This window comes from Arthrobacter sp. 9AX, assembly GCF_902506095.1.
Lineage (GTDB): Bacteria > Actinomycetota > Actinomycetes > Actinomycetales > Micrococcaceae > Arthrobacter.
In genome coordinates this window covers 511,284-568,678 of the sequence record NZ_LR733293.1, presented here as the reverse complement: position 1 = coordinate 568,678, position 57,395 = coordinate 511,284, and the positions used below count along the sequence as shown (strand labels likewise).

46 protein-coding genes and 1 pseudogene (2 of these 47 cut by a window edge) are annotated in these 57,395 nt (G+C 66.7%); 12 read left to right on the top strand and 35 right to left on the bottom strand.

Going from position 1 to position 57,395, the window contains the following annotated elements; genetic code table 11:
• Both BACI348_RS02595 and radA read left to right on the top strand, forming a co-directional pair.
• Positions 1-381: the 3' portion of an FUSC family protein gene (locus BACI348_RS02595; RefSeq protein WP_159823819.1), read on the top strand. Its footprint begins 747 nt before the window's first position; the window shows 381 of its 1,128 coding nt (coding positions 748-1,128); its start codon lies beyond the left edge, outside the window; the stop codon is at positions 379-381.
• A 60-nt stretch (positions 382-441) separates the two neighbouring features.
• Complete coding sequence (gene radA, locus BACI348_RS02590) at positions 442-1,815, top strand: DNA repair protein RadA (protein ID WP_159823818.1); 1,374 nt, start codon at positions 442-444, stop codon at positions 1,813-1,815.
• Positions 1,816-1,918: 103 nt separating this feature from the next.
• On the opposite strand, the gene BACI348_RS02585 is transcribed toward radA, so the two are convergent.
• Positions 1,919-2,188 (bottom strand): hypothetical protein, encoded by a 270-nt coding sequence (locus BACI348_RS02585; RefSeq protein ID WP_159823817.1) that lies wholly within the window; start codon positions 2,186-2,188, stop codon positions 1,919-1,921.
• Between the two features lie 119 nt (positions 2,189-2,307).
• Here BACI348_RS02585 and BACI348_RS02580 point away from each other — a divergent pair, with 119 nt between their 5' ends.
• Entirely contained in the window at positions 2,308-2,781 is a 474-nt protein-coding gene (locus BACI348_RS02580; protein ID WP_159823816.1) for an NUDIX hydrolase, read from the top strand.
• On the opposite strand, the pseudogene BACI348_RS20580 reads toward BACI348_RS02580, so the two are convergent.
• From BACI348_RS20580 to BACI348_RS02570, 3 genes and pseudogenes are all read right to left on the bottom strand, one after another.
• Positions 2,765-2,866 (bottom strand): annotated as a pseudogene (locus BACI348_RS20580) (universal stress protein); the annotation flags it as partial. The gene BACI348_RS02580 and the pseudogene BACI348_RS20580 overlap by 17 nt on opposite strands.
• Before the next feature lie 57 nt (positions 2,867-2,923).
• Positions 2,924-4,153 carry a beta-ketoacyl-[acyl-carrier-protein] synthase family protein gene (locus BACI348_RS02575; RefSeq protein WP_159823815.1) on the bottom strand — a complete coding sequence of 410 codons (1,230 nt, stop codon included), beginning with the start codon at positions 4,151-4,153 and terminating at the stop codon, positions 2,924-2,926.
• Positions 4,154-4,159: 6 nt separating this feature from the next.
• The gene (locus BACI348_RS02570) at positions 4,160-5,773 is read right to left on the bottom strand and encodes a peptide chain release factor 3 (RefSeq protein ID WP_159823814.1); all 1,614 of its coding nucleotides are present in this window, start codon (positions 5,771-5,773) and stop codon (positions 4,160-4,162) included.
• 473 nt (positions 5,774-6,246) lie between these two features.
• On the opposite strand from BACI348_RS02570, the gene disA reads away from it, so the two are divergent.
• Entirely contained in the window at positions 6,247-7,323 is a 1,077-nt protein-coding gene (gene disA / locus BACI348_RS02565; RefSeq protein ID WP_159823813.1) for a DNA integrity scanning diadenylate cyclase DisA, read from the top strand.
• Positions 7,324-7,343: 20 nt separating this feature from the next.
• Here disA and BACI348_RS02560 read toward each other — a convergent pair whose 3' ends face one another.
• Positions 7,344-8,018, bottom strand: a complete 675-nt coding sequence (locus tag BACI348_RS02560) for a hypothetical protein (protein WP_159823812.1) — start codon at positions 8,016-8,018, stop codon at positions 7,344-7,346.
• Positions 8,019-8,211: 193 nt separating this feature from the next.
• Here BACI348_RS02560 and BACI348_RS02555 point away from each other — a divergent pair, with 193 nt between their 5' ends.
• Positions 8,212-9,138: an iron-sulfur binding domain-containing protein gene (locus BACI348_RS02555; protein WP_201298480.1), complete on the top strand. Its 927-nt coding sequence runs from the start codon at positions 8,212-8,214 to the stop codon at positions 9,136-9,138.
• Between the two features lie 176 nt (positions 9,139-9,314).
• Positions 9,315-9,806, top strand: a complete 492-nt coding sequence (locus tag BACI348_RS02550) for a hypothetical protein (RefSeq protein WP_159823810.1) — start codon at positions 9,315-9,317, stop codon at positions 9,804-9,806.
• Positions 9,807-9,832: 26 nt separating this feature from the next.
• Here BACI348_RS02550 and BACI348_RS02545 read toward each other — a convergent pair whose 3' ends face one another.
• The 5 genes from BACI348_RS02545 to BACI348_RS02525 form a co-directional block, all read right to left on the bottom strand.
• Positions 9,833-10,006, bottom strand: coding sequence for a hypothetical protein (locus BACI348_RS02545; RefSeq protein ID WP_201298361.1), 174 nt, complete (start codon positions 10,004-10,006; stop codon positions 9,833-9,835).
• Positions 10,007-10,104: 98 nt separating this feature from the next.
• Positions 10,105-10,800 carry a dihydroxyacetone kinase phosphoryl donor subunit DhaM gene (gene dhaM / locus BACI348_RS02540; RefSeq protein ID WP_159823809.1) on the bottom strand — a complete coding sequence of 232 codons (696 nt, stop codon included), beginning with the start codon at positions 10,798-10,800 and terminating at the stop codon, positions 10,105-10,107.
• Positions 10,797-11,429: a dihydroxyacetone kinase subunit DhaL gene (gene dhaL / locus BACI348_RS02535; RefSeq protein ID WP_159823808.1), complete on the bottom strand. Its 633-nt coding sequence runs from the start codon at positions 11,427-11,429 to the stop codon at positions 10,797-10,799. The genes dhaM and dhaL overlap by 4 nt, the downstream gene beginning before the upstream one ends.
• A gap of 2 nt (positions 11,430-11,431) precedes the next feature.
• Positions 11,432-12,433 (bottom strand): dihydroxyacetone kinase subunit DhaK, encoded by a 1,002-nt coding sequence (gene dhaK / locus BACI348_RS02530; RefSeq protein ID WP_159823807.1) that lies wholly within the window; start codon positions 12,431-12,433, stop codon positions 11,432-11,434.
• Positions 12,434-12,678: 245 nt separating this feature from the next.
• On the bottom strand, positions 12,679-13,188 hold the full coding sequence (locus BACI348_RS02525) for an amino-acid N-acetyltransferase (protein ID WP_159823806.1): 510 nt from the start codon (positions 13,186-13,188) through the stop codon (positions 12,679-12,681).
• A 353-nt stretch (positions 13,189-13,541) separates the two neighbouring features.
• Between BACI348_RS02525 and BACI348_RS02520 the strand changes: the two genes are divergently transcribed.
• Complete coding sequence (locus BACI348_RS02520) at positions 13,542-14,996, top strand: amino acid permease (RefSeq protein WP_159823805.1); 1,455 nt, start codon at positions 13,542-13,544, stop codon at positions 14,994-14,996.
• A gap of 145 nt (positions 14,997-15,141) precedes the next feature.
• Here BACI348_RS02520 and BACI348_RS02515 read toward each other — a convergent pair whose 3' ends face one another.
• The 5 genes from BACI348_RS02515 to lysS all read right to left on the bottom strand — a co-directional run bounded on the left by BACI348_RS02515 (position 15,142) and on the right by lysS (position 22,534).
• On the bottom strand, positions 15,142-17,265 hold the full coding sequence (locus BACI348_RS02515) for a S9 family peptidase (RefSeq protein WP_159823804.1): 2,124 nt from the start codon (positions 17,263-17,265) through the stop codon (positions 15,142-15,144).
• 200 nt (positions 17,266-17,465) lie between these two features.
• Positions 17,466-19,958, bottom strand: coding sequence for an ATP-dependent Clp protease ATP-binding subunit (locus BACI348_RS02510; RefSeq protein ID WP_159823803.1), 2,493 nt, complete (start codon positions 19,956-19,958; stop codon positions 17,466-17,468).
• A gap of 386 nt (positions 19,959-20,344) precedes the next feature.
• Positions 20,345-20,680 (bottom strand): histone-like nucleoid-structuring protein Lsr2, encoded by a 336-nt coding sequence (locus tag BACI348_RS02505; protein ID WP_159823802.1) that lies wholly within the window; start codon positions 20,678-20,680, stop codon positions 20,345-20,347.
• Between the two features lie 133 nt (positions 20,681-20,813).
• A complete protein-coding gene (locus BACI348_RS02500; RefSeq protein WP_159823801.1) occupies positions 20,814-20,993 on the bottom strand; it encodes a hypothetical protein in 180 nt (59 codons plus the stop codon).
• A gap of 2 nt (positions 20,994-20,995) precedes the next feature.
• Positions 20,996-22,534: a lysine--tRNA ligase gene (gene lysS / locus BACI348_RS02495; protein ID WP_159823800.1), complete on the bottom strand. Its 1,539-nt coding sequence runs from the start codon at positions 22,532-22,534 to the stop codon at positions 20,996-20,998.
• Positions 22,535-22,602: 68 nt separating this feature from the next.
• On the opposite strand from lysS, the gene BACI348_RS02490 reads away from it, so the two are divergent.
• Positions 22,603-23,457 carry an alpha/beta fold hydrolase gene (locus tag BACI348_RS02490; RefSeq protein ID WP_159823799.1) on the top strand — a complete coding sequence of 285 codons (855 nt, stop codon included), beginning with the start codon at positions 22,603-22,605 and terminating at the stop codon, positions 23,455-23,457.
• A gap of 102 nt (positions 23,458-23,559) precedes the next feature.
• Here the strand turns inward: BACI348_RS02490 and atzF are convergent, their stop codons facing one another.
• The 5 genes from atzF to BACI348_RS02465 all read right to left on the bottom strand — a co-directional run bounded on the left by atzF (position 23,560) and on the right by BACI348_RS02465 (position 32,258).
• A complete protein-coding gene (atzF, locus tag BACI348_RS02485) occupies positions 23,560-25,410 on the bottom strand; it encodes an allophanate hydrolase (RefSeq protein WP_236557382.1) in 1,851 nt (616 codons plus the stop codon).
• The gene (uca, locus tag BACI348_RS02480) at positions 25,407-29,153 is read right to left on the bottom strand and encodes an urea carboxylase (RefSeq protein WP_159823798.1); all 3,747 of its coding nucleotides are present in this window, start codon (positions 29,151-29,153) and stop codon (positions 25,407-25,409) included. Before uca ends, atzF begins: the two co-directional genes overlap by 4 nt.
• A complete protein-coding gene (locus BACI348_RS02475) occupies positions 29,150-29,827 on the bottom strand; it encodes an urea amidolyase associated protein UAAP2 (protein ID WP_159823797.1) in 678 nt (225 codons plus the stop codon). Before BACI348_RS02475 ends, uca begins: the two co-directional genes overlap by 4 nt.
• Positions 29,824-30,696, bottom strand: coding sequence for an urea amidolyase associated protein UAAP1 (locus BACI348_RS02470; RefSeq protein ID WP_159823796.1), 873 nt, complete (start codon positions 30,694-30,696; stop codon positions 29,824-29,826). The genes BACI348_RS02475 and BACI348_RS02470 overlap by 4 nt, the downstream gene beginning before the upstream one ends.
• A 62-nt stretch (positions 30,697-30,758) precedes the next feature.
• Positions 30,759-32,258 carry an amino acid permease gene (locus BACI348_RS02465; protein ID WP_159823795.1) on the bottom strand — a complete coding sequence of 500 codons (1,500 nt, stop codon included), beginning with the start codon at positions 32,256-32,258 and terminating at the stop codon, positions 30,759-30,761.
• Between the two features lie 243 nt (positions 32,259-32,501).
• Between BACI348_RS02465 and BACI348_RS02460 the strand changes: the two genes are divergently transcribed.
• Positions 32,502-33,173, top strand: coding sequence for a TetR/AcrR family transcriptional regulator (locus BACI348_RS02460; RefSeq protein ID WP_159823794.1), 672 nt, complete (start codon positions 32,502-32,504; stop codon positions 33,171-33,173).
• 64 nt (positions 33,174-33,237) lie between these two features.
• Complete coding sequence (locus BACI348_RS02455) at positions 33,238-34,074, top strand: alpha/beta fold hydrolase (protein WP_159823793.1); 837 nt, start codon at positions 33,238-33,240, stop codon at positions 34,072-34,074.
• Positions 34,075-34,145: 71 nt separating this feature from the next.
• On the opposite strand, the gene BACI348_RS02450 is transcribed toward BACI348_RS02455, so the two are convergent.
• The 11 genes from BACI348_RS02450 to BACI348_RS02400 form a co-directional block, all read right to left on the bottom strand.
• The gene (locus tag BACI348_RS02450; protein WP_159823792.1) at positions 34,146-35,624 is read right to left on the bottom strand and encodes a DHA2 family efflux MFS transporter permease subunit; all 1,479 of its coding nucleotides are present in this window, start codon (positions 35,622-35,624) and stop codon (positions 34,146-34,148) included.
• A 129-nt stretch (positions 35,625-35,753) separates the two neighbouring features.
• The gene (locus BACI348_RS02445; RefSeq protein ID WP_159823791.1) at positions 35,754-36,320 is read right to left on the bottom strand and encodes a type 1 glutamine amidotransferase domain-containing protein; all 567 of its coding nucleotides are present in this window, start codon (positions 36,318-36,320) and stop codon (positions 35,754-35,756) included.
• 161 nt (positions 36,321-36,481) lie between these two features.
• Entirely contained in the window at positions 36,482-38,254 is a 1,773-nt protein-coding gene (locus BACI348_RS02440; RefSeq protein WP_236557380.1) for a DUF5605 domain-containing protein, read from the bottom strand.
• 31 nt (positions 38,255-38,285) lie between these two features.
• Positions 38,286-41,168 (bottom strand): alpha-L-rhamnosidase, encoded by a 2,883-nt coding sequence (locus tag BACI348_RS02435; RefSeq protein ID WP_236557378.1) that lies wholly within the window; start codon positions 41,166-41,168, stop codon positions 38,286-38,288.
• A gap of 97 nt (positions 41,169-41,265) precedes the next feature.
• Positions 41,266-42,804 (bottom strand): glycoside hydrolase family 43 protein, encoded by a 1,539-nt coding sequence (locus tag BACI348_RS02430; protein ID WP_159823790.1) that lies wholly within the window; start codon positions 42,802-42,804, stop codon positions 41,266-41,268.
• Positions 42,801-45,353 carry a beta-glucosidase H gene (locus BACI348_RS02425; RefSeq protein ID WP_442858484.1) on the bottom strand — a complete coding sequence of 851 codons (2,553 nt, stop codon included), beginning with the start codon at positions 45,351-45,353 and terminating at the stop codon, positions 42,801-42,803. Before BACI348_RS02425 ends, BACI348_RS02430 begins: the two co-directional genes overlap by 4 nt.
• The gene (locus tag BACI348_RS02420; RefSeq protein ID WP_159823789.1) at positions 45,350-46,786 is read right to left on the bottom strand and encodes a GH1 family beta-glucosidase; all 1,437 of its coding nucleotides are present in this window, start codon (positions 46,784-46,786) and stop codon (positions 45,350-45,352) included. Before BACI348_RS02420 ends, BACI348_RS02425 begins: the two co-directional genes overlap by 4 nt.
• 46 nt (positions 46,787-46,832) lie before the next feature.
• The gene (locus BACI348_RS02415; protein ID WP_159823788.1) at positions 46,833-47,693 is read right to left on the bottom strand and encodes an ATP-binding cassette domain-containing protein; all 861 of its coding nucleotides are present in this window, start codon (positions 47,691-47,693) and stop codon (positions 46,833-46,835) included.
• On the bottom strand, positions 47,690-49,519 hold the full coding sequence (locus tag BACI348_RS02410; RefSeq protein ID WP_159823787.1) for a dipeptide/oligopeptide/nickel ABC transporter permease/ATP-binding protein: 1,830 nt from the start codon (positions 49,517-49,519) through the stop codon (positions 47,690-47,692). Before BACI348_RS02410 ends, BACI348_RS02415 begins: the two co-directional genes overlap by 4 nt.
• Positions 49,516-50,457 carry an ABC transporter permease gene (locus BACI348_RS02405; RefSeq protein ID WP_159823786.1) on the bottom strand — a complete coding sequence of 314 codons (942 nt, stop codon included), beginning with the start codon at positions 50,455-50,457 and terminating at the stop codon, positions 49,516-49,518. Before BACI348_RS02405 ends, BACI348_RS02410 begins: the two co-directional genes overlap by 4 nt.
• A 68-nt stretch (positions 50,458-50,525) precedes the next feature.
• A complete protein-coding gene (locus BACI348_RS02400) occupies positions 50,526-52,046 on the bottom strand; it encodes an ABC transporter substrate-binding protein (RefSeq protein WP_159823785.1) in 1,521 nt (506 codons plus the stop codon).
• Between the two features lie 186 nt (positions 52,047-52,232).
• Between BACI348_RS02400 and BACI348_RS02395 the strand changes: the two genes are divergently transcribed.
• Positions 52,233-52,892 (top strand): TetR/AcrR family transcriptional regulator, encoded by a 660-nt coding sequence (locus tag BACI348_RS02395; RefSeq protein ID WP_159823784.1) that lies wholly within the window; start codon positions 52,233-52,235, stop codon positions 52,890-52,892.
• Positions 52,893-52,903: 11 nt separating this feature from the next.
• Here BACI348_RS02395 and BACI348_RS02390 read toward each other — a convergent pair whose 3' ends face one another.
• From BACI348_RS02390 to BACI348_RS02380, 3 genes are all read right to left on the bottom strand, one after another.
• A complete protein-coding gene (locus BACI348_RS02390; RefSeq protein ID WP_159823783.1) occupies positions 52,904-53,659 on the bottom strand; it encodes an SDR family NAD(P)-dependent oxidoreductase in 756 nt (251 codons plus the stop codon).
• A 65-nt stretch (positions 53,660-53,724) separates the two neighbouring features.
• Positions 53,725-55,509, bottom strand: coding sequence for a D-apionate lactonase family protein (locus BACI348_RS02385; RefSeq protein ID WP_159823782.1), 1,785 nt, complete (start codon positions 55,507-55,509; stop codon positions 53,725-53,727).
• 209 nt (positions 55,510-55,718) lie between these two features.
• Positions 55,719-56,333, bottom strand: coding sequence for a TetR/AcrR family transcriptional regulator (locus BACI348_RS02380; protein ID WP_442858483.1), 615 nt, complete (start codon positions 56,331-56,333; stop codon positions 55,719-55,721).
• A gap of 189 nt (positions 56,334-56,522) precedes the next feature.
• Between BACI348_RS02380 and BACI348_RS02375 the strand changes: the two genes are divergently transcribed.
• Positions 56,523-56,789 (top strand): hypothetical protein, encoded by a 267-nt coding sequence (locus BACI348_RS02375; RefSeq protein WP_159823780.1) that lies wholly within the window; start codon positions 56,523-56,525, stop codon positions 56,787-56,789.
• A gap of 11 nt (positions 56,790-56,800) precedes the next feature.
• On the opposite strand, the gene BACI348_RS02370 is transcribed toward BACI348_RS02375, so the two are convergent.
• A protein-coding gene (locus BACI348_RS02370) for a 4-phosphopantoate--beta-alanine ligase (RefSeq protein ID WP_159823779.1) crosses the window boundary here: on the bottom strand, positions 56,801-57,395 show its 3' portion. Its footprint extends 323 nt past the window's final position; 595 of the gene's 918 nt are visible here — the last part of the coding sequence; the start codon falls outside the window, past its right edge — the gene reads right to left on this strand; its stop codon occupies positions 56,801-56,803.

The window sequence follows — 57,395 nt, the reverse complement described above, 5'->3', positions numbered from 1 at the left end:
AAAGTCTCCCTCGACTTTATAGACCTGGCCCTGAGGAACAGCCGGGTATTCGCGCGCCGCCTCACCAGCGCCATCAACCACGCGGCGCTCTCGGACGAGGCTACGGAGAACATCGCGGAAGTGCTGCAGGACACCGCTGCCGCGATTGATGAGCTTTCGCTGGGGTTGGCGGAAACGCACGACGGCGTCCGCCGCGCCCACCTGCGCACGGCCCGCAACGAACTCAGTGAGATCGCCCTGCGCCTGCACCCCAAGCTGCTGGGGGTGCAGCGGCTGGAGGGCGAGGCGGTGGTGATGCTGTTCCGGCCCCTGATGGTGGACCTGCTGGAGGCCACGAAGATGGACTCCCGCGAAGCCAGGGACGTGCTCCCGGCGCTTTAGTGGCGCGGCGGTTGAGCCTGCGAAACAGGAATGTCCGGGCCCGCCACTAGGGTTGAACCCATGGCTACAAAGACTTCCCGGGCGTCCAAGGCGCCCGCCTACAAGTGCGCCGAGTGCGGCTGGACCACCGTCAAATGGGTGGGCCGGTGCGGCGAGTGCCAGGCGTGGGGCACCGTGGAGGAAACAGGCACCGCGGTGGCGCGTACGACGGCCGCCACCACAGTCATAGAGCCGGCCCGCCGGATTGCCGAGGTGGACGCCACTACGGCCGCGTTCCTGCCCACCGGCGTGGATGAACTGGACCGCGTGCTGGGCGGCGGCCTGGTTCCCGGTGCCGTGATCCTGCTGGCAGGCGAACCCGGCGTCGGCAAGTCCACGCTGCTTTTGGACGTAGCCGCGAAGTTCGCCCGGACGGCGCAGGACGTCCTCTATGTCACCGGCGAGGAGTCCGCCGCGCAGGTGAAGCTGCGGGCCGAGCGGATCGACGCCGTCGCCGAATCGCTGTACCTCTCGGCGGAAACGGATCTGGGCCAGGCGCTGGGGCAGGTGGAGAAAATCGAGCCCCGGTTGCTGATTGTGGACTCGGTCCAGACGCTCAGCAGCGCCGACGTCGATGGCAGTGCCGGCGGGGTGTCCCAAGTCCGGGAGGTGGCGGCATCCATCATCGCGGCGGCAAAGCGCCGGAACATGACCACGCTGCTGGTGGGCCACGTGACCAAGGACGGGTCCATCGCCGGGCCGCGGCTGCTGGAGCACCTGGTGGATGTGGTATGCCAGTTCGAGGGCGAACGGCATTCGCGGCTGCGGCTGCTCCGCGCCGTCAAGAACCGATACGGGCCCACCGACGATGTTGGCTGCTTCGACCTGAACGAGGACGGCATCGAGGGCCTCGCCGATCCGAGCGGTTTGTTTGTGAGCCGTACCAAAGAACCGGTCTCCGGCACCTGCATCACAGTGACCATGGAAGGCCGGCGTCCGCTGCTCGCGGAAGTGCAGTCGCTGCTGGCCGAAAGCCCCAACTCGCAGCCGCGCCGGGCTACCAGCGGGCTCGACAGTTCCAGGGTTTCCATGCTGCTGGCCGTCCTGCAGCAGCGCGCCGGCACCCTGCTGCACAAGGACGATTCCTACGTGGCCACGGTGGGCGGGGTGAAGCTCAGTGAACCCGCCACTGACCTCGCGGTCGCGTTGGCTGTGGCCTCGGCCAAGGCCCGCAAGCCCCTGCCTATCCGCCTGATTGCCTTCGGCGAAGTAGGCCTGGCGGGCGAGGTCAGGCCGGTTCCGGGCATCAACCAGCGCATCCAGGAAGCCCACCGGCTCGGATTCACGCACGCCGTGGTCCCGGCAAGCCATGCCGGGCCCGGTCCCGTCCCGGCAGGTTTTTCCGTCCGGGAAGTGGCGCACCTGACCGAGGCCCTGAGCCTGCTGATCGGCTAGGCTCCGCTGAACCGTCCCGCGCCTGCAGCCCGGGTTCTTGGTCAGATATGCCAGCCTCCAACCGCCGGAACCCTGCATGTCTGGACCCCGAGGGGTGGGCGGGCTACTGGTGGGGCGCCAACGGGTCGGGGTCGTCCCGGCGCGCGTTGAGGAGCCAGCCCGACACGTCGCTCCTCAGCACCAGCAGCGGACCCCCGGTGGCGCTCACGTTCCCGTTGGGCACGTAGTAGCCGCGGCCGTTTCCGGGGCCGCCGGCCGCCCGGTCCAGTGCATCAACCAAATGGCGCGGGAGGTGGCCCTGCGGACCCAGGCTGTGAAGCTCTTCACGTTCTTCCGGCGTCAGCCGGCCCAAAACCTCAGCAATATTGGCCATGACTGGTCCCTTCGCGCAGAGTGCCTGAAGGAATAACCTAAAGCAGCGCCGTGAACTCCAGGTTAACGCTGGACGGCAGTTGCGGATCAAAAGAGAAGTCACCCCAAAACGGAGGCACCATGCCGGTTCTCAGCGCAGGAATCCTGCTGTACAGGCGGCCCGGCCCGGCTGACCTGGAAGTGTGGATTGCCCACATGGGCGGGCCCTTCTGGGCACGCAAGGACGCCCATGCCTGGTCCATCCCCAAAGGCGAATACGGCGAAGTTGAGGACCCGCTCGCCGCGGCACTGCGCGAGTTCGCCGAGGAGATGGGAACACCGGCGCCGGCGGCGGACTACCGGGAGCTGGGCAGGTTCCGGCAGCCCTCCGGCAAAGTCATTACGGTGTTCGCCGCGGAACAGGACTTCCAGCCGGAACGGATCGAAAGCAACACGTTCCCGCTGGAATGGCCCAGGGGTTCAGGCCGGATCCAGCACTACCCGGAGATTGACGACGCCCGCTGGTTCCCCGAGGAGGAAGCCCGGCTCAAGCTGGTCAAAGGCCAACTGCCCGTTCTCGATGCGTTGGTTGACCACGTCATCTGTCGGCCATGAAGGCCAAGACGGGACGGTCCGCCTGCATCAGGATCTGCTGGGCATGGCTGCCCAGGATGAACTTGCCCACCTTGGCGCGGTGCCGCCGAACCCAGCCGGGTCTGACAGCACTCCTGCGCCGGAAACAGGCCGGGGCAGGAACCTAGGAGCCCGTGATCACCAGGGCAACGCTGTGCCCGCCGAAACCGAAGGCGTTCACCAGCCCGGCCGAGGGAATCCCTGGCTGGAGCGGGCGGGCGCCTTCGGTGATCACGTTAAGCTCCACCTCGGGGTCCAGCGACTCAACGTTGAGGGTCCCCGGCAGCATCCCGGTCCGAAGGGCTTCCACTACCACCACAGCGGCCAGTGCCCCGGCGCCGCCCAGCAGGTGGCCGGTGTGGCCCTTCGTGGAGGTTACCGGGATGTCGGCGCCGAAGATGGCGTTGATGGCCTGGCCCTCGAGCCGGTCGCCAACAGGGGTGGAAGTGGCGTGTGCATGGATAAAGCCGACGTCTTCGGCGGCCAGGCCCGCGGATTCGAGGGCCTTCTGCATGACCCGCCGCTGCATGGCGGGATCAGCAGCCACGATGTCGTTCGCGTCGGACGTCACGGCTCCCCCGGCTACAGCCCCCAGGACGGCGGCGCCGCGGGCCCGCGCGTGCTCCTCACTCTCAAGCACCACCACACCGGCGCCCTCTGCGAGCACAAAGCCGTCCCGGCCGCCGTCGAACGGCCGTGATGCCTGCTGTGGATCGCCGTCGCGGGTGGACAGCGCACGGATCTGCGAGAAGCCGGTGATCACGAGGTCGTTGACCGAGGCGTCCACGCCGCCGGCAATCACGACGTCGGCGGCACCGGAGCGAATCATTTCGGCTGCCTGGACAATCGCCTCGGCCCCGGAGGCACAGGCGCTGACCGGCGTCCGGGCACCGCCGCGGGCACCGAGGTCGATGGACACCCAGGCGGCCGGGCCGTTGACCATCAGCCGGGTGAGGGTGTGCGGCGAGACCTTGCGCGGGCCGGACGCAGCGAGGGTGCGGTCCTGCTCGATCGTGGAGCCCAGCCCGCCATAAGCGGATCCGATCACCACTGCGAAGCGCTCCGGATCGACCTCGGGGGAACCCGCCTGTTTCCAGGCTTCCCGCGCGGCGACCAGCGCCAGCTGCCCGCACCGGTCCATCCGCTTCATCTCGCGGGTGCTGAGGTGTTCGGTGAGGTCAGCGGTTACCTGCCCTGCGATCTTCACGGGCAACTGCTCCGCCCAGTCGGCGTCCAGGGCTGCGATGCCGGACTTTCCTGCCACCAGGGCGGCCCAGGTTTCGGGCACCGAAGAACCGAGCGGGTTGATAGTGCCGACGCCGGTGACCAGCGCGCGGGGTTGGATTGCAGTCATCGTTGGCTACTTTGCAGGGTTGTGGGTGCCGATGGGCACAAGGGTGAGGTCGGGGTGGTTCTTTTCGATCCGGCGAAGCGCCCAGACGTCGTTGAACAAGGCGAGGTACTCGCCGTCGGACCGCAAAAGCACCTCGGCGCCCACTACGTTCGCCAGCGCAGGCATGGCGTCCGCCGTCGAGATCCTGGCCAGCGAGTAGGGCAGGCGTTCCAGCCGCATGGGCGCGCTGAAGTCGTGCGCCATGCGGTCTTCCACCACTTCGAACTGCATGGGGCCGACGGCGGCAAGCACCGGAGCCTGGTCGCCGCGCACATCCGAGCGGAGCACCTGGATGACGCCCTCGTGTTCGAGCTGTTCGATGCCCCGGCGGAACTGCTTGAACTTGCTGGGGTCCTTGGAGCGGGCCACCTGGAAGTGCTCGGGCGCGAAGAGCGGGATGGCGGGGTATTCCACCGCGTCCTCAAGGAACAGGCTGTCGCCCACACGCAGTGAGGACGCGTTGACCAGGCCCACAACGTCCCCGGGGTAGGCCTCGTCGATGACTTCGCGTTCGCGGCCGAACACCTGCTGCGCGTACTTGGTGGCGAACGACTTGCCGGTGCGGGTCTGGGTGACCACCATTCCGCGCTCGAACACCCCGGAGCAGACGCGGATGAACGCCACATGGTCCCGGTGTGCCTTGTTCATGCCGGCCTGAACCTTGAAGACGAACCCGGAGAAGGATGATTCGACGGGCCGCGGGTTGCCCTCGATATCCGGGCGCGGAGCCGCCGGCGGGGCGAAGTCCACCAGTGCGTCCAGCAGTTCCTTGACACCGAAGTTGAGCGCGGCGGAGCTGAAAAGGATGGGGGTGGCCTTGCCGGCGTGGAAGCTTTCGACGTCGAATTCCAGGTTGGATTCGATCACCAGGCCGGCTTCGTCCACGGCGTCGGACCAGTTGCTGCCCTGGCTTTCCGCCGCTTCCTCCGGGGTGAAGTACTCGGTGAGGGCGATCTGGGCGCCGGCGTTGTTGCGCTGGAACCGGGCGAACCGGTCGTTGCGGAGGTCCCAGACGCCGCGGAAGTCGCCGGAGATGCCCACGGCCCAGGTCAGGGGCATGGGCTGGAGGCCGGTGCGTTCGGTGATTTCGTCCATCAGGGCCAGCGCGTCCAGGCCCGGGCGGTCCCATTTGTTGATGACGGTGATGATGGGCAGGTTGCGCTGCTTGCAGACCTCGAAGAGTTTCATGGTCTGGGTTTCCAGGCCCTTGGCGGCATCCACCAGCATGACGGCGCAGTCGACGGCCGCGAGCACCCGGTAGGTGTCCTCGGAGAAGTCGGCGTGGCCGGGAGTGTCCAGGAGGTTGATGACGGTGTCGCGGTAGGAGAACTGGAGTGCCGCGGAACTGATGGAGATGCCGCGGTCCTTCTCCATCTGCATCCAGTCGGAGACGGTTTCCTTGCGGTTGGCCTTGCCGCTGGAAGCGCCGGCCGTACCGATCACCTTGGCATGCAGGGCCAGTGCCTCAGTCAGCGTGGACTTGCCGGCGTCAGGGTGGGAAATAACAGCAAAGGTCCGACGCCGGCCCGCTTCTTTGTGAATGGCTGAGACCTTGGCGGGGGTCAGGACATCTTGGGACACGGTGCTACTTTCGCTGCGGGTGGGACTGCCGGGGCGCTGACGGCGCCTTTTCCGGGCATTGCGCTCCGGGGCAAGGCGGCCCTGGGGCCGGTAACAGGTGGCGGACAGCCAAGTTCCAGTTTATCGCAGCGCCGCAAACCGGTAGCCGGCTGCCTGCCAGCCCCCTCGCTCAGGCCGTCACACGGATCCGGCCGGCATCAACGTCCTGGCATTTGCTGTCGGCATCGGTCATCGGGCGCCGGGACGGCCAGCTGCGGCAAAATGCCTGCGCGGCCGCCCGCCGTCGAACGCGTTTTCAGCATCCTCCGAACATGCCTCAGTGGGGCACTTTAGGGCTTGCCCGTGCGGAAGTTACCCATTCTTACCCCTATCATTGAGCTTGCGGGAAATGAGTACTTTTTGATCCTGCCGGCCGAGCAGTAAAGCCGGCATTTCTGCGGGCGACGGTCCGCACCTTCGAAGGGAATTACCTAATGGCGCGGAGCCCCGAAGAATCTCTCAGGGCAACCCTGGCCAGAGTGGCACCCGGAACCCCGCTGCGCGACGGGCTGGAGCGGATCCTGCGTGGACGGACCGGTGCGCTGATTGTCCTGGGCTCTGACCGGACCATCGACTCCATCTGCTCGGGCGGTTTCGACATTGGCATTGACTTCTCCCCCACCCGGCTCCGTGAACTGGCCAAGATGGACGGCGCCATCATCTGCGACAAGGACGCCGGCAACATCCTGCGCGCCGCCGTCCAGCTCGTCCCCGATTCCAGCATCGAAACCCAGGAATCCGGCACCCGCCACCGCACGGCCGAACGCGTGGCCATCCAGACCGGTGTTCCGGTGATCTCGGTCAGCCAGTCCATGCAGATCATCGCCCTGTACGTCAACGGCCTCCGGCACGTACTGGAGGGATCCGAAAAGGTCCTGGCCCGTGCCAACCAGGCCCTTGCCACCCTGGAACGCTACCGCTCGCGCCTGGACCAGGTCACCAGCTCGCTGTCTGCCCTGGAAATCGAAGCGATGGTCACAGTGCGGGATGTCGCCGTCACGCTCCAACGCCAGGAAATGGTCCGCCGCATCTCGGAGGAAATCTCCCAGTACGTCCTGGAACTTGGCGAGGACGGCCGGCTCCTGTCGCTTCAGCTCGATGAACTGACTGTGGGCCGCGGCCCCGGCAGCGACGTGATCATCCGTGACTACGCCGGCCCCACCGCCTCCGCCGAGGACATCGAAAAAGCCGTCAACGAACTCGTGAACCTCGGCCCCACCGAACTGATTGACCTCGGCAAAATCTCCAGCATCGTAGGGTTTGCCGGCGGCGAGGCAAACCTGGATGCCGTGGTGCAGCCCCGGGGCTACCGGCTGCTTTCAGGCCTCAAGGCAGTTCCAAAGGCTGTTGCGGACCGCCTGGTGGACCACTTCGGCGGCCTGCAGTTCCTGATGGCAGCCACGATCGAGGACCTTATGACGGTGGACGGCATCGGCGACCAGCGCGCCCGGACGGTGCGTGAAGGCCTCAGCCGGATGGCCGAGGCAAGCCTGCTGGACCGCTTCCTCTAGGAACCGCCCGCAGGCGGCGGTCAGTTCAGCTGGAAAACAGCCTTCGGGCTGGCTTTGGAACCGAGCTTCGCGGTGTAAATGTAGTACGCGCCACCTGCTCCCGGTTTGGCTTCCACCGGCTGGCAGCCTTCAACCGTGCGGTTGCGCGGCCACGGGAAGTTGGCGGTCTCGCTCGCTCCCGGGGCGATGATTTTCACCAGGTCCTCGCTCTTCGCCTGGCAATCCTTGGACGAGAAGATCCTGTCCGCGCCGCTGGTCACCAGGAATTCCATCTGCGAGGTTCCAATATTGACCTCGCACGGCATGGTGCCGCCATTGGTGACCTTGAGCGTCAGCAACGGGTTTTCGTCGGGTCCGTAGGCGGCCTTGTCCGTCGAGGCGGAAACGGTCACCAGGTTCTGGTTGCAGGTGGGCGTCGCCGACGGGGTTGGGGTGGGATCCGGGGCAGCCGACGGCGAAGCCTGGCTGGAGGGGTCAGCGGAGGCCGTCGCGCCGGCGGCGGGGTCGGTAGACGATGCGGGTTGACCGCTGAAAGCGCCGGCCAGTGAGAAGCCGCCCACCACAAGCCCGATGACCATCAACAACGCCACAACGAGGAACAGCCGGCGCCGGCGGTACACGGCAGGGCTGGGCTTCCGGGTCGAGGATCCGGATGCCGTTGTACTGCCTCGTGATGAATTGCCGTGCCCGCCCATCCTTCTAGGCTAGAGAACGGCCACGGTTCTGCCCCGCCACCACGCCGCCGGCGGGCCCATCGCTCTGGTCACATCCCGCATAGGAGCGCCCCAGCCCTGTTTCAGGCTGCCCGAAGCGATCCACTACAGTGTTGGGATCGATACTGAAGCCTTGACCACAGCCGCGCCTGCCCGTTTCCCGTCGGGACCGGAGCTGCAGGAGCTGCACACCCGTATCAACACCTGGTTCGCCGGCATTGCCCGGGACCTTCCCTGGCGCGGGCCCGCATGTTCGGCCTGGGGTGTGCTGGTCAGTGAGATCATGCTGCAGCAGACCCCCGTGGTCCGTGTGCTGCCGGTCTGGCACGAGTGGCTGAAGCGCTGGCCCACTCCCGCAGGGTTGGCTGGAGAACCGGCCGGAGAGGCAGTGCGCGCCTGGGGCCGGCTGGGTTATCCGCGCCGGGCGCTGCGGCTGCATGCGGCAGCGGTTGCCATTGTCCAGGACCACGGCGGCAAGGTCCCGGACACCTACGCCGAACTGCTGGCGTTGCCCGGGGTTGGCAGTTACACGGCCGCGGCGGTGGCGGCGTTCGCCTATGGACGCCGGGAAACCGTAGTGGACACCAACATCAGGCGGGTCCACGCCCGGCTGGTCTCCGGCGTCGCGCTCCCCTCCCCTGCCCTGACGGCAGCGGAGATGCGGCTCGCCGCGCGGCTCCTGCCTGACCACGACGGCACGTCAGTCCGCTGGAACGCTGCTGTTATGGAGCTGGGCGCGCTGGTCTGCACAGCCCGCGCACCCCGGTGCGGTGACTGCCCGGTCCGGGACTCCTGCGCCTGGCGGGCCGCCGGTGAGCCGCCGCCGTCGTACGTCCCCAAGGGCCAGGCCTGGCACGGTACTGACCGCCAGGTGCGCGGAGCCGTGATGGCCGTGCTGCGCCTCGCTGATGTACCGGTGCCGGCGGAGATGTTCCAGCGGGAGCCGGCGGACCTGGGGTTCGCGCCGGGCGGGATCGGGGTGCCGCTGGCGGCCCTCCACCGGCTCAACTCCGCACCGGAGCAGCTTGACCGGGCACTGGCCGGGCTGCTTGCCGACGGCCTCGCGGAAGTGCACGACGGCGGGTACCGGCTCCCTGCCTAGCCACTGGTAAGTGGCGCGCGCCGAGAGAGGTACGCGGGACGGCATACGTCGTGGTGACCGGAACCCGGGGGAATCGCATGGGCTGATGCAGACCCGTTTCGTGAGGCAGAATAACGATGTCTGCATCACTTGGGCCCGGCCGGAGGCAGGCTCCGTGCCCTGCCTTAGGCTGAAGTATGGGCAAGCGTGGGCTGCTTTTGGCGTTGCTGACGACGGCGGGACTCGCCACTGCGTGCGGCCCCGGCCCGGGCGCGGTTCCCTGCCCGGCCATCGCCCAGGCCACTGCCCTATCGGTCACCATCGCAGCGGATTACGCGCCGCAGGTGGATAAACTGCACCTCAAGGCGTGCCAGGACGGGCAGTGCAAGGAAGAAGGTTTGGAGCTGCGGCCGGGCAGTGCATCGATTGACCAGGGCTGCACCCCGGAGGGCGTCTGCTCGGCGACGGCGTCTCCTGACGGGACGAAGATCGCCACCCTGTTCCTCGAGAGCCTTACCGAATCCCCCATGTCCGTGACGGCTTCCGCAACAGCGCCGGACGGGTCAGCCCTGCCCGTGCAGTCACTGGACTTCCGCCCGCGCGGCGACTACCCGTTTGGTGAGCAGTGCGGCCGGTTCATCTCTGCCTCAGTGCTGCTGGATGCCGCCGGGCTGCGGGAGCGGACCTGACGCTGGAGCTGGAGCGGGAGCCAGGCCTAGAACAGGGCGGGCTGGCTGAAGTTCTCCTCGGATGATGCTTCGGTACCGGCTCCGCCCGCGGCTTCCGGAAGCCAGGCGAAGCCCAGGTCGGTGAGGAGTTCCTCAACGGACATTTGCCCCTCAAGCACTTCGATACCGGGGGTGTTGTCTTCGAGGCCGAGCCGTTCCATGGCATCGAGCTTATTCGCAGTAGTCCGCTCCAGCCTTGCGAACACACCGCCGGAGCATCTTTTGAGGTTGTTCAGGCACCAAGGACAGGCAACCGGGCCTATGGCTCGCCGAAGCCTGCCTGCACCAGCCCGCCCACGTAATTCACGGCACGTTCGGCGTCCACGCCCCAGGCTTCAATGTGCAGCACCGAACCTTTGCCGGCCGCCAGGGTCATCAGCGCCGTCATGGAGGTGGCATCGACGCCATTGACCTGGACTTCGGCATCGAGGGACGCCAGACCACCCGCAATCTTCGCGGCAGGCCGTGCGTGCATCCCGGCCTCGTTGATGAGTTCGAAGTCGCCTGTGAAGTCGGGGCCGGAACCGGTGACTGAGCCTTCTGCCACTTCCTGCACTGCCGTGCTTTCGGGGTGCCTGGCCGGGCCGCGGACTGCTTCCGCGGCCCGCTTGACCGCCTGCACGTCGCCGCCACCCTGGGCTGCAACCGCAGCGGCCACGAGTCCTTCCACGAGGGGAGCGTCCGCCAGCACAACATCGGCCGGGTTGTCCACGAGGTCAAGCGCTGATTCCGCGGTCATTACTGCCGATCCCAGGTCGGCGAGGACCACCGCTCCACCACCGTTGGACAGCTGGTCCAGGGCTGCCATGACCTTTTCCAGGCTGGTGCCGATCCTGCCGTCGGAGGTGCCCCCGGCCGGCAGGATGAGGACGTCAGGCGCCATTTGCGCGGCAAGTTCCGCGGCGCCGTCGGCAATCTTCTCACTATGGGAAACCACTACGATGCTGACGGTCACGCCGCCGCCTTCACCGCGGCACGCAGGAGCAGGGCGGTGGAAGCCGCGCCCGGGTCGCGGTGCCCGGCGCTCCGCTCCCCGAGGTAACTGGCGCGTCCCTTCCTGGCTACGAGCGGGTCCGTGGCCACTGCTCCGGCCTCGGCTGCCTCGGCCGCGGCCACCAGGACGGTTAACGGGTCCGTGCTGCCGTTTCCGGCTGCCTTGCCCGCCGCTTCAGCCGCCGGCGTCCACGCGTCCACCATGGTTTTGTCCCCGAGTTCCGCTTTGCCGCGGGCCACAATCCCGTCCCGGGCGGCGGTGAGGGCACCGGCCCAGGCGGCAGGATCGATCTCGGCGGCGTCGCCCAGGGACGTGGCGGCGCGCAGGAAGGCCGTGCCGTACAGCGGGCCGGCGGCGCCGCCCACTTTGGACATCAGTGTCATGGCCGTGAGCTTCAGCGCAGCACCCGGGGTCTCGGGCGGCGACTCGGACAGTTTGTCCAGGACAGCCTGGAAACCCCGGTCCATGTTTTCGCCGTGGTCGGAATCCCCGATGGCCCGGTCCAGCTCGATGAGCTCCACCCGGTGCTCCGCCATGGCCTGCGCGCACAGGGTCAGCCATTTGACGGTCCAGGTCACGTCCAGTACCACGGCTACAGGCCCCAACGCAGTGCTGCCGTGTGCACCGGCGCGTCCCAGAGCCCGGTCAGCTCGTCATCCAGCCTCAGTACGGAGATGGAGCAGCCCTGCATTTCCAGGGAGGTGATGTAGTTGCCCACCAGGGAGCGTTCGACGGCGGCGCCCCGGTCCGCGAGCACTTGCGCGGCCCGCCGGTAGACGATGTACAGCTCACTGAGCGGAGTGCCGCCCATGCCGTTGACGAAGAGGAGCACCTTGTCTCCCGAGGTAACGCCGAGATCGGACAGCACTGGCTCCAGCAGGCGGTCCGTGATGCCGTCCGCGTTCTCCATGGGAATGCGGTGCCGGCCCGGTTCACCGTGGATTCCGATGCCGATCTCGATTTCGTCCTCGGCCAGGTCGAAGCTGGGCTTGCCCGCATGGGGAACGGTGCAGGCCGTCAAGGCAACACCCATGGTGCGGACGTTGCTGTTTACTCGTTCGCCGATGGCGGCCACGGCGTCGAGGTCGTCACCGCGTTCGGCGGCGGCCCCGGCGATCTTTTCCACCAGCACGGTCCCGCCCACGCCGCGGCGGCCCGCCGTGTACAGCGAGTCCTCCACGGCGACGTCGTCATTGACCAGGACAGTGCGGACGTTCACCCCCTCGCCTTCTGCCAGTTCTGCCGCGGTTTCGAAGTTCAGGACGTCGCCGGTGTAGTTCTTCACGATGTGCACGACGCCGGCACCTGAGTTGGCTGCGAGCGTCGCCGGAAGGATCTGGTCCGGCGTGGGCGAGGTGAACACCGCCCCCGGCACAGCGGCGTCGAGCATTCCCTTCCCCACGAAGCCGGCGTGGAGCGGCTCGTGGCCGCTGCCGCCGCCCGAGACGAGGCCTACTTTCCCACTGACGGGCGCGTCCTTGCGCGTGACGAAAATGGGGTCTGAATTTACGGATACGAGATCTGAATGTGCCTGGCCAAAACCCTGCACGGATTCGTCAACTACCGATTTGGGATCGTTGATGAGTTTCTTCATGGCGTTGCTCCTGGTGTGGTTCCTGGAGGATGACAATCTGACCCTACTACCGGCAGATGGCGGGGCGGTAGGTCCGGCTTCCTGTGGATACAGGAAAGGGACAGCCCCCAATGACTGTCCCTCTCCCTGGGCCCCCCAACCCGGCCGGAGCCAGTTTATCCATCAAATCGAGTAAAACAAAGTGCTGGTCAGGCTGTTACGGCTACCGCTTGTCAGCGCCGGCGTGGCCCTACCCGGGAAGAGAGTCAGAGAAACTTGATCATGCGCGTGTTGCCCAGGGTGTTCGGCTTCACCCGGGCAAGGTCCAGGAATTCGGCCACACCTTCGTCGTGGGACCGGAGCAGCTCCGAGTACACGGTGGGATCCACGGCGGACTGGTCCGCCATCACCTCGAAGCCGTGGCGCTTGAAGAAGTCCACCTCGAAGGTGAGGCAGAAAACGCGGGCGACGCCCAGGGCGCGGGCGTCCTCAAGGAGGCTCTCCACCAGGACATGGCCGACGCCTTTCCCCCGCCAGTCCCCGGAAGCAGCCAAAGTCCTTACCTCAGCCAGGTCCTCCCACATCACGTGGAGCGCGCCGCAGCCGATGATGTCGCCGTCGGCCGCCTCCGCGATGCGGAACTCCTGCAGGCTCTCGTAGTACGCCACGGTCTCCTTGGCCATCAGGATCCGCTGCTCAGCCAGCGGCGCTACAAGTTTCTTGATGGCGGACACATCGCTGGTGCGGGCGGGGCGGATATGGAAGGAGTCAGTCACAGAGCAATCCTAGTTCCACTGCTCGAGGGCACCGATCCGACGCTTCGCATTGGCGTTCCGGTTCCGTTCGCTGCGGCGCCGGCGCCATTTGCCGCTTGCTGCTCCTTCGTCGCTCTGACGCAAGCTACACAAATGACCCCGGCCCCTCCGGTTGGGGAGCGCAGCCAAGGAACCGCCTTCATAGAGGTGCTGAGATGAAGGTTTGCTGGGGCTTGGCCAAGGGAAGCGGGGGTCTTGGCGAAGAGTTCGGAGTCCACGTCCCTCGGGATTTGCCGACCCGGGACGCGAACAACCAGTGTTGCGGATGTTACCTGACTCACCTTAGAGGTGCAGCCGTCCGACCCGGAGGAAAAATGGCCACAGGCTCCCCCACGCTGACCGATGTACCGTTGGCGCAACACGAGAAACAGGGCCTTCGACGGTCCATGGAGGCCCGCCACCTGGTGATGATAGCGATGGGAGGGGTCATTGGGTCCGGCCTGTTCCTCAGTTCGGGTTACACCATTGCCCAGGCCGGGCCGCTGGGCGCAATCATCGCCTACCTCCTCGGCGCTGTGGTGGTGTACATGGTGATGGCTTGCCTGGGTGAGCTGGCTGTTGCATACCCGGTTTCCGGCGCCTTCCATATTTACGCGGCGAGGTCCATAGGTCCAGCAACCGGTTTTGCCACGGCCTGGCTTTACTGGCTTTGCTGGGCAGTGGCCCTGGGGTCCGAATTCACCGCCGCGGGCCTTTTGATGCAGCGCTGGTTCCCGCAGGTGGATGTCTGGATCTGGTGCCTGGTTTTTGCAGCCGTGCTGTTCACGCTCAACGCAATCTCTTCCAGGGTGTTTGGTGAATCAGAGTTCTGGTTTGCGCTGATAAAGGTCACCGCCGTCATTGGGCTGATTGTCCTGGGCGGTGCGGCCCTGCTGGGCTTTCATCCCCTTGCCGAAAACGGATACCCGTTCCTTGGCGACAACCTCAGTACGCCGCAGGGCCTGTTCCCGAATGGAATTACCGGCGTTCTGATCACCACGCTTGCTGTGTTCTACGCATTTTCGGGGTCTGAACTCATTGGCGTGGCGGCAGGAGAAACTGCCAACCCTGCAGTCAATATCCCCAAGGCCATGCGCACCACCGTTATCCGGCTGATGATTTTCTTCGTTGGGGCCATTGCCGTTATCGCCGGTACGGTGCCTTACGAGGAAACGTCGCTGGAGCAAAGCCCCTTTGTCACGGTTTTCTCGCAGCTGGGCATTCCGTATGCCGCCGACATCATGAATTTCGTGATCATCACGGCCCTTCTGTCGGCAGGGAACTGCGGCCTGTTTTCCTGCGCCCGGATGCTTTTCTCGTTGGCGGATGAGGGCCACGCACCAAAGGCCCTGCAGAAGCTGACAAAACGCGGCATCCCTCTGCTTGCCCTCTGCGTGAGCATGCTGGGCGGCCTCGCGTCGCTGATCAGCAGCGTGGTGGCACCAACCACCGTCTATCTGGTCCTGGTGTCCGTTGCCGGGTTCGCCACGGTGGGCGTCTGGATGTCCATCACGGCAGCGCACTTTTTCCACCGCCGGAACTTCCTGCAGGCGGGCGGCGACCCGGCATCGCTCCCCTACCGGGCCCCGCTCTTCCCCCTGCTGCCCATAGCCGCGTTTATCCTGTGCGTCATCTCCCTGATAGGAACAGCTTTCGACCCCACCCAGGCCACAGCCCTCTACTTCGGAATCCCCTTCGTCGCGGCCTGCTACGCCTACTTCCACCTAAAACACGGCCGAGGAAAGAAGAACCCCAACAAGCCGGAACCGCAAACCGCCAGCGCCCCCTAGCCCCAAAAAGAGAGAGGCGCGGACGGACCGGCAAGGCTGCAACACCCCGCGGGAAGGGCCTCTTTAGGCACGAGCGGTGTGGCTGGGACCCTGGGTGCCCGGCGGAGTTCAGCATGGGATGTCCTACCGCTGCGGCCTGCGTCGGCTAGAGTCCCAGCTCAGCAGGAAGAGGCACATCCTTATCGAGGACGTTCCGGGCCAGGAAGTGCTCTACGACCCCATACCAGACCTTCGCGTGCTGTGGCTGGAGGACCCAGTGGTTCTCGTCCGGGAAGTACAGGAACCGGTGTGGGGTCCGGCCGTTTTGGTCGGCGGCGAGCTGTGACCTGGACAGCAGCTCGTACCAAAGCCGCAGTCCTTCACCGATGGGCACCCGATAGTCCTTGTCGCCGTGGATTACCAGCATGGGCGTGCTGATCTTTTCGACGTGGAGATGTGGGGAGTTCTGCATTGCCATCTCTTCGGTCATTTCCTTGAGCCAGTATTGCGAGGCGTCTGTGGTGGGGCCGAACTGGTCCAGTGCCCAAAGGCTTGCGTGGGTCACGATGGCCTTGAACCTGTCGGTCTGGCCGGCAACCCAGTTGGCCATGTAGCCGCCGAAGGAGCCGCCCATCGCAGCGGTGCGCTCGGCGTCTATGTCGGCCCGGCCGACGGCGGCGTCAGTCACGGCCATAAGGTCCGCAAACGGGGCCTTGCCCCATGCGCCCCACCCCCGCTGGATGTAGTTCTGGCCGTAGCCGGTTGAGAGCGCCGGATCTGGCAGGAGCACGGCGTATCCCTGGGCGGTGAGGAGCCAGGGATTCCAGCGCCAGGTCCAGGCATTCCAGGATCCGAGCGGTCCCCCGTGGATCCACAGGAGCATCGGAGCCGGCGATTCCGCCGACGCGTCCTCGGGCAGGGCGAGGTACGCCGGAACACGGGAGCCGTCAGCAGCCGTGGCCGCGATCCGTTCGAGCCTGCCGGAGCGGGAGGGCCGTTGGGCCGGGGCGGGCAGGCGGGTCGCCTCCCCGGTCTGCAAGTCGATGCGGACCGCTTCCGGCGGGAACTCATATGAGCTCCGCAGGGCATAGGCGTGGCGCCCGTCGGGCGAAATGACGACGTCGGTGTAGGCCGCCGCGTCGTGCGTCACCCGGGAGACGCTCACTTCAGCGGCCGCGGCCGGGAGGCTGATCCGGAAAACCGGCGACGCGCCGTCGTCGTCCGCTGTGACGAGCACAGCGGAACCGTCCGGCAGCCACGCTGCGGGCCTGGCCCAGCGGTCCCAGTCGTGCGCCAGGGGCGTCAGCGGGGCCGTTCCCGGCCCGGCGCCTTCGGAGACGTCAAGGAGGTGCAGCTTGATCTCTGGGGCCTGGTGCGGAGTGCTGTCGCTCTCGCTGACTACCACCACGGTGTTCCCGTCCGGGCTCACGGGGCCGGGAAAGTAGCTCATCCCCTCGTGATCCAGGAGCACCGTTGTGGTTCCGGACGCCACGTCAACGGCCACCAGGCTGGAGCGGCTGTCTGCTTTGGCCAGCGGCCTGGTGTAGCTCGTATAGATGGTCCGGCCGTCGGGGCTGACCGCGGTTTCCGCTTCGCGCAGCCGTGGTCCCGCGTCCTTCATCAGGTTCCGCAGTACCAGCGGCGCGGTGGAGTCCACGGTGGCGGGCTTGCCCGGTTCCTCCTCTTTCCCGGCCTCGACGGCGAAGATCCGCGGCTGGCCGGGCCCGAGGTCCGCGTCCCAGTACCGCACCGGGTATTCGCTGTGCAGGATGGCCGAGACCTTGTTGTCTTTGCGCGACTTGCGGCGTTCGGCGTCGTCGTCTTCATCCGTCGAACCGGACAGGACTTCCGCGACGACGAAGGTGGCGTCGGCATTCCGGGCGGTCAGCACCGGACCCACACCGCCGGGCCGGTTGAGCACCACGCGCGCTTCGCCGCCGTCGGCCGGCAGCAGCCAGAGGGCCTTGACGGGGTCGTCCTCCGGGCTTTCAGGATCGGGCCGCGCCGAGGTGAAGTAGACATCGCCGTTGGCCGCGAACGCCGCCCCCGCCTCACCCTTGGCACTTCGGGTGATCCTGCGCGCCTGCTTCTGCCCGGCAGGGTCCAGTTCCCACAGCGCCGAGGCAAATTCGGTTCCCTTGCCGTTGAGGGTAGCCACGGTGGTGACCAGGCGGCTGCCGTCAGGGCTCAGCGCCAGCCCACTCACCCGCGGGATGGACAGGTAGTGGTCGAGATCATGAAAAGGGGTCAAAGGTTGCTCATCCGGGATCACCGGTTCCAAGTTAGCCATGCCCCCGATTCAACACGCCATGTGTCCCATATCACAAACCGGCGCCCTGAGTAGTTCCCGCCGGGGGGCGCGGAACGTTCCCTGCGCCGGACCCGCCAGGCACCGAGGGACGGGACGGCGGGCAAAGCGGAAGGCCCCGCCTGCTCCTGTGGTGGAGCGGGCGGGGCCTTTCGGTTTTGGTACTTATTCGGTTTTGGTACTTAGACGCTCGGGGCGATTTCCGGTATGCGCGGCTTGGCGTTGCCGGCGAACGTGAACTTGGCGTCGTCGCCGTCGCCTTCAACGTCCACAACAACGATGTCGCCGGGGTGGATCTCGCCGAACAGGATCTTCTCGGAGAGCTGGTCCTCGATCTCGCGCTGGATGGTGCGGCGCAGCGGCCGCGCACCCATGGCGGGGTCGTAGCCGCGGGTTGCCAGGAGCACCTTGGCGGCCTTGGTCAGCTCGATGCCCATGTCCTTGTCCTTGAGCCGCTTCTCGAGGCGGGTCACGAACAGGTCCACGATCTCGATGATCTCGTCCTGGGTGAGCTGCGGGAACACCACAACGTCATCCACACGGTTCAGGAACTCGGGGCGGAAGTGCTGCTTGAGCTCCTCGGTCACACGGGCACGCATGCGGTTGTAGCCGGTCTGCGTGTCGGTGCCGGACTGGAAGCCGGTGGCAACACTCTTGGAGATGTCCCTGGTACCCAGGTTGGTGGTCATGATGATCACGGTGTTCTTGAAGTCCACCACACGGCCCTGGGAGTCGGTCAGGCGGCCGTCTTCCAGGATCTGCAGCAGCGAGTTGAAGAGGTCCGCGTGGGCCTTTTCCACTTCGTCGAACAGCACCACGGAGAACGGACGGCGCCGGACCTTCTCGGTCAGCTGGCCGCCCTCCTCGTAGCCGACGTAGCCCGGAGGGGCACCGAAGAGCCGCGAGACGGTGTGCTTCTCGGAGTACTCGGACATGTCCAGCGTGATGAGGGCGTCCTCTTCACCGAACAGGAACTCCGCCAGTGCCTTTGCCAGCTCGGTCTTGCCGACGCCGGTGGGGCCGGCGAAAATGAACGAGCCGCCGGGACGCTTGGGATCCTTGAGCCCTGCACGGGTGCGGCGGATGGCCTGGGACAGTGCCTTGATGGCCTCGTCCTGGCCCACCACGCGCTTGTGCAGTTCGTCTTCCATCTTCAGCAGGCGCGAGGACTCTTCCTCGGTCAGCTTGAAGACGGGGATACCGGTGGAGTTGGCCAGCACCTCGGCGATGAGATCCTCATCCACCTCCGAGATATCGTCCATGCCGCCGGACTTCCAGTGGCGTTCCTTTTCGGAGCGTTCGGTGATCATCTTCTGCTCTTTGTCACGGAGCGCTGCTGCACCTTCGAAGTCCTGCGCGTCAATCGCGGACTCCTTTTCCATCTTCAGCTTCGCGATGCGCTCGTCCATGGCCTTGAGCTCCGGCGGAGCGGTCATGCGGCGGATGCGCAGCCGTGCGCCTGCTTCATCGATCAGGTCGATCGCCTTGTCCGGCAGGAAGCGGTCCGAGATGTAGCGCTCGGCGAGGCTGGCAGCGGAGGCCAGGGCGCCGTCGGTGATGGTGACGCGGTGGTGCGCTTCGTAGCGGTCCCGCAGGCCCTTGAGGATCTCGATGGCGTGCGCCACGGAGGGTTCCTTGACCTGGATGGGCTGGAAGCGGCGCTCCAGAGCGGCGTCCTTCTCGATGTGCTTGCGGTACTCGTCCAGGGTGGTGGCACCGATGGTCTGCAGCTCACCGCGGGCCAGCATGGGCTTGAGGATGGAAGCAGCATCGATGGCGCCTTCCGCGGCGCCGGCACCAACGAGGGTGTGGATTTCGTCGATGAACAGGATGATGTCGCCGCGGGTGCGGATTTCCTTGAGGACCTTCTTCAGGCGCTCTTCGAAGTCACCGCGGTAGCGGGAGCCGGCCACCAGGGACCCGAGGTCCAGGGTATAGAGCTGCTTGTCGCGGATGGTTTCCGGGACGTCGCCGCGGACAATCGCCTGGGCAAGGCCTTCGACGACGGCCGTCTTGCCGACGCCCGGCTCACCAATGAGCACCGGGTTGTTCTTGGTGCGGCGGGAGAGGACCTGCATAACGCGTTCCATCTCCTGCTCGCGCCCGATGACGGGATCCAGCTTGTTCTCGCGGGCAGCCTGGGTGAGGTTGCGGCCGAACTGGTCCAGGACTACAGAGCCGGCCGGAGCGCCTTCGGGCTGGCCGGAGCCAACGCCTGCGCCGGTGGTTTCTTTGCCCTGGTATCCGGACAGGAGCTGGATGACCTGCTGGCGGACCCGGTTGAGGTCGGCACCAAGCTTGACCAGCACCTGGGCGGCAACGCCTTCACCCTCGCGGATGAGGCCGAGCAGAATGTGCTCCGTGCCGATGTAGTTGTGGCCCAACTGGAGTGCTTCGCGCAGCGAGAGCTCCAGCACCTTCTTGGCACGGGGAGTGAAGGGGATGTGGCCGGACGGCGCCTGCTGGCCCTGCCCGATGATCTCCTGCACCTGCTCGCGAACGCCGTCGAGCGAAATGCTCAAGGACTCAAGAGCTTTGGCGGCAACGCCTTCACCCTCGTGGATAAGACCCAAGAGGATGTGTTCGGTACCAATGTAATTGTGGTTCAGCATGCGTGCCTCTTCTTGGGCAAGCACAACTACGCGACGGGCACGGTCCGTAAATCGCTCAAACATTTCGCCACACTCCTAGCTACGACGTACTTTGATGCTACGTGGCCTGCCGGAAGTTGTGGAGCGTGTTCGCCACAGGGGAAACCGGGACGTTCACGGAATATTCCATACGGCCCCTCTCAAGGGCTTCCACCGCCACGATGACGGGGCATCGAAGCCGCCGGAAGACGGAGCCGCCCGCCACTGCAACAGGTGATTCCGCCGTCCGCTTCCAGGTCTGCCGACAGTAGGGAGGAGCGATTCTGCTGCCCCGCGGACCGGACCCGCATGAAAGCGTCCCGGCTGCAGGAGAAAATTGCGGGGAGCGGCGCACATTTTAGGTTCCGCAGCCAAAAAAGCCCTGCTTCCAAAATAGGAAGCAGGGCTTATTACTTGGGCTGACGCCGTAACTAGGAATTGGCCTTTTGGTAGGCTTCCTGGATTTCAGCCTGAATTCGGCCGCGGCTGTTAACCGTGTAGCCGTTTTCGCGGGCCCATTGACGAATCTGGGCCGAATCGTGGCTGCGGCCACCGGTGGGCGCTTTCGTCCGGGCGGTCCGGCCACTGGCGCCGGAAGCCTTTCGCGCGGCGCCGATAAACCGCTCCAATGAGGAGCGAAGTTCGGTGGCATTAGCCGCCGAAAGATCGATCTCGTAGTTGACCCCGTCAAGGCCAAACTTGACATTCTCGTCTGCGGATCCCCCATCCAGATCATCAACGAGGATGATGTTTACTTTCTGTGCCATTAAAAGTCTTCCTTTGGGAAAGGTTCGGTTTTCAGAAAAGCAGGATGTTTCCTAAAAAGTATGACTCTTTTTATGGCAACGCGTCAAAGCGTCTAATGGTTCCTGCGGATAAAGGCAGAAAGTTGTGGGTCTTTTATCTATTGGACTCGGGGTCGTTGCGGTCGGCAGGGGAAGCTCCCTGCGCTTCGGCCTCTGCCTGCGCACGCGCTTCTGCCTGGCGCTCGGACTTATCCGCATTAAAGATGGCTTTCATGGCAAACCAGAAGATCAGCCCCACCACAATGGAGGGAAGCAGCACAGCTACGTATTCCATGGTCAGTGCCCTTCGGGCTTCAGCAGCGGGAACAGGATGGTTTCGCGGATGCCGGCACCGGTGAACAGCATCACCAGCCGGTCGATCCCGAGGCCGATGCCGCCCATGGGGGGAGCCCCGTATTCAAGCGCCCGCAGGAAGTCCTCGTCCAGCTGCATTGCCTCGTCGTCCCCGGCAGCCGCGTGCCGTGACTGTTCGGTGAGCCGCTCGCGCTGGATGACGGGGTCGATCAGTTCCGAGAACGCGGTGCCACGCTCCATGCCGCCGATGATGAGGTCCCAGGCCTCGATCAGCCGGCCGTCCCTGCGGTGCGGGCGGGCCAGCGGCTGGGCGGAGGGCGGGTAGTCGTAGACGAAGGTGGGGTTCAGCAGCGTGGGCTCGACGATTTCGCCGAAGAGCTCAACTGCCAGTTTCTCGGCGTCCCACTTGGGGTCAACCTTGACCTCGTGCTTTTCGGCAATGCCGCGGAGCACCTCGAGCGGAGTTTCCGGTGTGACTTCCTGTCCAACGGCGTCGGACAGTCCGGGGTACACGGAAACCCAGGCCCAGTCGCCGTCGAGGTTAATCTCCCCTGCCTCGGTCTGGAGCACACGGCCGGCACCCACGGCGTCGGCGGCGTCAAGGATGATCTCCTTGATGCGCTCCGCCATCACAAACTGGTCCGCCCACGCCTCGTAGCACTCCAGCGTGGTGAATTCCGGGCTGTGGGTGGAGTCCACGCCTTCGTTCCGGAACACCCGGCCCATGTCGTAGACGCGGTCGATGCCGCCCACTACGGCCCGCTTGAGGTACAGCTCGGTGGCGATGCGCAGGGTCATCTTCTGGTCGAAGGCGTTCATGTGGGTCTCGAAAGGCCGCGCCAGCGCGCCGCCGTGGACCAGCTGCAGGATGGGGGTTTCCACCTCGACATAGTTGTGGCGGAACAGCGTCTCGCGGATGGATCGGGTGATGGCCGCGCGTGTGTAGACCATTTCGCGGGCTTCGTCGCGGACCATGAGATCCACGTAACGCTGGCGGACGCGGGTTTCCTCATTCAGCTCCGCGTGCAGGACCGGCAGCGGGCGCAGCGCCTTGGAGGCCATGGACCACGAATCGGCCATGACTGACAGCTCGCCGCGGCGCGAGGAAATGACTTCGCCCCGGATGAACACGTGGTCGCCAAGGTCAACGAGCGCCTTCCATTCGGCGAGCGCTTCTTCACCCACGTTGGCGAGGCTGAGCATGGCCTGCAGGCGGGTCCCCTTGCCGTCCGTTCCGCCCTCCTGGAGGGTGGCAAAGCACAGCTTGCCGGTGTTGCGGACGAACACCACGCGGCCGGTGATGCCCACGATGTCGCCGGTGGTGTCGTCGGCCTCGAGGTGGGCGTATTTTTCGCGGACCTCGGCGAGGGAGTGCGTCCGCTCAACACCAACCGGGTACGCCTCAACGCCGCGCTCGATCAGTTTGGCGCGCTTCTCCATGCGGATCCGCATCTGCTCGCTGGCATCCAGCGGCTCCGGGGCGTTCTTGGGCGAGGGGGTGTTTTGGGAAGTCACAATCATCAAGTTTACCGGGCATCGGGCCGGCCCCGCTGCGGGGCCTCCTGACCGGCCCTGCCTAGGATGGGGTGGTGAAGGAACAGGTACTCTCAACGCACGACGGCGGCCGGCTGGCTTTGTACAGTTACGGCACCCAAGGCGCGCCGGGCGAACGCCGCGTGGTGCTGATCGGCGGCGCCTTCCTGACCGCCCTGATCTACCGGCCGTTTTCGATTGCGCTGGCGAAGGGCCTGGGCGAGGGCTGGGCCGTGGACGTTTACGACCGTCGCGGCCGCGGCAGCTCCTCCGGACAACCTGCGGACTACTCCATGGCCACCGAGATAGAGGATGTGCGCACGGTCATGGACGCCACCGGAGCCCGGAACATCCTGGGCCACAGCCTGGGCGGATCGGTGGCCCTGAACGCGGTGCAGGAGTTCACCGGAACCCCGTACGTACCGGACAAGCTGGCCGTGTACGACGCCGCCGTGAACATCGACGGCAGCATTGACACCGGCTGGCTGGACGGATTCGAGGACGCCGTTGACAGGGGCAAGGTGGGCCACGCCCTGGCGCACATGAAGAAGGCCACGAAACCCGGATCCGCCATGGCCAGAATCCCTGAACCCGTCCTCGCCGGGCTGATGGCAGTGCTGTCCCGCACCAAGATGAACAGGATGTTCCAGGAGGTAATGCCCAGCGGCGTGGGCGAGCTGCGGGCCGCTTACAACGAGGCGGACCATGCAAGGGACTTCAGCGTGCTCCCGGCCAACACACATTTCATGGCCGGCGGCAAGAGCCCCGGCTACTACAAAGCAACAGCCGAACGCTTGCACGCCGCTGTCCCCGGCAGCACCTACGAGCTCTCCCCCAAGTGCTTCCACGGCTCCATCCCTGCCGCCGTGGGCGAACTGGTCACGGACATTTCCGAGTACTTCAAGGGCTGAGGCCGCACCGACTTCCCGCCCCCCGAGTTTTTGTCCAGATATGCAGGGATAAAAGGCCTCGAAGCCTGCATATCTGGACAAAAACTCCCAGGGGAGGGGCGGTCAGGTGCGCTCTCCCCTGCTGAAGCCTGCCAGGGCGGCTTCGCCCAGGTTTTGCCACAGGCTCCTGGGCCGGTGCAGGTGGTCCTTGGCCGCCAGCCAGTCACCGTAGCGCGTGATGTCCTCCCCGCCCGCGGCGGCCACGGCGTCGCAGGCGAACCCTACGGCCCTGGAGCCATCGGCCAGTTCGATGGATCCGAGCAGCATGGGTTCGGGCAGCGCGGCCAGGAACTTCCCCAGCCCTGCTTCGGACACCAGCCACCGTTCCCCCACCAGCTCCGCGCCGTCGTGGTCCGAGCGGTACACCCCCGGTTTAGGCGGCACCGTGTCCAGGGACACCATCCGGTAGCGGGCTGAGGTGCGCGCGGGCCCGTCCCAGAAAGCCCCGAGTTCCTCAAGCTGCGGCGCCAACGGCTGGCCCCTCCGGTGCGCGCCCACCACTACGAGCGGTACAGCGGTTGCGCCCGCGGCAACGGGCCAGGGAATGGACGACGCCGGGTGGCCACCAGTGCGCCCGGCCGCCGGTGCCGCGCCCCCGGCGAAGAGGGCGGGAGCGTCGGGCGTTACCTCCAGGCGGCGGGCGATGTCCGCCGCCACGGCGTCGTCGAACGTCCGGCCCACCACGGTCAGCCCGAACTGGGCCCCGTCCACCTCGCCGGCAGGCACCGCCACAGCGCACAGGTCGAACAGGTTGCAAAAGTTTGTATACGTGCCCATCAGGGAGTTCACCCCCACAGGGTCCGCAGCCACCTCGGCAAGGGTGGGGTGGAACGGCGCGGTGGGGATCAGCAGGGCGTCATATCCTTCCAGCTCCGCCATCGCCTGGCGTTTCAGCACCTCGAGCCGTGCCGTGTCCGCCACATACCGGTACGCAGGCACAGTACCGGCCGCCCGGATGATGCGTTCAACGGTGGGGTCGAGGCCGTCCTGGCCGTCCGTCACGCCATCGTGCTTCGCAAGGAAGCTGCCGACGGCGGCGTACCGCTCCGCCACCAGTCCGCCGTCGTAGAGCAACCTGGCAGCGTCCAGGAAGGCATCGAATTCGATGGCCTCCGCTTCCATGCCCAACGCCTTCAGCCGGTCAACGTTGCGGTGGAATTCTGCGGCCCAGGTTTTCGGGAGCGCCGGCAGGGTTGCCGGGTACGCCACACGCGGCTTTTCCGGCGCCGCCAGCCGGATGCCCGCAGGCCAGGCACGTGATCCGCCCGCCATCACTCCCATGGCTAGTTCAGCAGTGGCAAGATGGCGGGCGAAGATGGTGACGGCGTCCCAGGACCTGCACGCCGGCACCACGCCTGCCGTGGACACAACATCCAGGGTCGGCTTGATGCCCACGACGCCCTGCAGCCCGGCCGGGATGCGGCCCGAACCGGCGGTGTCGGTCCCAATGGCGATGTCCACCAGGCCCAGCGCCACGGCGACCGCGGAGCCGGAGCTGGAGCCGCCGGAAATGAAGTCCGGACGGCGGGAGTCCCGGACGGCACCGTGCGGGCTGCGGGTGCCCACCAGGCCGGTGGCGAACTGGTCCAGGTTGGCGGCACCCAGGACCAGCGCCCCGGCGGCACGGAGCCGGGCCACCGCTTCGGCGTCCTTGTCCGGGACGAAGGCAAAGCCAGGGCAGGCAGCTGTGGTGGGGATTCCCGCCACGTCAACGTTGTTCTTGACGGCGAGCAGCAGCCCTGCCAGCGGCAGGGTGGCCCCGCCCGCGGCGGCCGCATCAATGGCAGCCGCTTCGGCCAGCAGGTCATCAGCCCCGCGGAGGGTGATCCAGATTTCCGGGCGGTCAATGGTTTCCAAGGCGGCGAGGGCTGCTTGGGCCCGAGCGGTGGCCGGGCCGGTTTTCATTGTGCTCATACTGCTGCCTCTTCCAGTTCAGGAGCTCCGGATACCAGTTCGAGGTCCACATCCGCACCGAGGACCACCACGGCTTCACCCGCGACGACCTGTGATCCGGCGACCGGCAGGACCCGCAGCACCACGCCGTCGCACGGCGCTTCCAGCACGGTTTCCATCTTCATCGCTTCGAGGGATACCAGCGGCTGGCCCTTGGCGACCCGCTCGCCTTCGGCCACATCCACCTTCCAGACACTCGCGGCGAAGGGGGCGCAGACGAGGGAACCGCCGTCCGGAACCTCCACCTCGGCTGCCGTCGGAACCACAACGGCAGCCAGCGCGTCGGCACGGTCGAACTCGCCGGCATCGGCCCATGCCTGCCGCTCAATGGCGAATGCCGCGCCCTGCTTTTCCCGGAACGCCGCGATGGACTCGCGGTTCTCCTCAAGGAACACCTCGTGCTCAGCCAGCGAGAAAGTGCCGTCCTCGATGTCCACCCCGCGGCCCCTTCCTGCGGCCATATCGGCGCGGAGGTCCAGGAGTTCCTCAGGGCTGACGGGATACCAGGAGATCCGGTCGAAGAAGCGCAGCAGCCAAGGAGAGCCCGGCTCGAACGGCGCGGAATCCGCGTAGCGCGACCACACCTGGGTGGTGCGGCCCACGAACTGGTAGCCGCCGGGGCCTTCCATGCCGTAGATGCACATGTACGCGCCGCCGATGCCCACCGCATTCTCCGGCGTCCAGGTGCGGGCCGGGTTGTACTTGGTGGTGACCAGGCGGTGGCGCGGATCCAGCGGAGTGGCCACCGGCGCCCCGAGGTAGACGTCACCCAGGCCCAGGACCAGGTACTCGGCGTTGAAGACGGTGTCGAATACCTCGCTGACCGAATCCAAGCCGTTGATCCGCCGGATGAACTCGATGTTCCAAGGGCACCACGGGGCGTCATCCCGGACCCCCGCCATGTACCGTTCGATCGCCTCGCGGGTGGCGGGATCATCCCAGGACAGCGGCAGCCGGACGGTCCGGCTGGGAACCACCAGTTCAGAACTCGCAGGCAGCGCTGCCTCGATCTCCCGGACGAGTCCCAGCAGCCGCGTGGTGGACAGGACCGAGGGGTCCACCTTGATCTGCAGCGAACGGATGCCCGGGGTGAGGTCCACGATGCCGGGCATCCGGAGCTGTTCGAGGTGCTGGTGCAGGGCGTGCACCCTGGCCCGAAGGCCAAGGTCCAGCACCATCTCGCCGTATTCCACCAGCAGGTTGTCGTCACCGGAACGGCGGTAGGTGACCGCCGGCCGTCCGTCGCTTTCAGGCACCCGGCCCAGCACGCCGTCGTCGCCATCCCCGCGGGCGGTGCGCAGCGCCGGCACTGATGCCGGGGCCGTGGCGGAGGAACCGGCCCCTGACCACGCGTCGTCGCCCGGAAGAATCAGCTGGCGGCCGGGTCCCAGGTCCTTGGCCGACGGCGCATGGCTGGCTTTGACCGGAACGAAGCGGACCTTGTCGCCCGGCCGGAGCTGGCCAAGCTTCCAGCGGTCCGCCGTCACCACGGTGACGGGGCAGACAAACCCGCCCAGGCTGGGTCCGTCCGGGCCCAGCAGGATGGGGGTATCGCCGGTGAAGTCCAGGGCACCCACGGAGTAGGCGGTGTCGTGGATGTTGGAGGGGTGCAGGCCCGCCTCCCCGCCGTCGGTCCGTGCCCAGCGCGGCTTGGGGCCGATCAGACGGACCCCGGTGCGGGCGGAGTTGAAGTGGACCTCGTACTCGGCGCCGTACAGCTCTTCGATGTCTTCGCGCTGGAAGAATTCCGGGGCACCGTGCGGGCCTTCCGTTACCGTCAGTTCCCAGGTCGAGGCCAGGGCCGGGCGGCTGTCCAGCGGAACTGCTGCCACGGGTGCTGCCGCCGTCGCTACTTCGCCTTCGGCGGGGGCAACTGCCCGGAGCACGTCGCCGGCGCGCAGCACGCGTCCGGCGTGGCCGCCGAACTGGCCCAGCGTGAAGGTGGAGGCGCTGCCCAGGTACTGCGGTATGTCCAGGCCGCCCTGGAACAGGATGTAGCCGCGCAGGCCCTTGCCGGCGGCAGTGCCGACGTCGAGCGTTCCGCCCGCGGGAACCGCGACAGGGGTCCAGGCAGGAACTTCCATCCCGTCAACTGTCACGCTGACTTCCGCGCCCGTGACACAGACGGTGGTGGCGTGCGTAAACGTCAGGCTGGGCCCCGTCATGGTGAATTCCAGGCCGGGAGCACCTTCGGGGTTGCCGAGTGCTGTGTTTCCCAGCCGGAAGGACAGATCGTCCATGGGTCCGCTCGGCGGGACACCGATCTGCCACAGCCCGGTCCGGCCGGGCCAGTCCTGCACGCTGGTTTGCAGGCCGGGGCGGTCCACGGTGATGCGCGGCTCCGGATCCCCCACATTGTCCAGGGTGCTGGTGGAGTGCTGGACCCGGCGGACCACATCCAGCACGGTGGCGGCGCGGAGCATCCCCAGATTGGTTTCGATGCCATCGATCAGGGTGCCGGCGAGCGCGGCGGCCAGCCGGTCAAACGCGTCGGCGCGGTCGCGGCCGGAGGTGATGATCTTGCCCAGGAGCGGATCGTAGTTGGTGGACACTTCGGTCCCGGTTTCCGCCCACGCGTCCACCCTGGCCTCTGACGCCGGCGGGTAGGCGGCATTGGTCACGGTGCCCGCGCTGGGCTGGAAGCCGCGGGCCGGGTCCTCGGCGTAGACGCGTGCTTCCACGGCGTGCCCGGTCACCGGCAGGCTGTCCGGCACGCCGGTCAGGACTGCCTGGCCTTCGCCGCCACCCTGGGCCAGCCGGAGCATCCATTCCACCAGGTCCACACCGGTGACGGCCTCGGTGACGGGGTGCTCCACCTGGAGCCGGGCGTTGACTTCGAGGAAGGAAGCCTCACGCCGGGTGGAGTCGTAGACGAACTCCACCGTGCCGGCGGAGCGGTAGTTGAGGGAGGCGCAGAGGGCGCGGGAGCTGCGGTGGAGTTCCTCGCGCAGCTCGTCGGGCAGGTCCGGGGCGGGGGCCTCTTCGAGGACTTTCTGGTGGCGGCGCTGGAGGGAGCAGTCCCTGTCGCCAAGGCTGACAACCCGGCCTGCGCCGTCGCCGAAGACCTGGACTTCGATGTGGCGGGCGTTCTCCACATACCGTTCGGCGAACACGCCCGCCGTACCGAAACTGGCACCTGCCAGCCGGGCCACACGGGGGAAGCTTTCGGCGAGTTCAGCCTCGTTGCGGCAAACCGTCATGCCGATTCCGCCGCCACCACCGGTGGCTTTGAGCATCAGCGGGAACCCAATCGCCGCGGAGGCCGCGACGGCGGCGTCCACGTCCTCAAGCAGCCCGGAACCGGCGATCATCGGCACCCCGGCTGCCCGTGCGGCGTCGCGCGCTGTGTGCTTGGTGCCGAAAATGCGAAGCTGCTCGGGGGTGGGTCCCACAAAAACCAGCCCGGCTGCTTCCACGGCCTCGGCAAACGCGGCGTCCTCGGAGAGGAAGCCGTAGCCGGGGTGGATGGCGCCGGCTCCCGTTGACCTGGCAGCCTCCAGCAGCGCATCCACGCGGAGGTAGGACTCCTTGGCCGGCGCGGGACCCAGCAGGACCGCCTCATCCGCCAGCCGGACGTGCTTGGCGCCCCGGTCGGCTTCGGAGAACACGGCAACGGTGCGCAGGCCCAGCTTTTTGGCGGATTCGATGATGCGGCAGGCGATCTCGCCGCGGTTGGCGATCAGGAGGGTGTCAAAAGTGCTCACTTTGCAGCCTCCGGCCGGGTGACGATCATACGGACAGGGGTGGGGTTGAAGCCGTTGCAGGGGTTGTTGACCTGAGGGCAGTTGGAGACCAGCACCAGCGTGTCCACCTCGGCCTTCAGGGCCACGCGCTTGCCGGGGGCGGAGAGGCCGTCGACGATGCCCAGGGCGCCGTCCGGGTCTACCGGGACGTTCATGAACCAGTTGATGTTGGACACGAGGTCCCGCTTGCCGAGGCCCCAGCGGGAGCCCTCGATCAGGAAGTTCTCCACGCAGGCGTGCTGTTCCCTGGTGTGCTGGCCGTAGCGGAGGGTGTTGGATTCCTGCGAGCAGGCGCCGCCGATGGTGTCATGCACCCCCACCTCGTCCGCCACGACGGTCATCAAGGGCGCGCCGGTTTCCGCCCGCAGGACCGAGCCGGTGGTCAGGACGATCGACTGCTGCGCGGCGATAGTGGCAGCGGCGGAGTAGCGGACAGCCGTGTCGCCGGCGCCGTACAGCAGGCAGTCCACAGCCTGGTTGCCTTCGAGGTCCACGATGGTCAGCACGTCACCTGCTTTTACGACCGCGGACCAGGGGCCGCGTGCCTCAACGAATTCGTCGAGGATCACATCGCCGGGAACGAGTGCAGTATCGCGGGCGGCCGCTGCGGACCGGGTGTAGGTGGCGGTGTTCATCGGGCATTCCTTGCGGTGAGGTCGTGTTCGGTGTTGCGAAGGGCCTGCAGGTGTTCGGGGATCAGGGGGCCGGTGAGGCTGCCCGTTTCCAGTGCCGTCAGGTCCTGCGGGGCGTGCCAGGCAACAATGTCGACGGCGGTTCCGGTGAAGTCCGGGCGGGGGTCCAGCGGGTGGGCGGTGTTGGCAAGGACCAGCACTGCGTCCATGTGAAGGAGGAGTTCGACGGCGGCACCCGGCCCGGCGGTCCCGGTGAAAGTGATGTTTCCGGCCGGGTCCACGGTGCTGCCCTTGAAGAGGGACAGGGACGGGCCCACATCACGCGGGCCCAGTCCGCTCTTGAGTGCGCCGAGGGTGAGCAGTTCGCGGGCGGCCGGGGATGCGCTGTGCGCGGTTCCGGCTCCGTACTTGGCGGTGTTGCCCGCCAGGGTGGTGGCGCCAGTGAGTGCGTCGTGGCGGGAGGACGTATCCGCGACGAGGGTGGCCATCAACCGGCCGGCGTCGGACAGCAGCGGATGCCCGGTGGAGGGGTAGGCCTGCCAAGGGACCTTGACGGTGTCCGCCATGTTGAGCCGCTCGTGCAGGGCCCCGGCACGGTAAAGGAGCGCGTGCACGCAGGCGTCACCGAAGGTGTCGGTAAGCCGGATCCTGGTGCCGCGGGCCAGGGCCATAGTGGTGTAGCGGCCAAAGGCAAGCGACTCTGCCCAGGTGGGGGACGCGCCGTCGGGCAGTCCGGCCAGAAGGCGTGCCGGAGCCGAGGCGGCCGGTACGTACCGCATGGTGTCCGCCATCCGGCCGTGCTGTTCACGTGCGTGGGCACGGGCGCCGGCAGTGGTGGCGGTTCCTGCTGGACTGTCAGTTACTTGTGTCATTTCGATCCTGTGGTGTGTAGACGCCCGCTTGGCGGCGCAATGGTCTTGGAGGAGTTTGTGGCTTAGGCCTTGGCCAGGTTCCTGCGGCGGACCCAGATTCCGAGCAGCAGGACCACTGCCACCATGAGCGGCGCGGAGTAGAGCAGCACCGGGTTCTCGCCGGAGGGGTCATAAACCTCGGGCCGCGGCCAGGCGAGGTTGACCACCATCACGCATCCGTAGAGGACGGCGAGGATATTGACGGGCAGTCCCCAGCGCCCCAGCGAGAAGAGGCCTTTAGGCATGGTCTGTCCCACGCGGTTCCAGTCGCCGCGCAGCCTGTTGAGGAGCTGCGGCACGGTGACCATCAGGTAGGCGAGGTAGACCATCACAATGCAGACGCTGCACAGGGTAGTGAACAAGGCCGCGTTGCCGACGTTGATGGCCAGGACGCCCACAGCCAGGGCGCCGATGACGATCGAGGGCCACATGGGCGTTCCGCGGGTGGGGTGGACGGAGGAAAGCAGGGCGGAGGCGGGAAGATTTCCGTCGCGGGCCATGGAGAACACCAGGCGTGAACCCGCCGTCTGGATGGCCAGCGTGCAGACGAAGATGGCGATGGCCACGTCCACCAAGAGAACCTTGCCCCAGAAGGTGCCCAGGACGGCAGTGAGGACGTAGGGCAGGCCCTCTGTGGCGAGCCGGCCGTCGTCGAGGCTCGGCGCAGCCATCAAGGCGGTAATGATCATCAGCGCACCGCCGAGTCCGGAGATGAGCAGGGCGGAGAGGATGGTGCGGGGAGCGGTGCGGCGCGGGTCCTTGGTTTCTTCCGAGAGCTCACCGGCCGAGTTGAAGCCCACCATGACGTACGCGGCCATGAGGCCTGAGACCAGGAAGGCTCCCACTGCGCCGAGGTCCGAGCCCTGCAGAGCGGTGGTGTCCGCAACAACCTCAGGCCCCCGCTGGGCGGCGCTGAGGAGGGCCAGGATGACGGCAACTACGCCCACGATCTCGCAGGTCACGCCCACCGAGTTCACATGGGCCATCAGCTTGACACCCATGGAATTGATGACGGTGGTGGCCACCAGGAGCACCGCACCCAGGATGACCGCGTTGGCCGCGCCCGTCACGGTGTTCAGCGCCGGATCGCCGCCCACCAGCTGGAAACCGTCCCAGAGCTGGGGCAGCACCACCTGCAGGGCGATGGCGGCGGCAGCAGCAGTGACCACCTGGGCGATGGCCATGAACCAGCCGGCGAACCAGCCCACGCCCTCTCCCCCAACGCGCCGTGCCCACTGGTACACGGCACCGGACAACGGGTAGCGGGCGGCGAGCTCAGCGAAGTTCAGTGCAACAAGCAGCTGGCCCACTAGGACAACCGGCCAGGTCCAGAAGAAGGCGGGACCCGCGAACGAGTAGCCGAAGGCGAACAACTGGAAGATGGTGGTGAGGATGGAAACGAAGGAAAAGCCGGCGGCGAAGGAAGCGTAGCGGCCGAGTTTCCGGTGGAGGGTGGGCTCGTAGCCAAGGGACGTCAGATCTGCATCGTCCGCGTGGACGGTGGGAAGAACGGTTGAGGTCATCGGATTCTCCGGGGGCTGGAACGGCGAGGGTGCCGGCGGGAATGCAGCACTCGGCCGAAAGCTGCGGAATACCGGTCACTTGATAGTTTTCCAGCACGATGTCCCCAACGAGTTTCACCTCTGTAAAAGGCGCATTGACATCTTGTTTCAGGGGTATTTCCATCTCCTCACCTTTCCTTGCGGCGCCCGGACGGTTCCCCTTGGCCGCCCGCGCGGCCCTCCACGGGGTGCAAGAATGATGCCGTGACTTCAGCCGGACCAGGACGCCCCCGCAGCCAACAACCCTCCAGGCCAGGAGCCACGGCCCGGGAGGAGATCCTGGATGCAGCCGCTGAACTGTTCACCACGATGGGTTTCGCAAACACCTCCACCCGCTCCATCGCCGATGCCGTAGGCATCAGGCAGTCTTCGCTGTATCACCACTTCAAAACCAAGGACGACATCCTCGAGGATCTCCTGGGCGGCACTGTTTCCGGCGGGCTGGCGTTCGCCAGGGCGGTGGCAGCCCTGCCCCAGGCTGAAGCGTCCGCTGGAAGCCGCCTTCACGCCGTCGCGCTTTATGACGGAACGCTTCTGTGCAACGCCCGGTGGAACCTCGGCGTCCTGTACCACTTGCCCGAGGCCCGGAGCGGACGCTTCGAACGGTTCCTGGCCGGCCGCCGGGAACTGCGGAACCTGTACGGCGAACTCGGCGGCGCCCTCGCCCCCGCCGGCGATCCGGCCCTCCCGGGGTCCAGCGCCGGCGATCTCGCCTTCCGCCTGGTTGAATCCCTGATCAACCTCCGGGCGGATGGCATGGCGACTTCCGATTCTCCCCCGCAGGCGGCGGACGCCGGGCTCATCCTGTGCGGGCTTGGTGCCGAGTTGCCGGCGATCCGGGAGCAGAGCGCGGCGCTCATCGAGCGCCTCGGCTAGCGGACCGCGCGGCCCGGCGGTGTCCATGGTGCCCTCGCTCAGGATGCTCGGCTAGGCTCGGAACATGACGCGTGAGAACATCAGGACCCCCGACGGCGGCACTCTGGAGCTCTTTTCCACCGGTGCGGAACTGGCATCCGCCGGTTCAGGCGTGGTGGTTGTTCCGCCGTCCATGGTGACGGCTGCCGATTACACCAAGTTCGCGCAGAAGCTCAGCGCTGCGCTGGGCCGCCCGGTCCACACGTTCAACCGCCGCGGCCGCGGTTCGTCGTCCCCGCAGCCGGAGGATTACACCCTGGACGTGGACATCCGCGACCTCGATACCGTGATGAAACACACCTCCAGCACCGACGTGTTCGGGCACAGCTTCGGCGGCGCCGTGGCCCTGCATGCGGCCCGGACGCTGCCGGTGGAGCGTCTCGCCGTGTATGACCCCGCCGTCTCCGTGAACCACAGCGTCAAGGCGGACTGGACCGCCGAATACGAGCGCGCCGTCGCGGCCGGGGATGACGACCGCGCCCTCGCGGTCCTGCAGCGCGGCCTCGAAGCGGGTGGCGCCTTCTCATCCCGGATGCCGCTCTCCATGCTGACCCTGGCCAACAAGCTGACGGCCGGCACCACTGAGGGCAAGCAGCAGCGCGAGCTGATGCGCACCGGCGTCCGCGAGATCAAGGCGATCATCGCCGCGGACATGCCGGCCGAGCCGTTCCTGGAACTGCCCCTGGAAACCCTGATCGTGGTGGGCGAGAAGAGCCCGGCATACTTCGGGGTGGCGTGCGGCCAGATCCACGACGTCCTCTCCGGCTCCAGCTACACCATCCTGCCCGGCTTCGGCCACGACGGCGTCATCAAGGCCCCGGACAAGCTGATCAAGGAGCTGGCGGACTTCTACGCCGGCTGAGATATGGCTGAGCCGGCCGCACCCACGCGGGATCCGGCTGGCTCGCTGGCGGAGGCAGGCGCCGGCTTAGCTTAGTGCCCCGCGCCGTGACCCGGCCCGGCACCTTCGGTCTTACGCATCATGGCGGAGAGCACGACGGCGGCGAAGGCAATGACGGTCGCCGTCCGGAAGGCGGCGCTCATCCCCGCGACGAGGCCCGACGCTGCGGACACCACGGCAAAGATGGACACCAGCAGGGCCGTGCCGGCAGCCCCGGCGACCTGCTGCGTGGTGCTCATGATCGCGGAGCCGTGCGAGTACAGGTGAGGCGGAAGCGGATTCAGGCCGGTGGTGAAGGCGGGCGTGAACAGCAGCGCCAAGCCGAAACTCAGGCCCACGTGCAAGGTGACGATCCACGCCACGGGCGTGCCGGCGTCGAGCATGGAAAACTGCCAGAGGGTCACCACCATCAGGACCGAACCCGTGACGGTGAGCGGCAGCGGCCCCACCTTGTCGAACAGGCGGCCGATGACCGGGCCGAGCAGGCCCATGGCCAGGCCGCCGGGCAGCAGTGCGAGGCCGGTCTCGAGGGAGCCGAGTCCGCGGACTTCCTGCAGGTACAGGGGCAGCAGGATGACTCCGCCGAACAGGGCCATCATGGCCACCACCATCAGCAGGACCGAAACGGTGAACATGCGGAACTTGAACGCGCGCAGATCCAGCAGCGGGGCGTCGGACTTCTGCAGGCGGACCTGGCGGAGGACAAAGACCGTAAGGCTGGCAACGCCGATCACCAGTGCGGCGATAGCCGCCACACTCGGACCTGCCTGGCCGTCGTGGCCGCCGCCGATCTGGCTGAGTCCGTACACCAGGCCGCCGAAGGCAGGCACCGTGAGGATCACCGAGAGGGCGTCCAGCTTGGCCTTCTCCGTGACACCCACGTTGGTCAGGTACTTGGCACCGATGGCAAGGGCCGCCAGGGCAACCGGAAGGACGAAGACGAACATAAAGCGCCACGTGAAGTGCTCGAGAATCAGCCCGGAAACCGTGGGGCCCATGGCCGGTGCCACGGAAATCGCGATGCTGACGTTACCCATCACGGCGCCGCGTTTGGCCAGGGGAACCAGGGTGAGGATGGTGGTCATCAGCAGCGGCAGCATGATCGCGGTGCCGCCTGCCTGGACGATGCGGGCCAGCAGCAGGATCTCGAAGCCGGGAGCCACAGCCGCAAGTGCAGTACCGCCTGCGAAAAGGCCCATCGCAAGCATAAACACTGCCCGCGTCGACAGGGTTTGCAGGATGAAGCCGGTGGTGGGGATGACCACTGCCATGGTGAGCATAAAACCGGTGGAGAGCCATTGAACTGTAGGCGCGTCGACCTGGAGATCCACCATCAACCGCTGCAGGGCGACATTCATGATGGTCTCGTTGAGGATCACCACAAACGTCGCCACCAGCAGCGTGCTGATGACCGTCACCGATTCGCGGGACATCTTCTCCGGAGCGGCGGGCTTGGTTCCTACGGCCTGGACAGACGGGCCGCCGGCGTTTGGAGAGACTTCGGTAGACATGGATGTTCCCTCAGGGAGTTGTTTGAGTGGTGCGCGATCAGCGTCGCTGCAGACTCCAACACTCTACCGGCTGGAGTAATTCCTCCGCACGGGACTTTTTCCTTAACCCTGAGGGAACATTGGAGGGTTTTAGGCTGTCTGGCCTGCGTGCTGGCCCTCCGAGATTTCCTCGACGAGCTTGCTGTTGAACGCCGGGAGATCGTCGGGGTTGCGGCTGGTGACCAGGCCCTGGTCCACCACCACTTCCTCGTCGGTCCAGTTGGCGCCGGCGTTCTTCAGGTCCGTTTCGAGCGTGTGGTAGGAGGTCACGTTCCGGCCCCTGATCACGCCTGCGTCGATCAGCAGCCAGGGCCCGTGGCAGATGGAGGCCACCGGCTTGTGCTGTTCAAAGAAGCTTCGCGTGAAGGCCTGGGCGTCCTTGTCCACCCGGAGGTGGTCAGCGTTTATGACGCCGCCAGGAAGTACCAGGGCGTCAAAATCGTCGGCGCTGGCCTCGGCGACTGTCAGGTCGACGTCGAACGTGTCGCCTTTGTCCGTGCCCTCGAATCCCTGCAACCGGCCGCTCTTCGGAGCCACCAGCGTGGGCTGGCCGCCGGCCTCCTTGACTGCCTGCCACGGGCTGGTCAGTTCGATCTGCTCCACGCCGTCGGTCAGCAGGAATGCGACCTTCTTGCCTTCGATGCTGTGTTCTGACATTTTTCCTCCTCGCGTGAACCGGGTTCCTGCGTCCCCTTCGGGGCGCGGGTTACCGCTTCGAGAGATGTTTGCCTGACAGCTTCCAGCGTAGGAAAACCCAAAGTAATAAGCAAGCTGATTACTTTGGGTTTCCAAGGGATCGCGGCGGGTCGCCCGGGAAGTCAGGCGACGGCGCGGATCCTCACCGCTATGAACTGCCGGCCGGGCAGCTCCACCCGGAAGCGTCCCTCCATGGTGCCGGGAAGGGTTTCCACCGTCATGTTCCACGTGTCAATGACGTCCACCTCGTACTTCCGGCCCGCCGGCATGACAAAGTTACGGTACGTGGGCTGGTTGAAGCCGAAGTAGCTCAGTTCGTACTCGTACCGGATTCCGGCGGTGGGAACGTCCCAGGCGCTGGGCAGCGGCTCCAGGAAACCGCCGGGGGTCTCTTCCTGGATGCGGCGCAGGAAGGCGATCCGCTCGGGACTGCTGCCGTGGAACTCCCCGCCTTTGGCCCACCACAGGATGTCGCCGGCATCCATGTACGTTTCGCCATGGCCCACGTAACCGCCCCGGATGGCTCCTTCCCAGAACCGCCTGGTCATCTCCTCACCGGTGATGTTGCCCCAGCCCTGGTCGATGTTCCCTTCGTAGGCACACTCATCGATGACCACGGGCTTCTGCCAGCGGTCCCGCCACTCCCCCGTGAACTCCGCGGTTTTGTGGACGTCCTGGCGCTGGATGCTGCTATGCGTCACCCACGGACGGCTGTAATCGTAGAACGCCTGGCAGTTGTGGATGGAGAGCAGGTGCCCGCTGGGGTCGTTGGCCTGGACGATGCCGGCGAAGCGTTCCCAGTCCTCGGTGGTCTTGCGGAACAGGAGATCGTATTCGTTGGCAAGGGACCACCAGATGTTCCGGTGAGAAGCCAGCCGCGCCACCACATACTTGAGGTACCGGTCGTCCTGGCCGGGGGTCATGGTGGAGAAGCCCCAGCGGTCGTAGGCATGGAACAGGATCAGGTCGGCTTCGATGCCCAGTTCGTCCAGCTGGCTGATCCGCTGCTCAAGGTGGCGGTAGAAAGCCGGGTTGGGCCGCTCGTAATCGAAGCCCCCGGACAGCGATCCCTCGAAGGGGTAGAAGTCCGGTTCGTTCTCATTGAAAAGGTAGGACTTGGGGAAGACACACATGCGCATCTTGTTGAACGGGCCGGCGGCCAGGGTGTCCAGCGTCTGCTTTTCCAGGGCGTCGCCCTGGTGCGTCCAGGCGTAGGCAGTGGTGCCGATGGGCAGGTAGGGGGTGCCGTCGTCGTACGCAAAATGGAACGTGTTGGCTACCCGGACCACGCCGCGGGAGCCGGCCGGAGCCTCCGCCGCACGGAACGAGCCCGTGACGCCGTCCAGCGACCGGGCGTTGCTGGACGTGGCAAGGGTCCAGTCCCCTGCTTCCGGGAGCAGGAGCCTGGCCTTGTAGCTGCCGTCGCCATCGTAGAAGCCGGGCACGCTGAGCACCTTGCCCGACGGGGCGGTGAACTCCACCCGGAGGTCGACGTCGGTGAACGGGTTGCCGTGCGAAGGCCCGGCGAACGTGACTTCGAAGCGTTCCTGCGCCGCCGCCGTCGCCGGCAGTGCCAGGGCAGCACTGGCGCGGGCCACGGTGTCCGGCTCATAACCGGCGGACGGGGCGGGAACATCGGCTGCGGCCGCGGCGGAGCGCTCAGCTGCGGTATCCTCCGGCTCCAGTTCGCCGATGAGCCGCAGGATCTCCGCCACCTTGGCGGGGCTGTCCTGCAGTGCCTCCTCCGTTCCCAGGATCATGCCCACCTCGTGGAAGTACAGGGTGTGCAGCAGGGGGCTGTTGGTCAGTGTGGGGACATGCTCCGCCAGGATGCGGTTGCCTTCGGCATGCCGCATCACGAAGTACAGCGGGCTCTCAGCGGTGAAAGTGGTCATTGATGCCTTCTTGTTTTGGGGCTAACGGAGTTCAGGAGTGGTCCGGGGTGCGGGCGGAGCGGCGCCCGTTGAGGGCCTCCAGTGCCGCAGCAATGTCCTGCTTGACCTCGGGCCGGGTGAAGATCAAGCCCTGGTCAAGGGTGGTCTGCCGGTACCAGACGGTGTCCTTGCGGAACGCCGCTGCGCCGGCCGGATCGTGGGCGTCGATGGCTTGCCATGCTGCTGCGTATGCCGAGGGATCGTCCATGATGTCCGCGAGCGGTGAGTCCAGTGACACGGCGGCGCGTCCAGCGGCCGGGGAAGCGTCCGTGACGTCCCAGGAGTGCAGGCCGGAACCCACCACGAACGGCGCGGACCCGTCCGGCAACGAGACCTCTGCGGTGGTTCCGGGCGGCACGGTGGCATCCACCAGGATCCGGTCCCCCACACGCTTCCAGGCCACCCGAGCCAGTCCATACGGTGTTTCGTGCGACGTTGACGCGTGCCCCAGGCTGGCCAGGGGACGCGGCGCGATACTGAGTTTCCGGTACCCCGGCGCGGCGCAGGCCAGGCCGGCCACGGTGCGGTGCATCCAGTCGGCAATGGCGCCCAGGGCGTAGTGGTTGAAGGAGGTCATTTCGCCGGGGTTGACGCTGCCGTCTTCGAGGATGGAGTCCCAGCGTTCCCAGATGGTGGTGGCGCCCTGGGTGACCGGGTAGAGCCAGGACGGGCATTCGGTCTGCGTGAGCAGCCGCTCGGCGGCATCCAGATGGCCGGTAACGGTCAGGGCGTCCGCGATCAGGGGCGTGCCCACGAACCCGGTGGCAATCCGGTAGCCGCCAAGGCGGGCGAGCTCGGCGAGCCGGTCACCGAGTGCCTGGCGCTGGGCGGGGTCCGTGCTGATGCCGAACATCAGCGCAAGGGAGTAGGCAGTCTGGGCATCGGACACCATCCGGCCGGCGGGCGTGACGTATTCGGCAAGGAAAGCCTGCCGGGTACGCTCGGCGAGCGCCGCGTACGTACCGTGATCGGCGTCGTCGCCCAGGACGGCCGCCGCACGGGCCACCAGATCCAGGGACCGGAAGAGGTAGGCGCTGGCCACGATGTCGCCGTGCGTGCGGGCGGCACCGGGCTTTTCCGGCGGCGCGGCGGGATCCAGCCAGTCGCCCAGTTGCATCTGGCCCTGCCACAGCCCGGAACTGTCCCGGACTTTCAGCAGGGCATTGGCCCAATCCCGCATGCTGGCGTACTGCCGGCGGAGCAGGCCGGTGTCCCCGAACCGCTCAAAAAGAACCCACGGGACCACCGTGGCGGCGTCGCCCCACGCGGCGACGGGCGCGTCAAGCATGCCCAGCACTGACGGCACGATGATGGGGACCACGCCCTCGTGATGGCCCTGTTCGAGGGTGAGGTCCTGAAGCCACGAGCCGAGGAAGCCCAGCGAGTCATACAGGTAGCTGGCCGTGGGGCTGAAGACCTGGATGTCCCCGGTCCAGCCCAGCCGTTCATCCCGCTGCGGGCAATCGGTGGGCAGCGCCAGGAAGTTGCCGCGCATCCCCCACAGGGCGTTCTCGTGCAGCCGGTTCAGCAGCGGCTCGGAGCAGTCGAACCAGCCGGTGCGGCGCATGTCGTTGTGGATCACGACGGCGGTGATCGCCGCCGGGTCGAGCTCACCTGGCCAGTTGTCCAGTTGGGCGTAGCGGAAGCCGTGGAAGGTGAACCGCGGCTCCCATTCCTCAGTGCCGTTGCCGGCCAGGGTGTACGTGTCCGTTGCGGCTGCCTGCCGGAGCGGGCGGAGGGATAATTCGCCGTCCTCCAGCACCTCGGCATGCCGGAAGGTGATGGTGTGGCCGGCCTGGCCGGAGACGCGGATCCGCAGCCTCCCCACCAGGTTTTGGCCAAAATCCAGCACCGTTGCGCCGGACGGCGTTGTCAGAACGTCGCGGACGGGCAGTTCCTCGATCCGGCGCACCGGCGGGGCGACGGCCGGAGTGGCGTCCGCCCAGTCCCCGCCGGAGTCGACGGCGGCCCGAAACCAGTGGGCGTCATCGAAGCCCGGTTCGGACCAGCCGGCCTCCACGCGCCGGGCATCGAATGCTTCCCCCGCGTAGATGCCACTGGACACCAACGGGCCGCCTGTGAAGGCCCGCCAATCCGGGCCGCTGGCGACGGTTTCCCGGGTGCCGTCGGCGTATTCCAGGCGAAGCTCGATCTTGACCGCGGGCTGCTCCCCGTAGAAGGGTTTGGCGAAGCCGTGGAAGCCGTATTTTTCGGTGAACCAGCCGCCGGCCAGCCAGATGCCGATGGCGTTGCGGCCGGGAGCCAGCAGGCCCGTGACGTCGGTGGTTTCGTGGTTGAGCCGGTCCGCGTAGGCGGTCCAGCCCGGTTTAAGGACCTGGTCATCCACCTCCGTGCCGTTCACCTCAGCCTGGTACACGCCGTGGGCGGTGGCGAAGAGCGTGGCGTTGGCCAGCCCCTCCCCCACGGTGAACTCGTGGCGCAACTGCCCGGGCCGGCCCAGCGGCTGCTGTTCCCCGGCAGGGGCCGGCAAGGCGATCGCCTCGGCCTGCCAAGGCCCGCCCACGAAACCGCCCACCAACGTCAGCGGCGCGCACCAATCCGTCGTGGCGCCGTCGTTCCCGGTAACGCGGACTTCCACCTCCACCTGTTCGCCCGCGGCGATGGCTTCGAACGGCCATTCCACGAGCACGGATTCCTGGCCTTCGAGCGCGGCCGTTTCGGCTTTCCGGTTCCGGGTCAGCCGGAGCTCGGCCCGGACCTGCTGCCAGTCCTTGCTCCCGGTGTCGATGACCCAGCTGAGCCGCGGCCGGGCCACAGCGACGAACGGCGTGTCGGTCCGGTACTCGGCTGCCAGCCGCGTGACGGCGGTGCGCTGGCGGGTGGCTGACTGCGGTGCCAGGGACGTGGATGTCACACAAGACCTTTCAGGGGAGGAACAATGGGACGGGAATGGCACATCGCGGCGATGCGCAGCAGCGCAGCACTGGCGCGAAGTGCCATTCCCGCGGAATTTAGCGGGGTTCGCGGCTTTCGCTGCGGAACCAGTCGAAGGAGACGGTGCCGCTGCTGGCGAACACGCCGGCGACGCGTCCGGTGAAGGACGCTGCTGTCTCGGCCGAGAGGTACCGGCCGTCCAGTTCAGCCAGGGTGACCGGTACGCCCTCAACAACGGCCTGCAGCGCGATGGTGTCCGGGCTGAGGCTGCCGATGGCGTTGTCCGGGTTGGCTTCGCGGGTTTCGATCCGCAGTTCCACTGGCCCGCCGGGCGCCGGGCGGGTCCACACCTGCTCGATCGAGGAGATCCTGGCCCGGGCCGTGATGGTGGTGCCGTCCGTTTCGATCGAGTAGTGGTGGGCCTCGTCGTAGCGTACGGCCAGGCCGCCGGAACCGGCGGCCGCTGATCCTGCGCCAGCCGATCCTGCGTCCACCAGCGCCGCGATGGTCTCCACCTGTGACTGCTGCCGGCGGCCCAGGAACGCGGGCCGTGCATCGTCCAGGCCGGTGCCATCGCTGGTCAGTGTGAGGCGTCCGGGGTTCTTTTCTGTGGAGGCAAAAGCGCCGGGGAAGCGGCGGACGGCGATCCATCCGCCGTCGAGCTCTGCGTCCGCGAAGTCATCCCCGTACACAAAGCCGCCGTCACGGGGATTCAGCATCACGGGCTCGGCAACCGGCCAGCCGTCCTCCCAGGTGACAGGCGTGATGAAGGTTTCCCGGCCCAGCGCGGAGAACGCCCGGGTCATGCCCTTGGGGCGCATGCCCAGCAGCACCATGGCCCACCCGCCGTCCGGCGTCTCCACCAGATCACCGTGGCCGGTGTTCTGGATGGGACGGTCGGTGCTGCGGGCGCTGAGGATGGGGTTGGCCGGGTTGTTCTCGAACGGACCGGCGGGTGAGGTGCCGCGGGCAATACTGACACTGTGGCCGCGCTCGGTGCCGCCCTCGGCGATCATGAGGTACCAGTAGCCGCCGCGCTTGTAGAGGTGCGGCGCCTCGGGGAACATCAGGCCGGTGCCGGACCAGACGCTGCGCGGTTCCTCCAGGGCTTTGCCCGTTTCGAGGTCGACCCGGACCTGGAGGATGCCGCCGTGCCCGTTGATGTTTCCGGTGACGGTGTCCAGCCCGGAGTAGGTCATGTAGGCGGTGCCGTCCTCGTCCCAGGCAAGGTCCTGGTCTATGCCGATGGCGCCGTCAATCACCATTCCGTCGCTCCACGGTCCGGCCGGGTCCGTGGCCGTGAACACCAGGGTTCCGCGGGCCATGGCGTCGGTGACGGCAACGTAGAACAGGCCGTCGTGGAAGCGGATGGTGGGGGCCCACGCACCGCCGAGCGTGGGAACGTCGCGGGAATCCAATTGCCCTTCGCGGTCCACCACATGGCCGATCCGGTCCCAGGTGACCAGGTCGGTGCTGTGGTAGACGGGGATGCCGGGCAGGTATTCGAACGTGGAGGTGGCCAGGTAATAGTCGGCGCCGACCTTCACGATGCTGGGGTCCGGGTTAAAACCGGGGATCAGCGGGTTGGGCAGGCTCTGCGGGTTCGGCTGGTTCATGCGGCGCCTCCCTGGCCTGCTGCGGACAGCGTCAGCGTGGTTTCGAGGGGAAGGTTGGTGACGGAGGTGCCGATCCGGAGGGGGTAGTTGCCGGGTTCGTAGGTCCAGCCGTTGTCCCAGTAGGCCAGGAGCCGGGTGGGGACGTTGAGAACGGCGGTGACGGTTTCGCCGGCCCCGGCCCACACGGGGGCGGAGGCGACAAGCCAGCGCACGGGACGGTCGACGGCGGAGCCTGGCTTTTCCGCATAGACCTGCACCACGTTCTTGCCGGACCGGGCACCGGTGTTGCTCAGGGTGACGGTGACGGGCAAGGTGGCGCCGGCGGCGGCTTCGGCGGGGGCCTCCACGTTGTCCATGCTCCAGTCCGTGTAGCCGAGGCCGTATCCGAATTCGTAGGCCGGGGTGGTGCCTGCTTTAAGCCAGGCGCGGTAGCCGATGTGGATGCCTTCGTCGTACGTCAGCGTCCCGTCCGCGGCGGGTGTGGTGTTCAGGACCGGCACGTCCTCCTGGGTGGCGGGCCAGGTGGTGGGGAGCCGGCCGCCGGGTTCGCTGGCACCGGTAAGGATGTCCGTGAGGGCGTGGCCGAATTCCTGGCCGCCGAAGTAGCCGATCAGCGTGGCAGCCACTTCGTCCCGCCAGGGCAGCAGCACGGGGGAACCGGAGTTGACGATGACAATGGTGCGCGGGTTGGCGGCGGTGACGGCGTGCACCAGGCGGTCCTGCAGCCCGGGCAGTTCCAGGGAGGTCCGGTCGTAGCCTTCGGATTCGACGCGGGAGTTGGTTCCCACAACGACGACGGCGACCTCGGCTGCGCGGGCCGCCTCCACGGCGTCGCTGATGAGGGAGTCCGGGTCGGCGTCGTCGGCTTCCACACCGATGGTGATGGCCAGGGCGTTGGCCAGGGCGCCCTCCCGGTCGGCGGTGTCCAGTTCGATCCGGACCTCGAGCGGGACGCCGGCCGTGGCCTGGACCGCAACGGACGCGGACGGCGGGGCCAGGAACGCGGCGCCGAGGTCCGTACCGGTGGCTTCGATGGTGGCCTCGCGGGCCAGGACACCGTCCACGAAGATCCGGCCGTGGCCCACGGTGGAGAAGCCCAGCCTGACCGGGCCGGTTTCATCCGGAGTGAAGCGGGTGTGGAACTGGACCGTGGAGGACGCCGCGATGGGGGCGTCGCCGCCGAACCAGACCAATGCGGTGGACCGGCGGTCCTCGGCGAAAAGCTCCTCGCCGTTGGAATCCAGGAAGCGGACGCGGACACCGGGCGTGCCGGTGACGGGGTTGGTGATCTGCTCCAGCGGCAGTTCGGCGATGCCTTCCTGGACCACGGCGCCCACGGTATAGGTGACGTTGTCCGTCCCGAACGCGGCACGGATCCCGTCCAGCGGGGTGACGATCTTTTCCGGCACCACGGTGGCGGAGCCGCCGCCTTGGGTGCGGGCGTAGCGGGCGTTGTGCCCGATGACGGCGACTGAAGTGACGGCGGCGGGGTTCAGCGGGAGCACGCCGTCGTTCTTCACCATCACTGTGCCCGCAGCGGAGGCTTCACGGGTGAAAGCGATGGGGTCCTCGCGGTCGGCCGGCTCCTCCTGGACGGCGTCGAAGCCCTCCAGCGCACCGACACGGGCGGCGAGCTGCAGGATGCGCAGGACCTTCCGGTCAATGGCATCTTCCGGGACCTTCCCGGATTTCACGGCCACTACCAAAGCTTCCCCCCACGGCCCGTCCGGACCGGGCATCACCAGGTCCTGGGAGGCGTTGGCGCTCTCGACGCTGCGGACGGCGGTCCAGTCGCTGACAACCACGCCGTCGAAGCCCCATTCGCTGTTCAACGGGGTTTCCAGCAGGTTGTTTTCGGTAGCGGTGGTGCCGTTGATCGAGTTGTAGGCGCTCATCACCAGCCACGCCCGCGATTCGACCACCGCCTTCTCGAAGGCCAGCAGGTACAGCTCACGGAGGGGCCGGTCGTCCACCTTGACGTCCACGGTGAAGCGGTCGGTTTCCGAGTCGTTGGCGATGTAGTGCTTCGGGGTGGCGCCCACGCCGTTGCGCTGAACGCCGGAAACATACGCTGCGGCGAGTTCCGCCGTGAGGACCGGGTCTTCACTGAATGCCTCGAAGTGGCGGCCGCCCAAGGGTGAGCGGTGCAGGTTGATGGTGGGTCCGAGGACAACGTCCACGCCCTTGCGGCGTGCTTCGACGGCGGATGCGGCGCCGAGCCTGTCTGCGATGGCCGGGTCCCAGCTTGAGCTGACCGCCGCGGCGGACGGGAAGTTCATGGACGGCTGGCGTTCGTCCCACACCTCGCCGCGGACCCCGGTGGGGCCGTCGGAGAACAGCATCCGGCGCAGGCCGATCTTCTTCATCGGCCAGGTGGTCCAGAAGTCCCGTCCGGTCAGGAGCTGGACCTTCTCCGGAAGGGTCAGTTCGGCCAGGAGTTCTTTCAGTCGCTTGTCGGTGTCGGGCCCGTGGGCGGCGTGGTGTTGGTCAATGAGGGTTTCCATGGGGGCTTTCTTGGCTGTTCCGGAAATGGTGCTGTTAGTGCTCATGCTGTGGCGCTGGCCGGGGCTGCTGTGCGGCGGTACAGCCCGGCGTTGTGGGCGGCGATGGTGTCCCTGTACCAGTAGGCGCTTTGTTTCGGGATGCGGGCCTGGGTGCCGTAGTCCACGTAGACCAGTCCGAAGCGCTTGTCGTAGCCCTCGGCCCATTCGAAGTTGTCCATAAAGGACCAGGCGAAGTAGCCGCGGACGTCCACGCCGTCGGAAATCGCTTCGCCCACGGCGGAGATGTAGCCGCGCAGGTAGTCGATGCGCCGGGGGTCGCGGACTTCGCCGTTGGGGTCCACGTAGTCGTGGAACGTTACCCCGTTTTCGGTGACGTACAGCGGGAGCGGGGTGTACTCGGCGGCGACCCGCTTGAGGACCGCGTGGAGCGCGTCCGGGGTGTTCGACCAGCCAAAGGATGACGGCGCCGGTTCCACGTGCGTCCAGTTCGGAGTGGACTCCGTACCGGCCGCGACCAGCATGTTGGTGTAGTGGTTGATGCCGGCGAAGTCACCGGGCGCGGAGATGATGGCCAGATCGCCCGGCTGGACCAGGTCACCTGCAGCGGCTCCCTCGCCGGTGGCGGTCAGCCCGTATTTTCCGTAGGCCGCCACGGTGGCGTCTGCGTAGCGGCCGCGGTAGACGGGGTCCAGGAAGATGCGGTTGCTGATGGCGTCCCAATATTCGGTAGCCGCGTGGTCCGCCACGGAGTCGGAGGCTGGGTTCAGGTTCCCGATGATATTGGTGATGCCCAGCTTGGTGCCGGGCCGCCGGGTCCGGAATTCGGCCAGCGCCAGGCCGTGCGCCAGGAGCAGGTGGTGGGCGGCCCGGACGGCCAGGCTGTCGTCCTTGAAACCGGGTGCCTGCATTCCCCAAGAGTGGCCCAGGAAGGCCGCGCACATGGGTTCATTGATGGTGATCCAGTGTTCAGCCAGGTCGCCCAGGGCGTCCGCAACGAGTCCGGCGTAATCGCCGAACCGGTGGGCCGTGCGGCGTTCCGGCCAGCCACCCTCGTCCTGAAGCGCCTGCGGCAGGTCCCAGTGGTAGAGGGTGACGTAAGGCGTGATGCCGCGGGCCGCGCAGCCTTGGAGGAGGTCGCGGTAGAAGCGCACGCCTTCGGGATTCAGCGGTCCCGAGCCGGTGGGCTGCAGTCGGGACCAGGAGAGGGAGAGCCGGTAGGACGGGATGCCGAGTCCGGCCATGAGGTCGAGGTCGGCCTCCCAGCGGTGGTAGTGGTCGCAGGCGATGTCGCCGTTGTCACCGTTGATAGTGGTGCCGGGCTGATGGGAGAACGTGTCCCAGATGCTCGGGCCGCGTCCGCCTTCGGTGACACCTCCTTCGATCTGGTATGCGGCGGTGGCCACGCCCCAGGCGAAATCGGCGGGAAATGTGGCGTCGGCGGAAAGCTCGGGCCTGGCGGAGGCTGCGGGCAGCGTCATTGGCGCGCCTTTCTTTGGTGTTAGGGAAGGTGGAGGGGCGGCCGGATCAGGCGGCGCCAGCCTGGACGTCCTGCTCGCGCTGGAGTTCCAGGAGGCGGAGCCTGTCGGCGCGGTGCCGGGCCTGCCGGTCAGGGTCTGGAATGGGAGCGGCCATAAAGAGCCGCTGGGTGTAGGGGTGTTCCGGGGCTCCGGTGACCTGTTCGCCGTCGCCCCATTCGACGATCTCGCCGTGGTACATCACGGCCACGCGGTGGCTGAGATGCCGCACCACTGCGAGGTCGTGGGAGACAAAGAGGTAGGCGACGCCGGTGCGTTCCTGGATCTCGATGAACAGTTCCATCACCCGGGCCTGGGTGGAGAGGTCCAGGGCGGAGACGGGCTCGTCGCAGACGATGAGCTTCGGGTCCAGGGCCAGGGCCCGGGCGATGGCGACGCGCTGGCGCTGGCCGCCGGAGAATTCGCGCGGCAGCCGGTGCGCTGCGCCCTGCGGCAGCCGGACCTGGTCCAGCAGTTCCGCCACCCGCTTGTTGGCGGCCTGGCGTTCCACTTTGCGCACCGTGAGCGGTTCGGTGAGGATCTGCTCGATGGTCATCGACGGGTTCAGCGAGGTGTAGGGGTCCTGGAAGACCACCTGGATCTCATCGCTGAGCTCCTTCCGCTGCGCGCGCGTTGCCTTGGAGATCTCCTGCCCGCGGTATTTGATGCTGCCGCCGGTGACCGGCGCCAGCCCCAGGACCGCCCGGCCCAGGGTGGTCTTTCCCGAGCCGGATTCACCCACCAGACCCACGGTTTCGCCGGGCCGGATGTCCAGGGAGACGCCCTTGAGGGCCTTGAACGGCTGTTTCCGGAAGCCCTTCAACGGGTATTCCACAACAACGTCCTTGACGTCGAGCAGGGTTTCGGTCATGACGTCACTCCTTTCAATTCCTTGGGCTCACGCGTGGCGGTGAGGGGGCCGCGGGGAGCGGTGTCCTCGAGGATCGCTTCGAGCAGCTGCTGCGTGTACGGGTGCCGGGCGTTGTTGAAGATGGCGCGGACGGGTCCGGTTTCCACCACACGGCCGGTCTGCATCACGGAGACCCGGTCGCAGAGGTCAGCCACCACACCGAAGTTGTGGGTCACCAGGATGACGCCCATGTTCAGTTCGTCCTGGAGTTCGCGGAGCAGGTTCAGGACTTCGGCCTGCACGGTGACGTCCAGGGCGGTAGTGGGTTCGTCGGCGATCAGCAGGTCCGGTTCGCAGGAGACGGCGCCGGCGATCAGGACGCGTTGGGCCATGCCGCCGGAGATCTGGTGCGGGTAGGCGTTGAACGTGCGTTCGGGGTTGGGAATTCCCACCTTGGCCAGCAGGGCAAGGGCACGCCGGCGGGCTTCGGCCTTGGAGATTCCCAGGCAGACCTGCATGGGTTCCATCAGCTGGCTGCCGATGGTGAAGGCGCCGTCCAGGTTGGACATGGGTTCCTGCGGGATGTAGGCGATGCGTTTGCCCCGGATCCTGGTCATTTCCTTTTCGGAGAGGGGTGCCAGGTCCTTGCCCTCGAAGAAGATGGATCCGCCGGTGATGCGTCCGCCCTGCGGCAGGAGCCGGAGGATGGAGAAGGCTGTCTGCGTCTTGCCGGAACCGGATTCGCCCACCAGGCCGTGCACTTCGCCGCGGCGGACCGTCAGGTTCACGTGGTTCACCACATGGGTAGTGGAGCCGTCAGGCTGGTCGTAGCCAACGCCCAGGTCGGTCACCTGCAGCAGGAGTTCACCGGCGCCGTCACCAGGTTCGTCCGGGTGGACGACGGCGGCGGCGCCACGCTTTTCCGCGGCTTCGGCGTCCGCGGCGGCCGCGTCAGCAGTGGCCGCCTTGCGGTTCTTCCTCACCGGCCCGCGGCTGCGTTCCAGTTCATCGCGCATGGCGTTGGCGAGGAGCGTCAGAGCGACGCAGACGAGTCCGATGACCAAAGCCGGCCAGAGGACGAGGGTGGGTGATTTGAAGATGTTGATGAAGCCGTCATTGAGCATGCTGCCCCAGGTGGGGATGTTCAGGTCGCCCAGGCCCAGGAATTCGAGGCCGGCCTGGATGGCGATGGCGATGCCCAGGACCATGGCGGACTGGATGATGACAGGTGCCCGCACCACGGTGAGGATGTGCCGGCCGATGATCCGGAAGTCGCTGAGGCCCGAGACCCGGGCAGCGTCCACATACAGTTCGTTGCGGACAGCGGTGACGGAGGCGTAGACGAGGCGGAAGAAAGCCGGCGAGAGCATAATGCCGAAAATCATCATCGACAGCCACATGGACGGGCCCACCACGGCCCGGGCTGCCAGCAGCACCACCATGCCGGGCAGGGCCATGAGCAGGCCGGTCAGCCAGGAGGAGACCGAGTCGAACCACCCGCCGTAGTACCCGGCGATCAGGCCGCCGGCGACGCCGAGGACCAGCGCTACAGCCAGGGCCACCAGGGCTCCGGCAAGGCTGAACTGGCCGGCGAACAGCAGCCGGCTGAGGACGTCGCGGCCTGCGCTGTCGGCACCGAGCAGATGCTCGGAGCCTGCCTTGGCCAGCACGTCCTTCAGGCTGGCGGTGTTGGGGTCGTGGGTTGCCAGGACCGGCGCCAGGACGGAGGCCAGGGCCACCAGCAACAGGACCAGCAGGGAGGCCACCCCGGTGGGGTGGGTCAGGAGCCTGCGGAAGAGGGACACTTTGGCCGCCGCGGCGGGCAGCGCAAGGGGGGTTTCGATCATGACAGCCGAACTTTCGGATTGAGCCAGCCCTGGGCGAGGTCGATGATGAGGTTGACGGTGACTACGATGGCGGCCGTGGCAACGACGACTCCCATCACCACCGGGATGTCGCCCTGGCCGGTGGCGGCGACGGTGATCTGCCCGAGGCCGGGCAGGGCGAAGATCTGCTCGACGATGACGGCTCCACCCAGCAGTCCTATGAACTGCACGGCCAGCACCGCGAGGGCAGGGCCGCCGGCATTGCGCAGGACGTGTTTATAGACCACCCGGTTGAAGGACAAACCCCTGGCGCGCAGCGTGCGGACGTAGTCCTGGCGGAGCGCATCGATCAGTGAGCCGCGGACCTGCTGGACCACCGAGGCGATGCAGCCGATGGAAAGGGCGATGATAGGCAAGGTGACCGTGGCCGCCCAGCCGCCAAACGACGTCGTAATAGGTACATAACCTGTGGCTTTGAACCACTTCAGGTTCAGGGCGAACAGGGACACCAGGCCCAGGGCGATCAGAAAGCCCGGGATGGCGAACCCGAGGACGCCCACGAACTGGACCACGCGGTCAACCCAGCCGCGGCGGACGGCGGCCCAGACGGCCACCACCACGGAGACTACGGCCGCGATGATGGTGGCGCCGAGCACCAGGGAAAGGGTGACCGAGACGCGGCTGCTGACGCCGGCGCTGACCAGCTGGCCGTTGAACCAGGACCGGCCCAGGTCCCCCGTCAGGGCGCTGGTGAGCCAGTCCCAGTACTGGACCACGAGGGGACGGTCCAGGCCGAGTTGCTGGGCTTTCAGGGCCACCTGTGCCTCGCTGGCGGTGGGGCCCACGATGCGGCGGGCGATGTCACCTCCGCCCGCGTACAGCAGCAGGTAGGCGACCGTGGTGATGACGAACAGCAGGAGGACACCCGAGAACAGGCGCCGCAGCACGAATCGGTACATTCGAAAATCCTTTGGGAGGGTTCCTGGGCTGCCGGACCGGGCGGGTGGCCCGGTCCGGCAGCGGTCCGCTAGGAGGCGGGGGTGAAGGACCAGAGGAACGGGTAGGCGTTGCCCGTTTGGACCTCGACGTTGGTCTTGGCGTCGGTCACGAAGCTGGACTGCGGGCGGTACCAGGGGGCAAACCAGGCCTGCTCCACGATGTACTTGTTCAGTTCCTTTGCTGCGGACTTCTGCTCGTCCTCCGTGCCCACGTGGATCCTGTTGACCAGCTCGCCCACCTTGGGGTCCTCGTACTTGTACGGGTTCCAGGGCGCGTTGGGGGTGAGCTTCATGTTGATCAGCTGCCAGTCGGACTGCTGCTCCAGGATCATGTAGCTCACGCCGAACTTGGGTGCCAGGAGGTCGGCGATGAAGTTGTTTCCGACGTCAGTGAACTTGACGTCCACGCCCACGTCCTTGAGCTGCTGGGTGATCAGCGCCGGGATGGTGTTGCCAAGGAGCGTGGAGGAAGGCAGCTCCAGGGTCAGTCCGCTGGCGTAGCCGGCTTCGGCCAGGAGCGCCTTGGCCTTGGCGGGGTCGTAGGCGTAGCGGGAGTCGAGGGACGTGTCATAGGCGTCCGACGACGGCGGGAACACCTGGGTGGTCAGCTCGCCGTAGCCCTGGCCAATGGACTCCAGCATCGCTTTGGTGTCAAAGGCGTAGTTCAGTGCCTGGCGGACGCGGACATCCTTGAGTGCCGGGTTGGTGGTGCCGGCGCGGTCGAAGAGGATCAGGCCGGACCAGTTCAGCTGGAGCGGGTTGACCTTGTACCCTGCGGCCTCAATCTCGGTCAGCGTGTTGTTGTCGATGGTGTTGGCGGCGTTGAGGGTGCCGGACTTGATGGCGTTCAGCAGCGAGGTCTGGTCGCCGTAGACGTTCAGGACCAGATTGTCATAGTGCCTGAGTTCCTTGGCCCAGTAGTCCGGGTTGCTCTTGTAGGTGTAGGAAGTTCCCGTGACTGTGGCGGCAGTATCAAGGATGTAGGGTCCGGAGCCGACGGGATTGGTGGCAATGTCTGCGTTATTAAAGGACGCCGGGCTCTGCATGAACGAGGCGTCCTTGGACAGGTAGTTCAGGAACGCCGGGTCCGGAGCCGAGAGGGTCAGTTCCAGGGTGGTGGCGTCCACGGCCGTGGCGGTGTTGAGTGCGGCGAGGAACTGCGCGTCCGGAGACGTGCCGGCCTTGAAGCGCTCGAGGTTCTGCTTGGCGGCGTCGGCGTTGAAGGCCGTGCCGTCGGTGAACTTCACGTCATCGCGCAGCTTCAGGGTCAGAACGGTCTTGGCATCGTTGTACTTCCACTCGGTAGCCAGCATCGGCACCAGGCTGCCGTCGGGTTCCATCCGGAGCAGAGTGTCGTACACGGCCTGGTAGAACGGCGACAGGTTGGCGAACTCGGACTGGTCGGCAGCGAAGGTCTTCGGCGCCAGGAGGGCGCCAAGCGTAAGGGTTTCGGAGGACTGTTCTCCGGCGGATTCTCCACCGGCAGAGCAGCCGGCAAGGCCCAGGGCAACGGCGGCAACGAGGGCGGCCAGTCGCTTAGATCGGAACATCTTTGGTCCCTTTCACGGTCAGTGCCGTCCACCGTGGACGGCCATTGGGAAAGACCGTAACATGAAAACCTAGTGGGTACTAGGTTTTCAGTTAGTAAATTTGAAACGTCCCTGAATGTGACGGCCCGCACAGCGGTTGGCCAATTGGCTGCCGTACGGTTTCAACCAGCTTGTTAGGGTTATGTGATGACTGACACACCTGCCGCCGCACCTGCCGGGGGGCCCCGCAGGGGCCGTGCGCGGGGCAGCTACGCCAAAACGGAGGCCCGCCGCCAGGAGATCCTGGCGGCGGCGTTTGAGGTGTTCTCGACCTCCGGCTACCGGGCCGGATCCCTCAAAGACGTTGCCGACAAAGTTGGACTGACCCAGGCCGGGCTGCTGCACCACTTCCCCAGCAAGGAAGCGCTGCTGGAAGCTGTACTGACCCTGCGTGATGAGGAATCGATGATCCGTCTCAGCACGGCGGAAGCCAAGGGGCTGGACCTGTTGCGCGGGCTTGTGGAGCTGACGTGCTACAACACCACCATTCCCGGGCTTGTGTCACTTTACTGTGTGCTGTCAGCCGAGTCGACGGACCCCGAGCACCCCGCCCACGCCTACTTCCAACGCCGCTACGACTGGGTCCGCGGCACCATCGTGGAGGCCTTTACGGAAGTGGGCAGGCAAGGCCACCTCCGCACGGGCGTGGCGCCCATGGCTGCCGCCCGCCAGCTCATTGCACTGATGGATGGCTTGCAGGTGCAGTGGCTGCTCGACAACGCCTCGGTGGACATGCCGGGGGAAGTGGTGGCCTTCCTGGAGGCCATCACCACCGAAAAGTTCCAGCCGGCGTCCGGGCCGGCGTAGCGGCCCGGGTCCTACAGCGCCGTGAGGCCACCGTCCACCACGAAAAGCCCTCCGGTGGCGTAGGCGGAGTCGTCGCTGGCAAGGAACACCATGATGCCCTCTACGTCGGCAGCTGTTCCCGGCCGCCCCAGCATGGTTGCGTCCACCAGCCCTGCGCGGCTCACGGGGTCCTCGGCGATGGCCTGGACCAGCGGTGTCTCGGTGTAGCCCGGAACCACGATGTTCACCCGAATGCCGGCATGCGCATAGTCGGCGGCGACCACCCGGGCCAGCCCGTGAACACCCGCCTTTGAACTGGTGTAGGCGGAGAAGGTCTGGCCGCAGGCCACCACAGCGGTGGGGCTTCCCGTGCAGATAATGGAGCCGCCGAAGCCTTCCATGGCGCGGACTGCATGCTTGAGGGTCAGGAACGCCCCGCGCTGGTTGATGGCCACGGTCTTCTCCCAGACTGAGAGTTCGAGGTCGCCCACCTTTGCATCCTGTCCGAAGAGCTGCACGCCGGCGTTGGCCACCACCACATCGAGCTTGCCGGCCCCTGCCACGGTCCCGTACGCGGCTGCGACACTCTCCTCGTCCGAGATGTCCATAAGGAGGGCATGGGCGGCGGCTGACCCTGTTGCCGCGGCCGCCTTTTCGGCAGCCTCCTCATTGATGTCGGCAAAGTAGACCGTGGCCCCTTCAGCGACGAACCGCTGTGCCACGGCCAGTCCGATTCCTGAACCGGCCCCGGTGACCAGGGCAGTTTTTCCTTCAAGACGCAGGCCCATGGGAGGCCTCCTTTCACTAGGTCGGTGCCGCCGTCGGAAGAAAGCAGCACGAGGATGTGGCGGATTCAGCCGGACGCCGGAAATCGCACGACGACGGCGGACCAGGGCTCCAGGGCCAAGCGCTGCCGGACGGCTTTCCCGTCCACCAGGCAGATCTCCACGCCAACTGCCGAAGCGGACAGATTGCCGGCGAAAACAACGGTGCCGGCCGGGGACTGCACGGGATAGAGGCTCACCGGGCCGGTATCTCCGTCAACCGACAGCACAGCTGCACCGCGGAGTCCGGCGAGTTCCTTCAATAGCCTGCCGGCCGGATACAGCCTGCCGCTGCGGTCCGAAATGCCCCGGGGGCCGGATGCCTCAAAGTATGTGACGGATTCCACGCCGTCCACGGTCAGGGCGCTGATGCTTGCCAGCAGCCACGCCGCAGCAAACGGATGGGGCTGGAGCTCATCGGCTTCCGCCTCCTCGGCGGCGCCTGAGGTGGCCACGGCGTTGAACCGGGGAAGCAGCGTTACCGGCCCAACATGGAGCGGCCTTCCGCCTCCCAGCCGCAGTGCATTCTGCGCCGCGATCCGCTGCATGGGGACGCTTTCGACGATGTGGGCAACTTCGGTGCTGTGCATCTGCGGGGTGATGCTGAACGTCAGCGCGTCCGGCTCTGAGGGCATGCGGCCGCTGTTGCGGTTCAGTTCCGTGAAGTGGGACCGGGAGCCCGCAAGCAGCTCTCCTTCGTAGCCCGCTTCGCGAACGGCGGCTTTCAGCTCCGGCCAGGTGTCCGGCCCGGTGACGTGGCTGGCGGGATGGAACACTGCGAGCCGCTTGGCGCGGGCCAGGTAGGGGGCAAGGTCTGCCACGGCTCCCACCGGGTCCGGCGTGGTGGCCCGGATGTCCAGCCCGGCTCCCTGGACGGCTGCGGCTGCGGCGGCAGCCTGAAGCTGCGCGGCCCAGCCCCGCCGGGGAGAATCTCCGGGCTTCTCCACGAGTTCCACAAGGAAGGCATCGAGCGACGGGATGCCGGGCAGCAGTTCCGGGTCCGTTCCGGCCGCCACGGCCAGCCCCGGGACCCGGCCCGCTTGGCCACCGAGGCGGGCGGTGACAACATCGATGGCTGCTGCCGATGGGACAGGATCCGCAGGCTCCTGCGTTGTTGCCTGGAGGAGCACTGACTGGCGGACGGTGTCGCCGGCGGCGACGTCCACCGGAAACGGGCGGGCCAGTGGCGTGCCATAGGTCTTGTAGGACGCATCCGTCCAATTCCTCTGGTCCTCGGTTTCAAAGACCTCACCGCTGAAGGACAGCCGGAATGCGGTGCCAGCATCAGACCAGTTGAGTGCCGCGATGTCCATGAAGGGCTGGTGCGGACTGATCGCATGCGGGAACAGCGCTTGGGTGGTCCCGCCGTCGGGATGGTCCACCACAACCCCGCGCCCGGCGTCAGTGGGCGGATGAAGCACCACCAGGCCAATCCGGTTGCGCCGGAAAGGCAGCGCCGCGGTTCCCTCGAATTCGATGTTCAGCCTGTCCCGCGTGAAGAGGGCGGTCAGAACCCCGTTGTACTCCACTCCGTAGCCGGTGAATTCCACCAGCCAGCGTACGTGCAGACCGGCGTGATCCTCAGTGACTTCAACGCTGCGGAGCCTCGCAGGGGGAGTCCGCCAGTCCTGGTCGCGGACCACAGCCTTGACCGCGCGCAGAACGGGGCGGCCGGCATAACTGATGCGCGCCAGTTCATCGCCAACCAGGTAGGCGGACCAAGGTCCTGACGCAAGGTGGCGGCATGGCGGCGAGAGCCTGTCCTGGACGGTGGACAGTTCCGGCTGCTCGCCGGTTAAAGCTGGATACGACACGTTACTGCTCTCTGCCGGTCCGGGGCTGCTGCGGCCCGGACGTCCGGCGGTGCCGGCGCAAACTTGAAGATGGCCTGTGATGGAAGCCATACCGATTATCGGATCGCCGCGAAGATGAAGTCAACCGGTTGACCAAAGTGTGACGCATTGCCGCGGCTGGCAGCGGGGCCAACAACTGGGCTGCAGGGCTGGTACCCGGAAGCCGGACGTCAGCGGTGGTGCTCGATCAGCCAGCCGGCCATCTTCTGGGCACGCTTGGCTGCCTGCATGTCGCCCTCGGTGGCGGAGATGATGGAACCTTTCATCAGGATGTGCCAGGACCGGGCGAATTCGTCGGGCCGCTGCAGCCCGGCCTCTTCAGCCAAAGCCTGGACGTGTCCCCGGATCCTGGCGAGGTAGTCGATGCTGGCCTGGCCCAGCGGATGGGCGGGTCCCATTTCGAGCAGGACGTTGATGAAGGAGCAGGCCTCGAAGTCCTCACGCAGGAACCAGTCCCCGAAGACGTCGAAAATGGCCAGAAGCCGCTCGGTGGGGGTGTTTCCGCGGCGCCGGGCTTCCGAAAGGATCGCATCCACGGTCCACTGCTTGTCCCGCTGCTCCAGGAATGCCAGGACCAGGGAATCCTTGGACGGGAAGTGCCGGTAAAAGGTGGCCTTGGCTACCCCGGACCGTTCAATTAGTTCGTTGACTCCAACGTCCCGCACGCCGCGCCGGGAGAAAAGTTCATAGGCCACGGTCATGATCCTGGCCACGGATCCGGCGGCGGCGGTTTCCGGCGCGGGCGCTTCGGCGACCATGGGTGGGGGTGCCTGCGCGGAAGGCATGGCAAACGCTGCCGGGCCAGCCTGACTGGCCGCCGCTGAATTCTCCGCCTCTGGATTCATGACAATTCCAGTTTACCGCCACAAGGGAAGACAGACCGGTCTTCCCCGTTGTAGTGTTTGTTCTACGCGCAGGGCTTGTGACGCCGCAGAGGCCACCGGCCACTTCGGGATTGGTGCAAGGAGGCCCCGATGTCAGCAGAGCGGATGTTCCAAAGCGTGCCTTCGGACCCGGACCCCTGGATGGCAAGTGACACGCCAGCGGAGATCCGGCAGTTCGCCATAGAGTCACTGAGGTGGCAGGCACAGGAAATCATCGACGAAGTGCTGCACCGGGATGAACCCGCCGAAGAACTCGCCAGGGCCAGGCTCCGCCGCTGCGTTGCCCGGAATCCCGGCCGGCCTGAGCGCGCACTCCTGGAACAGTTGATGACCAGCCGCGACCGGCCGGGCATTTAGACCCGCGGCCGCTACGAGCTCAGCGGCATGTTGTCTATCAGCCGCACCGGCCCTACCTTGGCCGCGATGAGGGCCAGGGCCTCGCCCCGGAACGGCGTCTCCCGGCAGTTTTCGGCGAGCGGTTCCAGCGTGCCCGGATCCACCACGTCGAAGTAGTCCACCGACACCAGCGGATGGGACTCCACCATGGCCAGCGCAGACTCAAGGTCCAGCGGCTCCCGTGCCTTCGCCCGCTCCTCCAGCAGCCGCAACGCCCTCGACAGTACCAGCGCAGCCTCGCGTTCGTCGTCGGACAGGAAGCGGTTGCGGCTGGAGAGCGCCAGCCCGTCGGCCGACCGGACTGTGGGCACGCCCACGATGTCCACCGGGAAGTTCAGGTCGGCCACCATCCGCCGGACCAAGGCCAGCTGCTGGGCGTCCTTCTGGCCGAAGTAGGCACGGTAGGCCGGCAGGCCACCCTCCGCACCCTCGCCGGCAGGCAGACCCGTTCCGGGAATCCCGTAGTGCAGCAGCTTGGCCACCACCGTCAGGGCGCCGTCAAAATGACCCGGGCGCGAGACCCCCTCCCATTTCTCCCCCATGGCTCCTGACGTGATGCGCACCAGC

What these genes read in the sequence shown, in the direction of transcription:
- radA (WP_159823818.1), top strand. Translation starts at nt 442, where the DNA reads ATGGCTACAAAGACTTCCCGGGCGTCCAAGGCGCCCGCCTACAAGTGC.
- BACI348_RS02585 (WP_159823817.1), bottom strand. Translation starts at nt 2,188, where the DNA reads ATGGCCAATATTGCTGAGGTTTTGGGCCGGCTGACGCCGGAAGAACGT.
- BACI348_RS02580 (WP_159823816.1), top strand. Translation starts at nt 2,308, where the DNA reads ATGCCGGTTCTCAGCGCAGGAATCCTGCTGTACAGGCGGCCCGGCCCG.
- BACI348_RS02575 (WP_159823815.1), bottom strand. Translation starts at nt 4,153, where the DNA reads ATGACTGCAATCCAACCCCGCGCGCTGGTCACCGGCGTCGGCACTATC.
- disA (WP_159823813.1), top strand. Translation starts at nt 6,247, where the DNA reads ATGGCGCGGAGCCCCGAAGAATCTCTCAGGGCAACCCTGGCCAGAGTG.
- BACI348_RS02560 (WP_159823812.1), bottom strand. Translation starts at nt 8,018, where the DNA reads ATGGGCGGGCACGGCAATTCATCACGAGGCAGTACAACGGCATCCGGA.
- BACI348_RS02550 (WP_159823810.1), top strand. Translation starts at nt 9,315, where the DNA reads ATGGGCAAGCGTGGGCTGCTTTTGGCGTTGCTGACGACGGCGGGACTC.
- BACI348_RS02545 (WP_201298361.1), bottom strand. Translation starts at nt 10,006, where the DNA reads ATGGAACGGCTCGGCCTCGAAGACAACACCCCCGGTATCGAAGTGCTT.
- dhaK (WP_159823807.1), bottom strand. Translation starts at nt 12,433, where the DNA reads ATGAAGAAACTCATCAACGATCCCAAATCGGTAGTTGACGAATCCGTG.
- BACI348_RS02520 (WP_159823805.1), top strand. Translation starts at nt 13,542, where the DNA reads ATGGCCACAGGCTCCCCCACGCTGACCGATGTACCGTTGGCGCAACAC.
- BACI348_RS02515 (WP_159823804.1), bottom strand. Translation starts at nt 17,265, where the DNA reads ATGGCTAACTTGGAACCGGTGATCCCGGATGAGCAACCTTTGACCCCT.
- BACI348_RS02510 (WP_159823803.1), bottom strand. Translation starts at nt 19,958, where the DNA reads ATGTTTGAGCGATTTACGGACCGTGCCCGTCGCGTAGTTGTGCTTGCC.
- BACI348_RS02505 (WP_159823802.1), bottom strand. Translation starts at nt 20,680, where the DNA reads ATGGCACAGAAAGTAAACATCATCCTCGTTGATGATCTGGATGGGGGA.
- BACI348_RS02500 (WP_159823801.1), bottom strand. Translation starts at nt 20,993, where the DNA reads ATGGAATACGTAGCTGTGCTGCTTCCCTCCATTGTGGTGGGGCTGATC.
- lysS (WP_159823800.1), bottom strand. Translation starts at nt 22,534, where the DNA reads ATGATTGTGACTTCCCAAAACACCCCCTCGCCCAAGAACGCCCCGGAG.
- atzF (WP_236557382.1), bottom strand. Translation starts at nt 25,410, where the DNA reads ATGAGCACAATGAAAACCGGCCCGGCCACCGCTCGGGCCCAAGCAGCC.
- BACI348_RS02475 (WP_159823797.1), bottom strand. Translation starts at nt 29,827, where the DNA reads ATGAACACCGCCACCTACACCCGGTCCGCAGCGGCCGCCCGCGATACT.
- BACI348_RS02470 (WP_159823796.1), bottom strand. Translation starts at nt 30,696, where the DNA reads ATGACACAAGTAACTGACAGTCCAGCAGGAACCGCCACCACTGCCGGC.
- BACI348_RS02465 (WP_159823795.1), bottom strand. Translation starts at nt 32,258, where the DNA reads ATGACCTCAACCGTTCTTCCCACCGTCCACGCGGACGATGCAGATCTG.
- BACI348_RS02455 (WP_159823793.1), top strand. Translation starts at nt 33,238, where the DNA reads ATGACGCGTGAGAACATCAGGACCCCCGACGGCGGCACTCTGGAGCTC.
- BACI348_RS02450 (WP_159823792.1), bottom strand. Translation starts at nt 35,624, where the DNA reads ATGTCTACCGAAGTCTCTCCAAACGCCGGCGGCCCGTCTGTCCAGGCC.
- BACI348_RS02445 (WP_159823791.1), bottom strand. Translation starts at nt 36,320, where the DNA reads ATGTCAGAACACAGCATCGAAGGCAAGAAGGTCGCATTCCTGCTGACC.
- BACI348_RS02440 (WP_236557380.1), bottom strand. Translation starts at nt 38,254, where the DNA reads ATGACCACTTTCACCGCTGAGAGCCCGCTGTACTTCGTGATGCGGCAT.
- BACI348_RS02430 (WP_159823790.1), bottom strand. Translation starts at nt 42,804, where the DNA reads ATGAACCAGCCGAACCCGCAGAGCCTGCCCAACCCGCTGATCCCCGGT.
- BACI348_RS02425 (WP_442858484.1), bottom strand. Translation starts at nt 45,353, where the DNA reads ATGAGCACTAACAGCACCATTTCCGGAACAGCCAAGAAAGCCCCCATG.
- BACI348_RS02420 (WP_159823789.1), bottom strand. Translation starts at nt 46,786, where the DNA reads ATGACGCTGCCCGCAGCCTCCGCCAGGCCCGAGCTTTCCGCCGACGCC.
- BACI348_RS02415 (WP_159823788.1), bottom strand. Translation starts at nt 47,693, where the DNA reads ATGACCGAAACCCTGCTCGACGTCAAGGACGTTGTTGTGGAATACCCG.
- BACI348_RS02410 (WP_159823787.1), bottom strand. Translation starts at nt 49,519, where the DNA reads ATGATCGAAACCCCCCTTGCGCTGCCCGCCGCGGCGGCCAAAGTGTCC.
- BACI348_RS02405 (WP_159823786.1), bottom strand. Translation starts at nt 50,457, where the DNA reads ATGTACCGATTCGTGCTGCGGCGCCTGTTCTCGGGTGTCCTCCTGCTG.
- BACI348_RS02400 (WP_159823785.1), bottom strand. Translation starts at nt 52,046, where the DNA reads ATGTTCCGATCTAAGCGACTGGCCGCCCTCGTTGCCGCCGTTGCCCTG.
- BACI348_RS02395 (WP_159823784.1), top strand. Translation starts at nt 52,233, where the DNA reads ATGACTGACACACCTGCCGCCGCACCTGCCGGGGGGCCCCGCAGGGGC.
- BACI348_RS02390 (WP_159823783.1), bottom strand. Translation starts at nt 53,659, where the DNA reads ATGGGCCTGCGTCTTGAAGGAAAAACTGCCCTGGTCACCGGGGCCGGT.
- BACI348_RS02380 (WP_442858483.1), bottom strand. Translation starts at nt 56,333, where the DNA reads ATGCCTTCCGCGCAGGCACCCCCACCCATGGTCGCCGAAGCGCCCGCG.
- BACI348_RS02375 (WP_159823780.1), top strand. Translation starts at nt 56,523, where the DNA reads ATGTCAGCAGAGCGGATGTTCCAAAGCGTGCCTTCGGACCCGGACCCC.